This window comes from Arthrobacter gallicola (assembly GCF_014836775.1).
GTDB classification, from domain to species: domain Bacteria; phylum Actinomycetota; class Actinomycetes; order Actinomycetales; family Micrococcaceae; genus Arthrobacter_B; species Arthrobacter_B gallicola.
This window is the reverse complement of the sequence record NZ_JACSQD010000001.1, coordinates 359160-416173: the sequence shown is the minus strand read 5'-3', so window position 1 is coordinate 416173 and position 57014 is coordinate 359160. Positions and strand designations below refer to the sequence as shown.

The 57014-nt window shown below is 65.9% G+C and carries 50 protein-coding genes and 1 riboswitch (1 of these 51 only partly in view); of the genes, 16 read left to right on the top strand and 34 right to left on the bottom strand.

Translation table 11 applies throughout. The features are described 5' to 3' along the window. On the bottom strand, positions 1-613 hold the beginning of the coding sequence (locus tag H9639_RS01875) for a GNAT family N-acetyltransferase (protein WP_191806438.1). 698 nt of this gene lie to the left of the window's left edge; the window shows 613 of its 1311 coding nt (coding positions 1-613); its start codon is at positions 611-613; its stop codon lies off the left edge, out of view. A 95-nt stretch (positions 614-708) separates the two neighbouring features. Continuing rightward, complete coding sequence (gene polA / locus H9639_RS01870; protein ID WP_404799717.1) at positions 709-3342, bottom strand: DNA polymerase I; 2634 nt, start codon at positions 3340-3342, stop codon at positions 709-711. Between the two features lie 274 nt (positions 3343-3616). On the opposite strand from polA, the gene H9639_RS01865 reads away from it, so the two are divergent. Then, positions 3617-4105 carry a PaaI family thioesterase gene (locus H9639_RS01865; RefSeq protein ID WP_191806436.1) on the top strand — a complete coding sequence of 163 codons (489 nt, stop codon included), beginning with the start codon at positions 3617-3619 and terminating at the stop codon, positions 4103-4105. 26 nt (positions 4106-4131) lie between these two features. Here H9639_RS01865 and H9639_RS01860 read toward each other — a convergent pair whose 3' ends face one another. Further along, positions 4132-6156 carry an MFS transporter gene (locus H9639_RS01860; RefSeq protein WP_318241946.1) on the bottom strand — a complete coding sequence of 675 codons (2025 nt, stop codon included), beginning with the start codon at positions 6154-6156 and terminating at the stop codon, positions 4132-4134. A gap of 73 nt (positions 6157-6229) precedes the next feature. Further along, positions 6230-6640, bottom strand: coding sequence for an Hsp20/alpha crystallin family protein (locus H9639_RS01855; RefSeq protein WP_191806435.1), 411 nt, complete (start codon positions 6638-6640; stop codon positions 6230-6232). A 330-nt stretch (positions 6641-6970) separates the two neighbouring features. Here H9639_RS01855 and H9639_RS01850 point away from each other — a divergent pair, with 330 nt between their 5' ends. From H9639_RS01850 to glsA, 3 genes are read left to right on the top strand one after another with little or no spacing between them, the layout of a single operon-like run. Next, the gene (locus H9639_RS01850; RefSeq protein ID WP_191806434.1) at positions 6971-8353 is read left to right on the top strand and encodes a glutamate decarboxylase; all 1383 of its coding nucleotides are present in this window, start codon (positions 6971-6973) and stop codon (positions 8351-8353) included. Positions 8354-8371: 18 nt separating this feature from the next. Then, positions 8372-10003: a putative glutamine/gamma-aminobutyrate antiporter GadC gene (gadC, locus tag H9639_RS01845; protein WP_191806433.1), complete on the top strand. Its 1632-nt coding sequence runs from the start codon at positions 8372-8374 to the stop codon at positions 10001-10003. Further along, positions 10000-10953, top strand: coding sequence for a glutaminase A (gene glsA / locus H9639_RS01840; RefSeq protein ID WP_191806432.1), 954 nt, complete (start codon positions 10000-10002; stop codon positions 10951-10953). Before gadC ends, glsA begins: the two co-directional genes overlap by 4 nt. Positions 10954-11094: 141 nt before the next feature. Here glsA and H9639_RS01835 read toward each other — a convergent pair whose 3' ends face one another. The 3 genes from H9639_RS01835 to H9639_RS01825 form a co-directional block, all read right to left on the bottom strand. Further along, positions 11095-11871, bottom strand: coding sequence for an IclR family transcriptional regulator domain-containing protein (locus H9639_RS01835; RefSeq protein ID WP_191806431.1), 777 nt, complete (start codon positions 11869-11871; stop codon positions 11095-11097). Between the two features lie 124 nt (positions 11872-11995). After that, a complete protein-coding gene (locus tag H9639_RS01830) occupies positions 11996-13840 on the bottom strand; it encodes a bifunctional sugar phosphate isomerase/epimerase/4-hydroxyphenylpyruvate dioxygenase family protein (RefSeq protein ID WP_191806430.1) in 1845 nt (614 codons plus the stop codon). 23 nt (positions 13841-13863) lie between these two features. Then, positions 13864-14736 (bottom strand): shikimate dehydrogenase, encoded by an 873-nt coding sequence (locus H9639_RS01825; RefSeq protein ID WP_191806429.1) that lies wholly within the window; start codon positions 14734-14736, stop codon positions 13864-13866. 184 nt (positions 14737-14920) lie between these two features. Here H9639_RS01825 and H9639_RS01820 point away from each other — a divergent pair, with 184 nt between their 5' ends. Further along, entirely contained in the window at positions 14921-16231 is a 1311-nt protein-coding gene (locus H9639_RS01820; protein WP_191806428.1) for an MFS transporter, read from the top strand. Between the two features lie 84 nt (positions 16232-16315). On the opposite strand, the gene H9639_RS01815 is transcribed toward H9639_RS01820, so the two are convergent. The 4 genes from H9639_RS01815 to H9639_RS01800 form a co-directional block, all read right to left on the bottom strand. Next, a complete protein-coding gene (locus H9639_RS01815) occupies positions 16316-17977 on the bottom strand; it encodes an ABC1 kinase family protein (RefSeq protein ID WP_191806427.1) in 1662 nt (553 codons plus the stop codon). A 106-nt stretch (positions 17978-18083) separates the two neighbouring features. Then, positions 18084-19394 carry an MFS transporter gene (locus H9639_RS01810; protein ID WP_191806426.1) on the bottom strand — a complete coding sequence of 437 codons (1311 nt, stop codon included), beginning with the start codon at positions 19392-19394 and terminating at the stop codon, positions 18084-18086. Between the two features lie 89 nt (positions 19395-19483). Then, entirely contained in the window at positions 19484-19942 is a 459-nt protein-coding gene (locus tag H9639_RS01805) for an acyl-CoA thioesterase (RefSeq protein ID WP_191806425.1), read from the bottom strand. Positions 19943-20030: 88 nt separating this feature from the next. Then, entirely contained in the window at positions 20031-21116 is a 1086-nt protein-coding gene (locus H9639_RS01800) for an ATP-dependent DNA ligase (protein WP_191806424.1), read from the bottom strand. Between the two features lie 60 nt (positions 21117-21176). Here H9639_RS01800 and folP point away from each other — a divergent pair, with 60 nt between their 5' ends. Both folP and H9639_RS01790 read left to right on the top strand, forming a co-directional pair. Beyond that, positions 21177-22172 carry a dihydropteroate synthase gene (gene folP / locus H9639_RS01795; RefSeq protein WP_191806423.1) on the top strand — a complete coding sequence of 332 codons (996 nt, stop codon included), beginning with the start codon at positions 21177-21179 and terminating at the stop codon, positions 22170-22172. After that, positions 22169-22939: a pyrimidine reductase family protein gene (locus H9639_RS01790; RefSeq protein WP_318241945.1), complete on the top strand. Its 771-nt coding sequence runs from the start codon at positions 22169-22171 to the stop codon at positions 22937-22939. The genes folP and H9639_RS01790 overlap by 4 nt, the downstream gene beginning before the upstream one ends. On the opposite strand, the gene lpdA is transcribed toward H9639_RS01790, so the two are convergent. From lpdA to H9639_RS01765, 5 genes are all read right to left on the bottom strand, one after another. Beyond that, positions 22936-24336: a dihydrolipoyl dehydrogenase gene (lpdA, locus tag H9639_RS01785; protein ID WP_191806422.1), complete on the bottom strand. Its 1401-nt coding sequence runs from the start codon at positions 24334-24336 to the stop codon at positions 22936-22938. The two genes, H9639_RS01790 and lpdA, sit on opposite strands and share 4 nt — an antisense overlap. Before the next feature lie 78 nt (positions 24337-24414). Next, positions 24415-25932, bottom strand: a complete 1518-nt coding sequence (locus H9639_RS01780; protein ID WP_191806421.1) for a carboxylesterase/lipase family protein — start codon at positions 25930-25932, stop codon at positions 24415-24417. A gap of 241 nt (positions 25933-26173) precedes the next feature. Continuing rightward, a complete protein-coding gene (locus H9639_RS01775) occupies positions 26174-26470 on the bottom strand; it encodes a hypothetical protein (RefSeq protein WP_191806420.1) in 297 nt (98 codons plus the stop codon). Positions 26471-26597: 127 nt separating this feature from the next. After that, complete coding sequence (gene abc-f / locus H9639_RS01770) at positions 26598-28235, bottom strand: ribosomal protection-like ABC-F family protein (RefSeq protein ID WP_191806419.1); 1638 nt, start codon at positions 28233-28235, stop codon at positions 26598-26600. A gap of 100 nt (positions 28236-28335) precedes the next feature. Beyond that, positions 28336-29859 carry a carboxylesterase/lipase family protein gene (locus tag H9639_RS01765; RefSeq protein WP_191806418.1) on the bottom strand — a complete coding sequence of 508 codons (1524 nt, stop codon included), beginning with the start codon at positions 29857-29859 and terminating at the stop codon, positions 28336-28338. 290 nt (positions 29860-30149) lie between these two features. Between H9639_RS01765 and H9639_RS01760 the strand changes: the two genes are divergently transcribed. After that, positions 30150-30812: an SDR family oxidoreductase gene (locus H9639_RS01760; RefSeq protein ID WP_191806417.1), complete on the top strand. Its 663-nt coding sequence runs from the start codon at positions 30150-30152 to the stop codon at positions 30810-30812. 138 nt (positions 30813-30950) lie between these two features. Here the strand turns inward: H9639_RS01760 and galK are convergent, their stop codons facing one another. Continuing rightward, complete coding sequence (gene galK / locus H9639_RS01755) at positions 30951-32150, bottom strand: galactokinase (RefSeq protein WP_191806416.1); 1200 nt, start codon at positions 32148-32150, stop codon at positions 30951-30953. Continuing rightward, a complete protein-coding gene (gene galT / locus H9639_RS01750) occupies positions 32147-33337 on the bottom strand; it encodes a galactose-1-phosphate uridylyltransferase (protein WP_191806415.1) in 1191 nt (396 codons plus the stop codon). The genes galK and galT overlap by 4 nt, the downstream gene beginning before the upstream one ends. Before the next feature lie 175 nt (positions 33338-33512). On the opposite strand from galT, the gene H9639_RS01745 reads away from it, so the two are divergent. Continuing rightward, positions 33513-34298, top strand: coding sequence for a DeoR/GlpR family DNA-binding transcription regulator (locus H9639_RS01745; protein WP_191806414.1), 786 nt, complete (start codon positions 33513-33515; stop codon positions 34296-34298). A 44-nt stretch (positions 34299-34342) separates the two neighbouring features. Here the strand turns inward: H9639_RS01745 and H9639_RS01740 are convergent, their stop codons facing one another. The 3 genes from H9639_RS01740 to ligD form a co-directional block, all read right to left on the bottom strand. Next, positions 34343-35155: a lysophospholipid acyltransferase family protein gene (locus H9639_RS01740; RefSeq protein ID WP_191806413.1), complete on the bottom strand. Its 813-nt coding sequence runs from the start codon at positions 35153-35155 to the stop codon at positions 34343-34345. Between the two features lie 190 nt (positions 35156-35345). After that, entirely contained in the window at positions 35346-35966 is a 621-nt protein-coding gene (locus H9639_RS01735; RefSeq protein ID WP_191806412.1) for a malonic semialdehyde reductase, read from the bottom strand. A gap of 120 nt (positions 35967-36086) precedes the next feature. Then, positions 36087-37106, bottom strand: a complete 1020-nt coding sequence (ligD, locus tag H9639_RS01730) for a non-homologous end-joining DNA ligase (RefSeq protein ID WP_191806411.1) — start codon at positions 37104-37106, stop codon at positions 36087-36089. Positions 37107-37234: 128 nt separating this feature from the next. Here ligD and H9639_RS01725 point away from each other — a divergent pair, with 128 nt between their 5' ends. Continuing rightward, positions 37235-37657, top strand: a complete 423-nt coding sequence (locus H9639_RS01725) for a VOC family protein (RefSeq protein ID WP_191806410.1) — start codon at positions 37235-37237, stop codon at positions 37655-37657. 90 nt (positions 37658-37747) lie between these two features. Here H9639_RS01725 and H9639_RS01720 read toward each other — a convergent pair whose 3' ends face one another. The 5 genes from H9639_RS01720 to H9639_RS01700 are packed head-to-tail and all read right to left on the bottom strand — an operon-like array spanning position 37748 to position 40935. Beyond that, positions 37748-38521: an ABC transporter permease gene (locus H9639_RS01720; protein ID WP_191806409.1), complete on the bottom strand. Its 774-nt coding sequence runs from the start codon at positions 38519-38521 to the stop codon at positions 37748-37750. Beyond that, positions 38518-39264 carry an ABC transporter ATP-binding protein gene (locus tag H9639_RS01715; protein WP_191806408.1) on the bottom strand — a complete coding sequence of 249 codons (747 nt, stop codon included), beginning with the start codon at positions 39262-39264 and terminating at the stop codon, positions 38518-38520. Before H9639_RS01715 ends, H9639_RS01720 begins: the two co-directional genes overlap by 4 nt. After that, on the bottom strand, positions 39261-39980 hold the full coding sequence (locus H9639_RS01710) for a hypothetical protein (protein ID WP_191806407.1): 720 nt from the start codon (positions 39978-39980) through the stop codon (positions 39261-39263). Before H9639_RS01710 ends, H9639_RS01715 begins: the two co-directional genes overlap by 4 nt. Then, positions 39977-40435 carry a hypothetical protein gene (locus H9639_RS01705; RefSeq protein WP_191806406.1) on the bottom strand — a complete coding sequence of 153 codons (459 nt, stop codon included), beginning with the start codon at positions 40433-40435 and terminating at the stop codon, positions 39977-39979. The genes H9639_RS01710 and H9639_RS01705 overlap by 4 nt, the downstream gene beginning before the upstream one ends. A gap of 32 nt (positions 40436-40467) precedes the next feature. Next, positions 40468-40935, bottom strand: coding sequence for a hypothetical protein (locus H9639_RS01700; protein WP_191806405.1), 468 nt, complete (start codon positions 40933-40935; stop codon positions 40468-40470). 100 nt (positions 40936-41035) lie between these two features. Here H9639_RS01700 and H9639_RS01695 point away from each other — a divergent pair, with 100 nt between their 5' ends. From H9639_RS01695 to H9639_RS01685, 3 genes are all read left to right on the top strand, one after another. Next, positions 41036-41656: an L-threonylcarbamoyladenylate synthase gene (locus H9639_RS01695; RefSeq protein ID WP_191806404.1), complete on the top strand. Its 621-nt coding sequence runs from the start codon at positions 41036-41038 to the stop codon at positions 41654-41656. A 155-nt stretch (positions 41657-41811) separates the two neighbouring features. Next, positions 41812-44124: an alkaline phosphatase gene (locus H9639_RS16755; protein ID WP_225219055.1), complete on the top strand. Its 2313-nt coding sequence runs from the start codon at positions 41812-41814 to the stop codon at positions 44122-44124. Positions 44125-44193: 69 nt separating this feature from the next. After that, a complete protein-coding gene (locus H9639_RS01685; RefSeq protein WP_191806403.1) occupies positions 44194-44847 on the top strand; it encodes a hypothetical protein in 654 nt (217 codons plus the stop codon). A gap of 31 nt (positions 44848-44878) precedes the next feature. On the opposite strand, the gene H9639_RS01680 is transcribed toward H9639_RS01685, so the two are convergent. The 3 genes from H9639_RS01680 to H9639_RS01670 form a co-directional block, all read right to left on the bottom strand. Then, on the bottom strand, positions 44879-46786 hold the full coding sequence (locus tag H9639_RS01680; protein ID WP_191806402.1) for a glycerophosphoryl diester phosphodiesterase membrane domain-containing protein: 1908 nt from the start codon (positions 46784-46786) through the stop codon (positions 44879-44881). Between the two features lie 299 nt (positions 46787-47085). Next, the gene (locus H9639_RS01675) at positions 47086-48180 is read right to left on the bottom strand and encodes a DNA alkylation repair protein (RefSeq protein WP_191806401.1); all 1095 of its coding nucleotides are present in this window, start codon (positions 48178-48180) and stop codon (positions 47086-47088) included. 128 nt (positions 48181-48308) lie between these two features. After that, positions 48309-48626, bottom strand: a complete 318-nt coding sequence (locus H9639_RS01670) for a hypothetical protein (RefSeq protein WP_191806400.1) — start codon at positions 48624-48626, stop codon at positions 48309-48311. A gap of 294 nt (positions 48627-48920) precedes the next feature. Here H9639_RS01670 and H9639_RS01665 point away from each other — a divergent pair, with 294 nt between their 5' ends. Beyond that, positions 48921-49352 carry a hypothetical protein gene (locus H9639_RS01665; RefSeq protein WP_191806399.1) on the top strand — a complete coding sequence of 144 codons (432 nt, stop codon included), beginning with the start codon at positions 48921-48923 and terminating at the stop codon, positions 49350-49352. Here the strand turns inward: H9639_RS01665 and H9639_RS01660 are convergent. Together H9639_RS01660 and H9639_RS01655 are read right to left on the bottom strand one after the other, a co-directional pair. Next, a complete protein-coding gene (locus H9639_RS01660) occupies positions 49345-49524 on the bottom strand; it encodes a YegP family protein (protein ID WP_191806398.1) in 180 nt (59 codons plus the stop codon). The two genes, H9639_RS01665 and H9639_RS01660, sit on opposite strands and share 8 nt — an antisense overlap. Before the next feature lie 62 nt (positions 49525-49586). Beyond that, entirely contained in the window at positions 49587-50249 is a 663-nt protein-coding gene (locus H9639_RS01655) for an MBL fold metallo-hydrolase (RefSeq protein WP_191806397.1), read from the bottom strand. Positions 50250-50551: 302 nt separating this feature from the next. Then, positions 50552-50718: riboswitch (cyclic di-AMP (ydaO/yuaA leader) on the top strand. Positions 50719-50722: 4 nt separating this feature from the next. On the opposite strand from H9639_RS01655, the gene H9639_RS01650 reads away from it, so the two are divergent. Beyond that, a complete protein-coding gene (locus tag H9639_RS01650; protein ID WP_191806396.1) occupies positions 50723-51616 on the top strand; it encodes a C40 family peptidase in 894 nt (297 codons plus the stop codon). Positions 51617-51964: 348 nt separating this feature from the next. Beyond that, the gene (locus H9639_RS01645; protein WP_191806395.1) at positions 51965-52477 is read left to right on the top strand and encodes a CarD family transcriptional regulator; all 513 of its coding nucleotides are present in this window, start codon (positions 51965-51967) and stop codon (positions 52475-52477) included. Between the two features lie 137 nt (positions 52478-52614). On the opposite strand, the gene hrpB is transcribed toward H9639_RS01645, so the two are convergent. The 3 genes from hrpB to H9639_RS01630 are packed head-to-tail and all read right to left on the bottom strand — an operon-like array spanning position 52615 to position 56980. After that, positions 52615-55239 (bottom strand): ATP-dependent helicase HrpB, encoded by a 2625-nt coding sequence (hrpB, locus tag H9639_RS01640; protein ID WP_191806394.1) that lies wholly within the window; start codon positions 55237-55239, stop codon positions 52615-52617. A gap of 52 nt (positions 55240-55291) precedes the next feature. Beyond that, positions 55292-55951, bottom strand: a complete 660-nt coding sequence (locus tag H9639_RS01635; RefSeq protein WP_191746728.1) for a methionine ABC transporter permease — start codon at positions 55949-55951, stop codon at positions 55292-55294. Further along, positions 55952-56980 carry a methionine ABC transporter ATP-binding protein gene (locus tag H9639_RS01630; RefSeq protein ID WP_191806393.1) on the bottom strand — a complete coding sequence of 343 codons (1029 nt, stop codon included), beginning with the start codon at positions 56978-56980 and terminating at the stop codon, positions 55952-55954. Positions 56981-57014 lie beyond the last annotated feature (34 nt).

Below are 57014 nucleotides of genomic sequence, written 5' to 3'. Positions count from 1 at the left end.
CCCGGGTACGCTCCAGGTGCGCCCGGAAGATCGTCGGTGCCAGGCTCTCCAGCTTTGCCAGGTCGGCAACGGCGGTGGTGCCCGACGGCGGCACGGTGAGTTCCAGCCGGCCGCGGGCATCGACTTCCACTGTCCGTTCGGAGGTCGCCACGCCGAAGCCGAAACGTCCGTAGATCACCGCTTCCGAGGCGGTGAGCGCCGCGGCCGCGAAGCCTTCGTCCTTGGCCCGGCTCAGGTCGGACGTGATCATCTGCCGCAGGATTCCCCGCCGGCGGTGGGTCGGGCGCACTGTCACAGACGTGATCTGGTGGACCGGAAGCAGCGCGCCGCCCGTATTGAGCTCATGGGTCATAGTGGCGTAGGTAGCCACGGGCGCTGCGGGATTCCAGGCGTACTCAGGCGCCTCGTCGTCGTACACGCCCGTCAGCCAGCGCCCGTCCTGCCCGTAGGCCTCGACCACCGCACTGATGTGTTTGGGGTCGTACCGGGCTTCGTGGAACCCCAGGGCTACGGCCTGGAACCAATCGGCGGTCCGCTCGTCAGCGGCGCCCGGCTCCACGGTGGAGAGCGCAGCCTGGAACCTCTCCGTGCGAAGACCTGTTCCTGGTTCCATGACTGCTCCCCCGTTGTGCTGTAGCGGCCATGCTGCAGTGGCCGCGCTGTGTTTGGCAGTGCGCTGTTTGCGCACTGCTTGGTTTGTGTGCCGGGCTAGTGCCCGGCCTCGTGCCAGCTCGCGCCCCAGCCGACCGAGACGTCCAGCGGGACGGACAGGTCAGCGGCACCGGCCATCTGCTCCCGCACCAGTTTCTCCGCCGCGTCGCGCTCACCGGGTGCCACTTCCAGGACCAGTTCGTCATGGACCTGCAGCAGCATACGGGACTTCAGGCCCTGCTTCTTCAGTTCGGCGTCAACGCCCAGCATGGCCTTCTTGATGATGTCCGCTGCCGAACCCTGGATCGGCGCATTCAGTGCCGCCCGCTCCGACATTTCCCGCAGCTGGCGGTTGGTGCTGGCAAGGTCGGGCAGGTAGCGCCGCCGGCCCTCAATCGTGGAGGTGTAGCCATCCTTGCGGGCCTGCTCGACGACGCCGCGCAGGTAGTCGCGCACCGCGCCGAACCGGGTGAAGTAATCGCGCATGAGGGTCCGTGCTTCATCCACGGGAATCGACAGCTGCTTGGACAGGCCGAACGAACTCAGGCCGTACACCAGGCCGTAGGACATGGCCTTGACCTTGGAACGCATGGCACTGGTGACTTCTTCCGGCGGCACACCGAAAATGTGGGAGCCGACGAACCGGTGCAGGTCCTCACCGTCGCGGAAGGCCTGAATCAGGCTTTCGTCGCCGGAAAGGTGCGCCATGATGCGCATTTCGACCTGTGAGTAGTCGGCGGTCAGCAGCGTTTCATAGCCTTCGCCGACTACGAACACCTCGCGGATCCGCCGGCCCTCCTCCGAACGGATCGGAATGTTCTGCAGGTTGGGGTTGATCGAGGACAAACGTCCGGTCGCGGCAACTGTCTGCGCATAGGTGGTGTGGATCCGGCCGTCGTCGGCCACCGCCTTCCGCAGGCCTTCCACCGTCTGGCGCAGCTTGGCGGCATCCCGGTAGGCCAGCAGGTGGGCCAGGAACGGATGGCCGCCCGTCTTGACGATCAGGTCCGCCAGCGCATCGGCGTCGGTGGAGTATCCGGTCTTGATTTTCTTGGTCTTGGGCAGACCGAGTTCCTCGAAGAGCACCACCTGGAGCTGCTTCGGCGAACCGAGGTTGATCTCCTTGCCAATGACCGAAAAGGCCTCTTCCTTGGCCTGGTTAATGGTGAAGCTGAACTGGTCCAGCAGTGCATCCAGCTTCTCGGTGGAGACGGCAATGCCGGCAAGCTCCATTTCGGCCAGCACCTCGGAGAGCGGAAGCTCCAGGCCGCCGAGAAGCTGGTTGGCGCCCCGCTCCACCAGCTGGCCGGCGAAGTGCTCACTGAGCCGCAGGGCGGCAAAAGCCTTGCGGACCGCCGGAGTTGCAGAATCCTCGCCCTCCAGGGACAGCTCCAGCTGGTTCCCGGTATCCGGAGCCGCGTCCAGGGAGAGTTTGAGGTGGGTCAGGCTGAGGTCCGCGAGGTCGTAGCTGCGCCGGTCCGGCTGGATCAGGTAACCCGAAATAGCGGGGTCATCCACCTCGCCCGCCAGGTGCAGTCCACGGCCGGCCAGCAGTTTGTAGGCCGATTTGAAGTCGTGCACCACCTTCGGCGCGTCCTTATCCGCCAGCCAGTCCGCAAGCACCTTCTCCGCGTCGGAGTCGATTTCGGTCAGCGGAACATAAACTGCGGCGTCATCGGTCACGAGCGCAAGGCCCACAGCGTCCCGGGACTCCCCCGCCCCTTCGGTAACCAGTTGAACGGCAGCGGGCGCCTGGTTGGTGGCGTCGAACCAGCCACGAAGCTCCTCGGCGCCGGTAAGGACCACGTGCGCCGGGGGCTCCAGCTCCGGATGACCGGCGGCAGGTTCCTCTTCACCGTAGACGTCGAAAAGCCGCTTGCGGAGCGCATTGAACTGCAGGGCGTCAAAGAGCTCTTCAATCGCGTCGCGGTCCGGACGGCGGGCAGCCATGGCCTCGAGATCCACGGGAAGCTCAAGGTCCCGCAGCAGCCGGTTCAGGCGGCGGTTGCGCTTGACGTCTTCAATGTTGGCGCGGAGGGAATCGCCCACCTTGCCCTTGATCTCATCCAGGTGCTCCAGGATGCCTTCGAGCCCCCCGTACTGCTTGATCCATTTGGCGGCGGTCTTCGGTCCCACTCCGGGAACGCCGGGCAGGTTGTCCGCGGACTCCCCCACCAGCGCGGCCAGGTCGGAGTACTTGTCCGGCGGAACCAGGTACTTCTCTTCGACGGCCGCGGCATCCATGCGGGGCAGATCGGAGACGCCCTTTTTGGGGTAAAAGACGGTGACGTTGTCGTTAACCAGCTGGAAAGCGTCCCGGTCACCGGAGACCACCATGACGTCCCAGTTCCTGGCGGCTGCCTGTTCGGAGAGGGTGGCCAGGATGTCGTCCGCTTCATACCCGTCCAGGGAGATGGTGGGAATCCGCATGGCTTCCATGACCTTGATGATCAGGTCCACCTGGCCATGGAACTCTTCGGGGGTCTTGTTGCGCCCGCCCTTGTATTCGGAGTATTCCTCGGTGCGGAACGTGGGGGTGTCCAGGTCGAACGCCACGGCGATGTGGGTCGGTTCCTCGTTCTTGATCAGGTTGATCAGCATGGAGGTGAACCCGTACACGGCGTTGGTGTGCTGTCCGGTATCCGTGGAAAAGTTCTCCGCCGGCAGGGCGTAGAAGGCGCGGAAGGCCATGGAATGCCCGTCGATCACGAGAAGGCGGTTGTGGCCGGCTGCGTTTACGGTGCCCAGGGGTGCGGCGGTTGCGTCCGGACCGGATTCCATGCCGCCGGAGGGAGCAGAGACCGCGTGGCTTCCCACGGGGGCATCTGCCGCGGTGTCCGGCTGTACGGCATCTTCCTCAGTTTCCAGGAGGCCGGTAAGGGACTCTTCGGGGTTGGGAACGGAATCAGAGACGGGGGCAGCGGCCAGTTTGGCAGTTTCACTCACAGATGCAAGCCTAGTGGGCATGAGCGACATTTTCACGCCGGGCCAGGCTGGTCCCGCCGAGGGTGAGTACCCCCGCCTGCAGGAATTGATTGATGCCGGCGTTCCTGCCGAGCTCCACCCGTGGCTGGGGGAATCCGGTGTGGGTGCCCTGGTTGTGCGGATGGGAATCCGCTTCCTGGAAATGTCCCCCGCCCGTATGGTGGCAACGATGCCGGTGGAGGGCAACGAGCAGGTCGCCGGGATTCTCCACGGCGGCGCCCATGCGGTACTGGCGGAAACCCTGGGTTCCTTCGCCGCATCCATCCATGCCGGACCCGGGAAGTACGCCGTCGGCATTGAAATCAGTGCAACCCATCACCGGTCGGTGTCCTCCGGCCTGGTGACCGGCACCGCAACCGCTCTCCATCTGGGCGGCACCCTCACCACCCACGAAGTCGTGATGACGGACAGCGAAGGCCGCAGGCTTTCCACCGCCCGCATCACCAACCTGATCCGTGAGGTCAGGTAGCGGCAGCTTCGGGAACTGGCAGTGCTTCAGACCTGCAGTCCCGTGCGCCCCGGCGGGCTGCCCAGTTCGACGTCGATCACCCGGTCTGCGCAGGGCAGTTCAACGCGCCGGGTATGGGTCTGCCCGCTGGGTTCCACGACTGTGAGCACATACCTGCCGGGTCCCGGCAGTGGCAGCTCGAAGGTGCCGTCCCGGCCGGACCGGGCAGCTGCCGGAGGGTCCCCGGCTCCCTTGACCAGCAGGACCAGGGCATTGCGAACCGGCCGGCTGCCGTGCCGGATCCGGCCCTCCAGCAGCAGCCGCTGGTGAAACTGGATGTCATGCGGAGCCGCTGTCCCGGGGAACTCCAGAACCTCGGCAACGGGACGCCAGCGCGCGTGCGCTGCGATGAAGATGTACCGTCCCGGCCCCGGCAGGACGACCACATAGGTTCCGTGCTCATCACTGCGGTCCCAGTCCACCGGTGAGCCCCCGCTGTCCGTCACCGTGACGGTTCCCTGGTCCAGCGGCGCCCGGCCGCCGGCGGGCCGGAGCACACCGCTGAGCAGGATTTCGTGCTTCCCGGCCGGAGCAGGACCCGTGCCCGGGGCTGCGGAGTAAAGGTCGGGGTGGGTGGCTTCGCGGTGCCGTGATTTGGGAATCAGCACGGACACGGCGGCGCCCGCAGCAGCGGTGAGGCCGGCAAGGATGAAGATCAGCCGAAAAGCTTCCAGATCGGGAAAGACCCGTCCGCCGATCTCCACGGTGACGGACGCCAGAATCACGGCCACGGCCGCACTGCAGGTGGAGGTTCCCACGGAACGGAGCAGGGTGTTGAGCCCGTTGGCGGCAGCGGTGTCCGTCCTGGGAGAGTTGCTCATCACGATGGTTGGCATCGCGGCCATCGCCATCGCAGTGCCGATAGAAATGATGACGGCTCCAACGATGATGCCCAGGATGGTTTCCACCAGTACAACCCGCAGCAGGTAACCCGCCGCCATCACCGTGCACCCCGCCACCATGGTCACCTTGGCACCAAAGCTGTTGGTTAGCCGCGCGGACACCGGTGAAATGGCCACCATTGCCAGGCCGGCCGGAATCATGGCCAGCCCGGCCACCAGGACGCTCAGCCCAAATCCGAATCCCGTGACCCGGGAGAGCTGCAGCTGCTGGGTGGTGACGAGCATGTTCGCGTACATGGAAAATCCGACCAGCACGGACGCTATGTTGACCAGGAGAACCGGCCGCCGTGCCGAGGTCCGCAAATCGATCAGCGGCTGCCCGCTGCGCAGCTCATGGGGGAACCAAGCGGCCAGCAGCACCGCACATGCTGCGAACAGTCCCAGCACGATGTCACTGGTCCAGCCCCAAACCCCGCCCTTGGAGATCGCCAGCAGCAGTGCCGTCATGGCCCCGGACAGCAGGACCGCTCCAAAATAGTCGAACCTGCCATGAGTCCGGACTGTGGATTCAGGCACGTAAAAGTAGACGGCGGCGGTGAGGATCAGTGCGATCAGCGCCACCACCCAGAACGTTGCCTGCCAACCCAGATTCTCATAGGTAAAACCGGCCATCGGCAGTCCCAGGGCGCTGCCGATTCCGAAACTCGCGCTCATCAGCGAGACGGCGCCGGCAACCCGGCGCTGTGGAAGGGTGTCCCGCAGGATACTGATGCCAATCGGAATGACTGCACCGGCAAAACCCTGCAGGGTCCGGCCCACCAGGGCAGCGGTGAAGGTGCCTCCAACCGCGGCAGTGAATCCGCCCGCCACCATCATGATCAGGGCCACCAGAAGCATTCGTTTCTTGCCGAACATGTCCGCGAGCCGGGACACCACCGGAGTGGCCACTGCAGCGCTGAGCAGGGTAACGGTGACCAGCCAGGACACATCGTCGCTGCTGACGCCAAAGATGCGGGGATATTCGGGGAGGAGGGGCACCACGGCGGTTTTTTCCAGGGAAACCACGATCCCGCCGCAGCCCAGGATCGCGGTGATCAGCCAATACGGCGCACCCGGCTGCCTGGGCCCCTGCCCGGAGACCGGTTCGTCCTGCATGGTTTGTTGTGGCACAGGACCTCCACACGGCGCGGGGTTCACGGCGGACAGCGCCGCCTCCAGAAGCGGGCCCTCGGCCCGCTGGGTTCTATGCCCGGTTAACCGTGATCTTGCGTCCTGATCCGCCGTCTTCGGCTACCGGGACCCTGACTTCCAGGACGCCGTCGTGGTAGGACGCCGATACACCGTCCGGGTTGGCTCCGGGCGGCAGCTGGATGTCCCGGGTAAAGGAGCCGTACTTGAATTCGGACCGGTAACCGTTCCGGGACTTCTGTTCCTCGCTTTCCCGGCGTTCACCCCGGATCCGGAGTGTTCCCTCGGTAACGCTCACATCGAGATCCTTTTCCGGATCAATGCTGGGCAGCTCCGCGCGGACCACCATGGTTGGACCGTCCCGGTACTCCTCCACCCGGAAGGCAGGAACGTCCCAGTCCCCCTCGAAGAGCCGGCGCATGGGCTCAGGCAGTTCAAAACGGTCGCGTCGGGTCAGTCCAGCCATGGGGTCTCCTCCGGTGGCCCGCGTTTTGCAGTGGAACCGGGTCATGGACGAACCGGATAACCTGGCTGCCGCGGGGTGGATAGTGCGGTCAGCCTACCGGGAGCCGGCGGCTCGCTCAACGGTCCCGGCACCTAACCGGCGGCCCGCCGTCGAACCCGTCAGCATGGACGCACAGCCGCCGGATTTACGGGCGGGTTACCGCGCAGATACCTAGTAATGGCTGATGGGCTGCGCGTATAGTCAGGAAGCGCGCGCACCCTGTGGGGACTCGAAACAGCCGCTCACCACGGCCCATGCAGTCGGGACACTCCCATTCGAGAGGTCGATGTCATGCCGCAGAATGATCCGCAGGACTTCCTTAGCGTCAATCCGGTTTTCTCCCGTGCCGGGGAGGCTACCCAGGTCTCCAAGACCCGGATTCCCCAAGGGGAAATGGCACCCGAAACCGCTTACCAGATTGTCCACGACGAGACGATGCTCGACGGCAATGCGCGGCTGAACCTGGCCACCTTCGTCAGCACCTGGATGGACAGCCAGGCGGACCGGCTGTACGCCGAAACCTATGACAAAAACATGATCGATAAGGACGAGTATCCGCAGACGGCTGCGATCGAGCAGTACTGCTGGAAGATGCTCGCCGGCCTGTGGAACTCCCCCGATCCCACCGGAACGATCGGTACCTCCACCATCGGGTCTTCCGAGGCCTGCATGCTCGGCGGGCTGGCGTTCAAACGGCTCTGGCAGCACAAGCGGCGCAGTGAAGGAAAATCCACGGAGAAGCCAAACCTTGTTATGAGTTCCGCCGTCCAGGTCTGCTGGGAGAAGTTCTGCAACTATTTCGACATCGAACCCCGCCTTGTGCCCATCAGTGAGGAGCATAAGTGCCTGGACGGTTTCGAACTCGAAAAGTACATCGATGAAAACACCATCGGTGTTGTTGCGATTATGGGTGTGACCTATACCGGCATGTATGAACCCGTGAAGGCGATTGCGGCGAAGCTCGACGAAATCCAGGCGTCCACCGGACTGGATATCCCGATCCATGTGGATGCTGCCTCCGGCGGAATGATCGCACCATTTATCCAGCCGGAGCTGGAATGGGATTTCCAGCTCGAACGGGTCCACTCAATCTCGACGTCCGGCCACAAATACGGCCTCGTTTATCCAGGCCTGGGCTGGGTTGTCTGGCGCGAACGGCAGTGGCTGCCGGAAGACCTCATCTTCTACGTGAGCTACCTCGGCGGCGACATGCCAACCTTCGCACTGAACTTCTCGCGGCCCGGTGCCCAGGTGGTTTTGCAGTTCTACCTGTTCCTGCGGCTTGGCTTCGAGGGCTACAAGAAGGTGCAGCAGGCCAGCCAGGACGTTGCACTGTTCCTCTCCCGCGGGATCAGCGAAATCGGCCCATTTGAACTCTGGAATGACGGCTCGGACATCCCCGTGTTCGCCTGGCGGCTCAAGGAGGGCCACACGGACCGCTGGACGCTGTATAACCTGGCGGACCGGCTGCGGACCAAGGGCTGGCTGGTCCCGGCCTATCCCCTGCCGGCCAATCTTCAGAACCTGACCGTGGAGCGGATCGTCGTGCGCAACGGGCTCAGCATGGATTTGGCAGGCAGGCTGCTGGACGACATCCGGGAGGAGACCTCCTACCTGAACAACCTGAGCGCCCCGATGCCCTCGGAGCGGAAGCATCCGGGATTCCACCACTAACCCGAGGAGGTGGGTGGGATGAGCGATTCCACAACATCCACGCCGAACAAGAAGGGCCGGGCAGCGCAGACAGCCACCATCACCGTCGGAGCGCTCGCGGTCATGAACATCGTTGCAGTGGTCAGTCTCCGCGGGCTGCCGGCTGAAGCTGAGTATGGCCTGAGTTCGATTTTCTACTATGTCTTCGCGGCCATTGTTTTCCTGATTCCGGTTTCCATTGTCGCGGCAGAGCTGGCCACCGGGTGGCCTGAAACCGGAGGCGTTTTCCGCTGGGTAGGTGAGGCCTTCGGGCCGCGGTGGGCGTTCCTGGCCATGTTTATGCTCTTTATCGAGGTGACTTTCTGGTTCCCCACCGTCCTCACCTTCGGGGCCGTTTCCCTGGCCTATACCGGCACAGACCAAAGTCTTGACGCACAGCTGTCCGGAAACAAAGCATTTGTTCTGGCAGTGGTGCTGATTGTTTACTGGCTGGCTACGTTCATCGCCTTCCGCGGAGCGGCGGCTTTCTCCAAGGTGGCCCAGTGGGGCGGGATCATCGGCACCCTGATTCCGGCCGCCATCCTCATCGTGCTGGGCTTCGCCTACTTCTTCGCCGGAAACACTCCCCAGATCGAACTTGGCTGGGGCGAGCTCATTCCGGACTTCTCCAACTTCGCCAACGTGGTGCTGGCCGCCAGCATTTTTCTCTTTTACGCCGGCATGGAAATGAACGCCATCCATGTCAAGGACGTCAAGAACTCAAACCGCAACTACCCGCTGGCCGTCCTGATCGCCGCTGCGGGAACGGTGGTGATATTCGTGCTGGGCACGCTGGCGATCGCGTTCGTCGTTCCCCAGGCGGACATCAACCTCACCCAGAGCCTGCTGACCTCCTACAACGACATGTTCGAATGGGCCGGGCTGGGCTGGGCCGGTCCGATCGTCGCCGGCATGCTCCTCATCGGGGTGCTGGCCGGCGTGGTGACCTGGGTTGCCGGACCCTCCAGCGGCCTGCTGGCGGTCGCCAAGGCCGGATACCTGCCAAGATTCTGGCAGTACACGAACAAGCATGGGATGGGCACCCACATTCTGCTGTTCCAGGCAATGCTGGTCACGGCCCTGGGCATCGTCTACGTGGTGCTGCCCTCGGTGCAGGCGGCCTACCAGATCCTCAGCCAGCTCACGGTGATCCTCTACCTGATCATGTACCTGCTGATGTTCGCTGCAGCGATGTACCTCCGCTACAGCCAGCCCCACCGGCCGCGGCCCTACCGTGTGCCCGGAGGCGCTGCCGGGATGTGGATTTTCGGTGGCGTCGGTTTCCTGGGTTCGCTGATGGCCTTTGCCTTCAGCTTTATCCCGCCGGACCAGATTGCGGTGGGTTCGCCGCTGACCTATGTCGGCATCCTGGTGGGAGGGGCAGCGGTGCTGGTGACCGTTCCCTTCGTCATCTACGCGCTGCGCAAACCGCACTGGCGGGATCCTGACACCGTGTTCGTGCCGTTCACCTGGCAGCTGGAGAACAAGCATCCGGGAATTGTTAACGAGTCTTCGGTCGCCACGCCGGACCTGACCCGGCAGTGGGAAGAGCAGACGCCCGGGACTCCCGGCGGAGATTCCGCCGGACCTCAACCTGATGCCGGTCCGGCAGGCGGGAGCACAAAGGCATGAACATTGATGATGCAGCCATCCAGGCAGCGGTGAGCACCGCGCACCGGGACCAAGCCGGTGAGCACGGCGGAAAAAATGCCAGCTACATCCCGTATCTGGCATCGGTCGATCCGGCTTTGTTCGGGGTCAGTGTGGTGACCGCTGACGGCCGGGTTTTCGAAGCAGGTGACGCCCGTTTTGAATTCGCGCTGGAGTCAATTTCCAAGGTCTTTTCCATGGCCGTGGCGATGGGCGACGTCGGCCTGCAGGAATTCCACGACAAGGTGGGAGCGGACCCCACCGGAGAGCCCTTCAACTCGGTAATCAGTGTTGTCCTGCACGGTGACACGCCCGTCTCTCCCCTGGTTAATGCTGGTGCCATGTCGACGGTTTCCCTGATCACGGCGGACGGCCCGGAACAACGCTGGGAGCGGATCCTCGCGGCTCAGGGTGCCTTCGCGGGGCGGAGGATCACCCTCAGCGATGCCGTTAATGATTCAGAGCAGTCCACGAACTTCCACAACCGTGCCATCGCGTGGCTGCTGTATTCGGGCGGCACCATGTATTCGGATCCGATGGAAGCCTGCGATGTCTACACCCGCCAGTGCTCAACACTGGTCACCACGGTTGACCTGGCCACCATGGGTGCCACCATCGCGGCCCGGGGCACCAACCCGGTCACCAGGGAACAGGTCATCTCCAACCCGGCTTTGGTTCCCCCCATGCTTGCCGAAATGACCATGGAAGGTCTCTACACTGCGTCCGGAGACTGGGCCTACCGCGTTGGGCTGCCGGGCAAATCGGGAGTCGGTGGCGGTGTGCTCGCCATCATGCCCGGGGTTCTGGCCATCGCGGCGTTCTCGCCGCCCCTGGACCCCGCGGGCAACAGTGTGCGTGGGCTCAAGGCTGTCGCGCAGATCGCTGACGCCCTGAACCTGAATCTCTACAACGCTCAGGACTACGCCACCTAGCTGTGACCGGCACGGCCGGGCGGGCGGAACAGACCGGACTGCGGCGGGGAGGAGCGAACGGCCCCCGTCGCAGTTCGCTGCCGGGGTGCGGCGAACCAGGGGCCGCAGCCTGGGGCCGCGGTCATGAACGTATCCGGAGCCTCAGCTGAGCGGACGGATACCGTAATCTGCAGAAATTGCTTCTGCCGCCTGCACCAGGCGGGGAAGGATCAGATCACCCAGGCAGGACTCTGCGCGGTGATGCGGGTGCAGTGAAACGTTGGCCGCTGCCACCACCTGGTTTCCGCGGCGAATCGGCACGGCCACACCGCTGAGCCCTTCCTCGAATTCTTCGCGCACCACGGCCCAGCCCCGGGCACGCACGCTGGCGAGTTCCTCATCGAGCCGGCGGCGGTCCGCAACCGTGTTTACTGTGTACCGCCGGATCTCAGAGCGGTCCAACCGGGACTGGCGGTCTTCAGGGTCGAGGTGGGACAGCAGCACCCGGCCCATGGACGTGGCCCACGCCGGGAAACGGGTGCCAACGTGCACTGCGACGCTGAGCAGACGGGGAGCGGTGACCCGCGCGACGTACACCACGTGCTCGCCGTCGAGAATACAGACGGACGCGGTCTCCTGCAGATCGGCCGATAGCGACTTCAGGTGCGGTTCCGCGATGGCCGGGAGTGTGAGGTTGGCGAGGAACGCCGATCCGATGTTCAGGGAGCGGGGTGCCAGCTGGAAGCGGACTCCGTCCGAGGACAGGTAGCCAAGCTCGGTAAGGGTCAGCAGGAACCGGCGGGCTGCTGCACGGCTCAGGTCCGCCGCAGCGGCCACCTCGCTCACGCTTTGGGCCGGAGCCTCCTCCGTGAAGGCATCCAGGACGGCGAAGGTCTTTTCAACCGATTTGACGTACCAGCTGCTGCTGTCCCCGGCCATGTGCCCGTCCCTGCCCATCCGCCCGCCCCTGCCTCGTTGCCCCGCCGGGCCAGCCTGCGGGCCCGAAGCCGATCCTAGCCGACCAGGGCAGGCAGCGGCGCCCGCGAAACGATATCTGCGCTGGTCAGGAGCGTGCGGTGCCGCTCGTCAGAAACTGTGAGGCGAGCCGGACCGGAGCGTTGGGTGCCCCGTATCCCTCGTAGAACGGACGCCGTTCCAGCACTTCAAAAAAGACGTTGCCCACGGTGGAGGTATAGAAGTGCAGGAATTCGCCGTCGCCGTCCCGGTCATAGAGCAGGTTCAGCTCCCGCAGTGTGGAGAGGAATTCCGGATCGAGGCCAAAGCGGGCGTCGAGGTCCTCATAGTAGTTGCCCGGAACCGGGAGGAACTCCAGGCCGCGCGCGGCGGCGGTGCGGGCCACGCTGATCAGGTCGGTGCAGGCGAACGCGACGTGCTGAGGGTAGCCGGACCCATCGCCCGCGTCATCGAAAACGGGCGGCGCGATGTTCAGGGCGATCCGCACCGCTCCGTCGCTGCTGCGCATCACCTGGCTGCGGACCAGGCCCATGGGGCTGGGCACTTCCACGCTGGGGCGGGTAGACAGGCCCAGGGTGGAATCGTAGAAAAGGACGGCCTCATCGAAGTGCTGCCACGGCTGGGACAGGTTCACGTGGTCGATTGCCGTCACTGGTCCCGGTGCCGGCAGCGGGCTGCCGGTGCCGAACTCGGCGCTCCAGGCCGGTTCACCCTCGGTGGCCTGGCAGAGAATGATCTCGGTCCCGTCGGGAGCGGCAACCACCTGCAGAACTTCCTCGTTGGCCTGGCTGCGCCGCGAGACGGGCGTTGCTTTCAGCTGCAGGGCCCGTGAGGCGGCGGCGGCAGCGTCCGGTACATCAAGGCCAATCGCCGATATTCCCGGTTCCAGTCCCGTTGCCTGCTGACCGTTGATGATCATGCGGACCCCGTTCTGCGTCCACAGTTCCACGGCCTTGGTGCGGTGGCTGCCCTGGCAGGTGAAACCCAGCTGATGAAGCAGGTTGCGGACCTGGACCGGGTCGCCGGCCTTGACCTCGGCGAAGCTGAAGCCCAGGGGTTCTCCAACGCCCGGAAGCGTGGCCAGTTCCATCCGACCCTTGCCGTTTCCCTCCTCGGCGAGATGCAGGGAGGTGCGTTCCGCCAGCCGGATGAGGGAACGCATGGCGTCCACTGCGGTGCGTTCCTCGGCTGCCTGCCGGAACACGTCGTTAAAGATCTCCAGCGAGACCGGGCCGTTGTAGCCGCTGCGGACCAGGTGACCCATGAAGGTCACCAAATCAAAGGCGCCTTCGCCGGGGAAGACCCGGTAGTGGCGGCTCCAGGACAACACATCCATGGACAGTTCGGGCGCGTCGGCAAGCTGGACGAAGAAGATTTTCTCCGCAGGCATCTTCTCTATCGCTGCCGGATCCCAGCGCCGGGACAGGATGTGGAAGCTGTCCAGGCAGGTCCCCACGTTGGGGTGATCTGCCAGTTCCACGATCCGCCAGGCATGCTCGAAGTCACTGACGTACCGGCCCCAGGCCAGCGCTTCATAGGCCAGCCGGATTCCGTACCGGGCGGCCAGGGTGCCCATGCTCCGCAGCTGGGACGCCGCAACGGCGTCGTCATCGATGGTCGCCGTGGCCACGTTGCTGCAGACCAGCATGGTGTCGATCCCCAGCCGCTGCATCAGGCGGAACTTGGCTTCCGCGCGCCGCAGGTTCTGCTCCAGGAGATCTTCGGAGACTCCTTCAAAGTCCCGGAAGGGCTGGTAGAGGTCCAGGGTCAGGCCGAGGCTGGACGCCAGGGCGCGGATTTCCTCGGGACTGGACGGGCTGACGACCAGATCCTGTTCGAAGATCTCCACACCGTCGAATCCGGCGGCCGCGCAGGCACGCAGTTTGTCCTCAAGCGTGCCGCTGAGGCAGACCGTGGCGATGGAGGTGCGCATTAGCGTTCCCTTCGGAGGCAGACTCAGAGTCCGCTGTTGATCATGTCGAGGAAGTGGGCCCGCATGCGGGCGGCATCCGGGCGGACCCCCGTGATGAGCTCGAAGGCATCGACGGCCTGCCCAACGGCCATGTGGCCGCCGTCAAGAACCCGGCAGCCCCTGGCCTCCGCGGCGGCAACCAGTTCGGTGCGGACCGGGCGGTAGATAACATCGGCCACCCACGTCCGCGGAGCGATCAGGGCCGGATCCAGGGGAAGTCCGGGATGGGAGTGCATGCCTATGGGGGTCGCCTGAACGAATCCGTCCGCCTCGGCCAGGACCTTTGGCAGGTCCCCCGGCTCTCCGGCCGTGACCCGGCTTGCCGGGAACAGGGCTGCCAGGGAAGCAGCGCGCTCAGCGGCCCGTGCCGAGTCCAGGTCCACCAGGGTCAGGCGGGCGGCTCCGGCTTTCAGCAGCGCGTAGGCAACGGCGGCGCCCGCTCCGCCTGCACCGAGCTGAACCACCTGGTCCAACTCGGCTCCGGGGAGTCCCTCGGCGAGGGCGCTGCCGAATCCGGAGTAGTCAGTGTTGTGTCCGATAAAGCGGCCGTCCCGGATCAGGACGGTGTTTACGGCGCCCAGCCGGGCGGCGTCGTCGGAGACCTCATCCAGGTGCTCCAGGACCAGCTGCTTACAGGGGTGGGTGATGTTAAAGGCATTAAAGCCCAGGTCCCGCCCGTAGCGGAGCAGGTCCCCGACGGCGGCGGGAGCGTGGCCGTTCAGTGACAGGTCCACGGGCCGGTAGAGATAGAGCATCCCCCGTGCCTGCGCCTCGCGTTCATGCATCGGCGGTGTCAGCGACGCGGTAATGCCGTCCCCGATCAGTCCGACCAGCCAGGACTCGGTGGTGGTGCTCAAGTGATTCTCCCTTCCAGGCCCGGAACCGGGCTAGGCCCACGGTACCGGCCTGTTCATAAAATGCACAACTGTGCGTACAGCGCACACACGATGATTGCATCTGGGTATGGCGTGGGTTACATTATGGTGTTCTGTTCGCATGAAGTACCACTGTGCGATAACCGCACATATCACTGGAGGCCCCATGAGCACTGCGCCCCCCAACGCCGCTGCAGTCACCGCCAAAACCCCGAAGAAGGCTGCTGCGGCAAGCTTCATGGGCAGCGCGGTTGAGTACTACGACTTCTTCATCTTCGGCACGGCCGCGTCACTGATCTTTCCGCACGTTTTCTTCCCCGACGCAGATGCTCAGGCCAGCATCATGTCGCTGGCAACCTTTGGCTTCGCCTACATTGCCCGGCCGGTCGGCGCCGTCGTCCTGGGCCACTTCGGGGACCGCGTGGGCAGGCAGAAGATCCTGATGTTCACGCTGGTGCTGATGGGCGGTTCCACCTTCCTCATTGGCTGCCTCCCAACGTTCAGCACCATCGGCTGGTGGGCTCCCACCCTCCTCGTTCTCTGCCGCCTCGCACAGGGCCTTTCCGCCGCCGGGGAGCAGGCCGGCGCCAGTTCCATGACCCTGGAACACGCCCCGGACGGGCGCCGCGCGTTCTTTACCTCCTGGACCCTGACCGGAACCCAGGGCGGCCAGATCCTCGCCGCCATGGTGTTTATCCCCGTTGTCGCACTGCCCGATGAGATTAAGTACGGCATCGGCTGGCGCATCCCGTTCTGGCTGTCCGCCGTTGTGGTCCTGGTGACCTTCTTTATCCGCCGTTCACTGCATGAGACGCCGACGTTCCAGGAAGCCAAGGCGAACAACCAGATCGCCAAGCTGCCGGTGAGTGACCTGATGAAGCACCATTGGCGGGACGTGCTGCGGGTTATCTGCTGCGCCTTCATTGCCGCCGTTTCCACGGTATACGGCACGCTTGCGATCAAGTACGGCACAGAGGTGGGCAACGTTGATGCCACCATCACGCTCTGGCTGGTGGTCGCCGGCAACATCGCCGCACTGTTCACCCAGCCGTTCTTCGGCATGGCGGCGGACCGGTTCGGCCGCAAGCCGGTCTTCATCTATGGCGCAGTAGCCAGTGCAGTGGTGATGCCGTTCTACCTGCTGTCGATGGAATCCGGGAACGCGCTGCTGCAGTTCACCCTGTCCGTGGTGGTCTTCGGCTGCGGCTACGCGGCGGCGAACGCCGTCTGGCCGTCCTTCTATGCCGAAATGTTCAGCGCGCGCGTCCGCTTCTCCGGGCTGGCCATCGGCACGCAGCTCGGCTTCCTCATGGCCGGATTCGCCCCGTCGATCGTCGCGGCACTCGGGGGCCTGGAGCCCGGTGGCTGGAAAGTCATCAGCTGGTTCACCGCGGCCATCTGCCTGACCGCAGTTATCTCCGCGCTCACCGCCAAAGAGACGTCCAAAATTCCGACGGCGGAGCTCGGTCTGCGCTGAGCACCGTCCGTCAGGCGAGCCAGCCGGCAGTTCCATTTGTGGCTGCCGGCTGGCTCGTTTAAAGAACCTTTCGGGGCGGTGCGCCTACAAGGCGTCCCGCCGCCGCTGCCTGCGGGCAGACCACGCGAGGTAACCGCCCAGGACGCCCGTTGAGGCCAGGCCGGCGCCCATCAGCGGCGCCTGCCAGCTGCGCCACCGGTCGGCGTCACCGAGCGTCAGTTCACCAACTCCCCGGATAAAGGCCGCGGCGAAGATCGCTGCCACCATCCGGTTTCCCACCCGCTCCAGCCGCTCCACCACCGGAACCAGGTCACCGGCGCGCAGGTGGACCTCCATCCCTTCGAAGTCCAGGGTATTGATCAGCCGCTGCACCTGACCGGGCAGCTCCGTGCCCAGTTCCAGCAGCTCTCCCCCGGCTTTGCCCAGCCGCTTCGCGTAGTTGACCGGATTCAGCTGTTCCATGGTCATCCGCTTGGCGTACGGGGCCAGGGTTTGGCCCATGCTGAAGTCCGGGTCCAGCACTTCGCCCATGCCCTCGGTCATGATCAGCATCCGCAGCAGCAGGGCCACCTCGCGGGGCAGCTGGAGGTGGTGGTTGCGGATGATCCCAAGCCCCTCGCTGATAATCCTGCCGACCGGGGCGTCCCGCAGCGTGCGTCCCGAATAAAGCCGGATGAGTCCGGCAAGGTCCATCCGCAGCTTCACCCTGTCCGGACGGGTCTGGGCAACCGTCATGCGGACCAGTGCCGATGCCATCCGTTCCGGGTCCTTGCGGATGACGGCGATGAACAGGGCGGCCAGCTGTCCGCGCAGTTTGTCGTCCAGCTCCCCCACCATGCCAAAGTCGATGAGACCGATCTGGGAATTGGGCTGAACGAAGATGTTCCCGGGGTGAGGATCAGCGTGGAAAAGCCCAAACTCGAACACCATTTTCATTTCCGCGTCGGCAGCCGTGGCTGCCAGTGCCCTGCGGTCCACTCCCGCGGCGTCCAGCGCCGCCGTGTCGGTGACTTTCATGCCGCGCAGGCGCTGCATGGTCAGGACCTTGTGGGTGCTGTGCTGCCAGTAAATCCGCGGAATAATGACCGCGGCGTCCTCAGCGAAGTTCACCGCGAAGCGGTCGGCGTTACGGCCTTCCTGGACGTAGTCCAGTTCCTGCCGCAGCGTGAGGGCAAACTCATCCATAAAACCCTTGACGTCATAGTCACGCGCCGCTTCCCACCGCCTGCTGGCGTGGGCGGCCAGGGACTGCAGGATGGACAGATCGGCTTCCACCTCGGGCACGATCCCGGGGCGCCGCACCTTCACCACTACGTCCGTGCCGTCCTTGAGCCGGGCACCGTACGCCTGGCCAATCGAGGCGCTCGCGATGGGAGTGGTGTCAAAGGAAGCGAAGACGTTGAGGGGATCGTCACCGATTTCCTGCCTGAGTTCCTCGCGCACGGCCTCCCAGGGCGCGGGTGCAGCCCGGTCCTGAAGTTTGGCCAGCTCATCCATGTAAGCGGGGGGAAGCAGGTCTGAACGCGTGGAGAGCAGCTGTCCCAGCTTCACATACGTTGGGCCCAGCTCTTCCAGGGCCTGGCGCAGGTATTCCGGGCTGGTTGTCCTGGGGGTCCCGGCGTCTTCAGCGGGCCGCTTCCGGAACGGCAGGCGGGCTTCCAAGCCGGAAACGGAGACCAAGTAACCCAGCCCGTTCCGGTAGAGAATCTCGGCCATCTGGCGGTAGCGGTCAAAGTTGTTCTTCATTTCCTTCTTCCCCCTCGGGCGGACGCGCCTGGCTGCACGGCCCTACAGGGAACGATAGCCGTGCCCGCCGGCCGGGCAAACAGGGACCTCACTCCCCCACCCGCCGTTAGGCCTTACCCGCGGCCTCAGAGGCCACCGCCGCAAAGGTACCAGCCACCAGCAGAGCCGAGATGCTGACGCCCACCACAACCAGCGGCAGGACCCAGCTTCCCGTCATGGTGTGCAGACTGCCCAGAATCACGGGACCGGCCGCGGCCACCAGATAACCGCCGCCCTGCACCAGCGCCGAAACCTGGCCGGCCTGGCGTGCTCCGCCGCCCAGCCGGACCAGGATCAGGAAGATGACGGTGATTCCTGCGCCCTGTGCCACCCCTCCGAGGGTCACCCAGACCGCCCAGCCGCCCGGTGCCAGCAGCAGGCCCAGCGGCAGAACGGCCCATGCAGCGCAGGTCAGCCACAGCAGTGTCCGGCTTCGCAGGCGGCGGGACAACAGCGGTACGCCCAGTGCTCCGGCTATTGCCGGGCCCTGGAACAGAGAGGCACCTGCCCCGGCCGCAGCGGTATCCAGGCCGACGACGTCGGAGAGCAGGGTGGGCAGCCAGGTCGAGACCGCATAGAAAGCGAACGCCTGGCCGCTGAACGCGACCGTGAGTATCCAGGCCGCCGGGAGCCGCCAGCCGGCCCGGTCCGCGGTGGGGGCCGGGAGATGTGCCGGAACGACGTCCGTCCGGCCGGCACCGGGTGAATCCTGCACTGGTCCTGCGGCCTGCGCCGTTCCGCCCGATCCGAGCAGGAAGGGCCGCCATCCCACCAGGGCCAGCCAGGCCAGGGCCGCCACGAAGGCCAGGGCGCCCCACAGCACCAGCCCCGTGCGCCAGCCGAAGGCCTCGGTGAGGGGCGCAGTGATGAACAGTGTCGTCATCGAGCCGATGTTCATCGCCGCAGTGTAGACACCGGTAACCAGGGGCACGCGCGCCGGCGGGAAGTCGCGGCGGATCACCACTGGGACCAGGACGTTGCCGACGGCGATCGAAGCGCCGATGACGATAGTCCCGGCGAGCGCTTGTTCCGCGCCGCCGGATGACCGCAGAAGGGTTCCCGCGGCGACTCCCGCCAGGCAGAAGGCGATGGCCTGGTCCGGTCCGCTCCGCCGGAGCAGGGGAAGGGCCAGGAATGACACCACGCCGAAGCAGGCGATCGGCAGCGCCGTCAGCAGACCCGCGGTCGCCACAGACATCCCCAGCTGTTCCTGCAGCAGGCCCAGGATCGGCGACGGCGCCACGATGGGGCCGCGCAGATTGAGTGCGATCAGGATGATGCCGGTCAGCGCCCCCCAGAAGGCCCAGCGCGCAGTCCGCTGCTTTCCGCTGCGTCCGGTGGCAGCTGGACTGTCGATGTGCATTGGTACCCGTTTCACTGAAGGCTCGTTCGTTCCGCTCCCGCGGCCTTCCGTGATTCTGTCAGGTGCCGGACCCGGATCGTGCCCGGGACGCCGAATGTGACTTTCTAGGCGGCAGGCGCCGCGGCAGGCCAGGGCTGGGGCGGCCCGGCCGGAAGATGATGCTTGGGGAGGCGGTCGCGGTCGTAGGTCACTTCGGTGTAGCCGTGCGGTGCGGGCCGGCCGTGCTCGTCAAGGTTCACAAAGACGATCCGCTCGATGGTCAGGATGCTGGAGCGGGTGATCATGTTCCGTACTTCGGCCTGCATGGTCAGCGAGGTGGTGCCGAATTTCGTGGCCCGCAGCCCCATTTCGATCAGGTCACCCTGCTGGGCCGAACTCACAAAGTTGATTTCGGACATCAGCTTTGTCACCACTCTGCCGTTTCCCATCTGAAGGATGGCGTAGATGGTGGCTTCCTCGTCGATCCAGCGCAGGAGCGATCCGCCGAAGAGGGTGCCGTTGGCATTCAGGTCCTCAGGGCGAACCCATTTGCGGGTGTGAAAATTTATGTTGCCGGGTTCCATATTTATAAACATAACGCTGCCCCCTGCCGTGCCGGGGTACTCCGAGAGGACTCTCACAGCGCCTTGTTGCGGGCGTCGCAGACGTAGATCACCGGATCCGGCGGGCTGGTTCCTGGAGGACGTCGGCCAGGTCAAACCTGACAGGTTCCTCAAGCTGGGCGTAACCGCAGGATTCGGGGTCACGGTCCGGACGCCAGCGGACGAAACTTGGTGGATGCCGGAAGCGCAGCCCCTCCATGTGGTCATAGGCCACTTCCACAACCCGCTCAGGCCGCAGCGGCGTGAAGGACAGGTCCTTCGACCCGGTCCAGCGGCTGCCTTCGGCGTTCCGCGGGGTCCGCGTTCCCGTCTGCTGTTCCGCTACCGCCCACGGATGTCCGTCATCCCATGTCACAAGCGGCTGCAGCTCTGCGAAGAGCTCCTTTCTCCGCTCCATCGGAAAGGCACCGATGACACCCACACTGGTGAGGACGCCGTCGTCGTTGTAGAGCCCCAGCAGCAGCGAGCCGATTCTGTCTTCCCCGCTCTTGTGTACGCGGTACCCGGCGAGGACGCAATCGGCGGTGCGCCGGTGCTTGACCTTGAACATGGCCCGTTTTCCCGGTTCATAAGCCGCCTCAAGCGGCTTGGCGAGCACCCCGTCCAGCCCCGCCCCTTCAAACCGGCTAAACCAGTCCCTGGCGGTGCCCGGGTCCAGGGTCTGCCTGGTCAGGTGCAGACGGCCGCCCGCGGCCGCAAGAACGGATTCCAGCGCAGCCCGCCGTTCGTGAAACGGCTCGCCGGTGAGGTCCCGGGCGCCCTGAGCCAGCAGGTCGAAAGCAACAAAGGATGCCGGCGTCTGCGCTGCCAGCAGCTTGACCCTGCTGGCAGCGGGGTGGATGCGCTGCTGCAGCTGCTCGAAATCCAGCCGGGTACCTTCGGCATTAACCAGGATGATTTCCCCGTCCACCACGCATTTTTCCGGCAGACCGTCCCGGAACGCGGTTATGAGTTCGGGGAAATAGCGGTTCATGGCCCGCCCGTTCCGGCTGGTGATCTCCACCTCGTCCCCGTCACGGAACACTACGGCGCGGAATCCGTCCCATTTCGGTTCATAGGCATATCCGCCCTCCGGCACGCCGTCCACCGCCTTCGCCAGCATCGGTTCAACGGGCGGGATCAGCGGCAGTTCCATGGCGTACCTTTCTCAGCAGCGGTCATCTCCTTTGGCTGTGCTCCACCGTAGGATGCAAAGATGAGCCTGAACAGCACCGCCTCCCGCCCAGAGCGCTCCGGAACCGGAACAGACGCGGCGCCGGGCGGCCCGCACACGGCCGGTGCCTACTCTCCTCCCCTGCTGCACCCGGTCCACCACATCGGTGCCCGCACCATCGATTTCCGCCAGCGGGTGGCGCTGATGGCAATCATCAACCGGACACCGGATTCGTTCTACGACGGCGGCGCCACCTACGCGCTGGAGGCGGCTGTGGAGGCGGCACTGCGGGCGGTGCACGACGGCGCTGACTGGGTTGACATTGGCGGGGTGCCCTTCGCACCCGGACCGGCGCTGGAGGCGGAGCAGGAGGCTGCACGGGTGGTTCCGGTCATTAAGGCTGTCCGCGCCTCCTCGGACGTGATCATTTCCGCAGACACCTTCCTGCCTGCCGTGGCGGAGGCTGCGGTCGAGGCGGGCGCAACCGTCATTAATGACACCTCGGGGCTGCACAATCCGGATGTGGCGAGAGTGGCCGCCCGGGCCGGTGTCCATCTGGTCATCACCCACAGCCTGGCTGCTCCCCGCACTGTCTATCCGCGGCCGCAGTACGGGGACGTGGTTACCGAGGTTGCGGAGTTCCTGCGCCGGCGCAGCGGCTACGCCCAGGAGCTCGGAGTCCCGCCGGAGAAACTCATCATCGACCCCGGACATGACCTCAATAAGAACACCCTCCATTCCCTAACCCTCACCCGCCGGTTGTCCGAAGTGGCAGCCGTTGGCTTTCCGGTGCTTGCCGCCGTCTCCAATAAGGACTTCATCGGCGAGACGCTGGACGCACCGAAGGCCGCCAGGGTGGAGGGCTCACTTGCGGCGGGCGTGGTCAGCATCATGAATGGTGCCCGGATCCTGCGGATGCACAACGTGGATGCTGCCCGCAGCGCCATCCGGATGACCGAAGCCATCCTCGGCTGGCGGGACCCGGCGTACCTCCGGCACAACATCGGCGAGGTCAACGAACCGGTTTCCCGGCCGTGAACGCGGAGATTTCACTCGCCGGCGCGGCCAGTCCCCTCAGCGATGATCAGCTGCTGGCCGCCTACACCTGGGACGAAAATGGCGGTGAAACGCAGCGCCCGGTCTTCCGGTTCAACTTTGTGGTCTCAGCCGATGGTGCTGCGGCGGTGGACGGGCGGTCCGGCGGGCTGGGCGACGACGCCGACCGCCGGGTTTTCGGCCTGCTCCGCCGCACGTGTGATGCCGTGCTTGTGGGTGCCGGCACTGTGCGCGCGGAAGGCTACGCCGGAGATCTGGTGGACGCACCGTCCCGGTCCTGGCGCATGGCCCGGGACCTGCCGTCCCATCCGGGACTCGCCGTTGTCTCCGGCACGCTGGACCTGGACCCGGGCAGCCCCCTGTTTGCCGAAGCGCCGGTCCGGCCCTTGATCCTGACCACGGCAATTGCACCCCCGGAGCGCCGGAGGGAGCTGGAGCAGGTCGCGGACGTAGCCGTGGCCGGTGCCCGCACCGTGGAACCGGAACAGGCCGCGCAGATACTCATGGAGCACGGATTCGGCCGGGTCCTGTGCGAGGGCGGCCCCCGCCTGTTCGGCACCTTCCAGGCCGCCGGGCTGGTTGACGGTCTCTGCCTGACGCTCGCCGCCGTGACGACGGCCGGAAACGCACCGCGCATCACGGCCGGGACTCCGGAACTGCCGCCCCGCCCGTTGGAACTGGCGCATGTCCTGCGCAGCGGAGATACCCTGCTGCTGCGCTACCGGTCCCCTGGGCCAGCCAGCGTCTAGAGGTTGATCATGTGCCCGGTCAGCCCGTGGAAGGCTTCCTGGAGCGCTTCACTCAGGGTTGGATGGGTGTGGACATTCCTGGCGAGTTCAGCCGCAGTCAGATCCCACTTCTGAGCCAGGGTCAGTTCCGGCAGCAGCTCGGAGACGTCGGGGCCGATCAGGTGCCCTCCGAGCAATTCGCCGTAGGCCGGGTCCGCGATCAGCTTGACGAAGCCCACGGGTTCGCCGAGTCCGTGGGCCTTGCCGTTTGCAGTAAACGGGAACGTGCTGACCAGGACGTCGTGCCCCTCGTCCCGGGCCTGCTGCTCGGTGAGTCCGAAGCTGGCCACCTGCGGCTGGCAGAAGGTGGCCCGCGGCATCATCCGGTAGTCCCCCAGCGGCATGGTCTCCGCGTCCCCAATGGTCTCTGCGGCAACCACACCCTGGGCCTCGGCGACGTGCGCAAGCTGCAGTTTCCCGGTCACGTCGCCGATCGCGAACAGGTTCGGCACGCTGGTCCGCATGTAGTCGTCAATCGCGATGGCTCCCCGGTCGGTGATCTCCACTCCGGTGCGCTCCAGGCCAAAACCTTCCAGACGGGGAGCGAACCCAACTGACATCATCACCCGGTCGGCGTCGATGCTCTGCTTCGCGCCTGCCTTGTCCGTGTAACTGACCGTGACCGAGGATCCGTTGTCCGTCACGGTTTCCACCTTGGCTGAGGTATGGATGGGGATGCCGAGCTTCTTGTACTGCTTGGTGATCTCTTTGGAAACGTCGGCGTCCTCGTTCGGCAGGGCACGGTCCAGGAACTCGATGATGGTCACATCCACGCCGTAGCTGCGCAGGACGTACCCGAACTCCATGCCGATCGCACCCGCTCCCACAATCACCATCGTCGCGGGCAGGTCCCGGCTGAGGATCTGGGTTTCGTAGGTGACCACGTTGCTGCTCAGCTCCACGCCGGGAAGCAGCTTGACGGTGGCACCGGTGGCGATGATGGCGTTCTCAAAGGTCACTTCCTCGGTGCCGCCCTTAGTGAGCGCAACCTCCAGCGTGTGGGCATCCTTGAAACTGCCCCTGCCGTCGTACTCAGTGATTTTGTTCTTCTTCATCAGGTAGTGGACCCCCTTGACCCGGCCGTCGGCTACCTGCCGGCTGCGGTCAAAGGCGGCCCCGTAGTCAAAGCTCACCTCGCCGCGGATGCCGAAGGTGTCTGCCTGCCGGGTGAAAAGCTGCGCCAGCTCCGCGTTCCGCAGGAGGGCCTTGGAGGGGATGCAGCCTACGTTCAGGCAGACCCCGCCCCAGTATTTCTCCTCCACCACGGCGACGGTGAGTCCAAGCTGTGCGGCCCGGATGGCCGCCACGTACCCGCCCGGTCCGGCACCGAGGACTACGACGTCGTAATGTGCACTCATGCTGGCTCCTCGTCAGATGTGTTCAGGCAGGATCATCTAAGACTCTCACGGGCCGCCGCCGACTGAAACGGATCTGCCTCAGACATAGCCCCGGTAGCCCTTCCAGGCCAGGCGGCGCTCGGCAAACGGGTCGGATTCGATCCGGTCCTGGACGTCGAAAATCCGGGTGTGCCGGTTCTTTTCCTCGTACCGCGGCCAGTCCGGTCCCGGCAGGTGGCTCCGCGCCAGGCTCAGCAGCGATCCCTGGAACCGGACGGAAAGCTCCTTCAGTTCCTCCATTCCGCCCAGCAGCGACAGTGCCCGCATTAACCGCTCGTTCGTCTCCCCGAACATCACGGGCACGTCAAAGGCGTGGGTTGCTCCCAGGCCCAGAAGATTCATCAGGCGGGTGGCGTAGTCGTACCGGTAGGTCCAGGTGGGCGCGACCCGCGAATGGCCTTCCGCGACCATCTGGCTCGGGTACCAGAAAACGAGGTCACCGCTCATTTCGACGGACCGTTCCCGGGACGGATAGCCCGGATACGCCGCCACCACCCTGTCCCGGGCGGCGGGGTCCGTCCCGGCAAACATCCGCTCAATCCGTTGCGGGGTGGAAGGCAGGATGTTGTCGAGCTTCGCAAAGAGTGCCCCTTCCTGCGCCATGGTGCCCAGCACCATGGGTTTGGGCGCGGACCGTCCCTCCAGGAAGGTGTCAATCGGATGCCGCGGCAGGAACTCGCCGTCGATCACCGGAGAGACGCTCAGGGTGCCAGGCTGGACCACGGGTCCGATCTTGCTGGTCATCTCCCTGGTTGCACTCACCAGTTTGGCCGCCGGAATACTGCTCAGGGCTTCCGCCGCGTGGGCCTCGTCCACGCGCAGAATTTCGAGCAGATCCAGCGCCCAGCGTTCATGCATGTCCGGAAAGTAAGCGCCCGACGGTGCCGGGCTTTGGGCGAAGGCTTTGTGGAAATAGGGGGCCGCAGAGGGAATGCACATCAAGGCCGTGACGGAGATTCCGCCGGCGGACTCGCCGAAGATCGTGACATTCTCAGGGTCACCGCCGAACGCGGCGATGTTCCGGTTAACCCACTCCAGCGCCGCTACCTGGTCCCGGAGCCCGACGTTGGAATCGAAGGGACGTTCCGGTGTTGAAAAGGAGGTGAAGTCCATAAACCCCAGCGCACCTATCCGGTAGTTGAGGCAGACGTACACCACACCGCCGCTGCGTACCAGGTTGGCGCCCCGGTACGTGCGCACGGCGGAGGAGCCGGAGCTGAACGCCCCGCCGTAGAAGTACACCAGGACGGGCAGCCGCTCAGCCGGGGGATCCAGGGGGGCGCTGACATTGACGGTCAGGCAGTCCTCGCCCATCAACGGGCGGCGGCGTGAACGTTTCAGCGACATGCCGCGGTTCTGCGGCGGTATAGGGCCGAATTCCGCGGCGTCCCTCACCCCGGTCCAGCTGGCGGGAGGCTGCGGTGCGCGCAGCCTCAGCTCCCCCAGCGGAGGTGCAGCGTAGGGAATCCCGCGCCAGGTCCGTACTCCGTCGTCGACAGTTCCGCGGACCCAGCCATTGGCTGTTTCCACCTCCAGTGCTGATATGTCCAGGGACATGGCTCACCTTCCACCGGGGCGGCGCGTCTGGGCGCCTGGTATGACTAAGGTCCCGGTTTCAGCTGTTGCGCCGCGCGAAGGCGCAGTCCCTTTCCTGATGCACTTTGCACCACCGGAGGTGTTCGTCCAGGACCAGTGCCGCGCATATCAACGATAGGCCCGGCAACAGGGCCCGGACCAGAGTCCAGCGAAACGAACGGACGGGCGCACCGGATGCCGGTGCGGAACCGAACGGGCTGGATTAGTCCAGGAAGGCAGGTTCCGGTACCCGCTGCAGGGTGACCCGCGGCCGGACCGGCTGGTGCGGCCGGGAATTCAGGAGGTACCGGTGGACGGCCAGTTCCTTAAGGCACAGCAGCCCCACGGCCACTACGTTGAGAAGGACCTTGGCTGGTGTGGACCAGTCCGTCAGGACGCAGAGCATCCAAACCGTCAAAAGGACCGGAAGGTCCATCAATCGCAGTGCGGCCGGCGGCCTTTCGGCACGCCTGGCTGCGGCTGCTGGCTGAGCTGACATCCATGTGCTCGTCGAAGCCATGACAACTTCTTTCCCCCGCGAGACGGTGGCGCAGTTATCATCCATGACACAGCTGCCACCCTTGAGCAACTATTATCACACGTATAACAACAGTCACAGCTATCGGGGGTAAGACTCCTTCAGCAGCTTAACCTTCTGCAACAGATCCGTCCTGCACGCGCCACAGCCGGTCAAGGTGCACGTTCTGCAGCATCCGGCGGTCGTGGGTCACCAAAAGCAGTGTTCCGGCATAGCTTTCCAGGGCTTCCTCAAGCTGTTCAATGGCCGGCAGATCCAGATGGTTGGTGGGCTCATCCAGGACCAGCAGGTTTACCCCCCGGGCCTGCAGCAGGGCCAGGGCGGCCCGGGTCCGTTCGCCCGGCGACAGAGCACCCACCAGGCTCGCCGACTGGTCCGCCTTCAGCCCGAACTTCGCCAGCAGGGTACGCACCTCTGCCGGATTCATGTCCGGTACGCAGGATTCAAACGCGTCAGCGAGCTTTTCGTCCGCCCGGAGCTGGCCGCGCAGCTGGTCAATTTCACCTACCGCGACGGAGGCACCCAGCGTCGCCGTGCCGGCGTCGGGCGCCAGCCTCCCCAGCAGCATCTGCAGCAGCGTCGATTTGCCGGCCCCGTTGGGACCGGTGATGGCGATCCGTTCCCCAGCGTTGACCTGGAGCGAGACCGGACCCAGGCTGAACCCGCCGCGCCGGACCACGGCTTCATTAAGCACTGCGGTGACCGTGCTGGAGCGCGGCGCCGGGGCGATGCTGAACTGAAGCTGCCATTCCTTGCGCGGCTCTTCAACCTCCTCGAGGCGCGCAATCCGGGACTCCATCTGCCGGACCTTCTGCGCCTGCTTTTCGGAGGACTCCGTGCTGGCTTTCCGCCGGATCTTGTCATTGTCCGGTGACTTTTTCATGGCGTTGCGCACGCCTTGGGAACTCCATTCCCGGGTGGTCCTGGCACGGGACACCAGATCGGCCTTCCGCCCGGCAAATTCCTCATAGGCTTCCCGCGCGTGCCGCTTCGCCACGGCCCGCTCCTCCAGGAAGGCGTCGTAGCCGCCGTCGTAAACCGCTACCTTGTTCTGCGCGAGGTCCAGCTCCACCACCCGCGTGACGCAGCGGGCGAGGAACTCGCGGTCGTGGGATACCAGCACGACGCCGCCGCGCAGTCCGCGGACAAACTCCTCCAGCTTTGCCAGGCCCTCCAGGTCCAGATCGTTGGTGGGCTCGTCCAGGAGCACGATGTCAAAGCGGCTGAGCAGCAGCGCGGCCAGAGCCACCCGGGCCGCCTGGCCGCCGGAAAGCCCGGTCATCAGTGCATCCGGTCCGGTTTCCAAACCGAGTTCGGCCAGAACCGCCGGCATCCGCTCCTCGAGGTCCGCGGCGCCCGAGGCGAGCCAGGTGTCCAGCGCAGCCGCATACCGGTCATCTGCCCCCTTGGTTTCGGCACCCAGTTCCTCCGCGGCTGCCTCCATGGCCTCGGTGGCTGCGGCTGTCCCCGTCCGCCTGGCGATATAGGCGGCTACGGTCTCGCCGGGAACCCGCTCATGTTCCTGCGGCAGCCAGCCCACAAAAGCATCGGTGGGGTGCCGCTGCACCTCACCGCCCATGGGCTCCGAGGCGCCGGCCAGGAGCTTCAGGAGCGTGGACTTACCGGCGCCGTTGGCACCCACCACGCCCACGACGTCGCCGGGGGCAACCGTGAGGGAAAGATTCGAAAAGAGGACGCGGTGGGCGTGGCCGCCGGAAAGATCCCGGGCAAGCAGTGTTGCGGTCATCCAACAATCCTATGCGGCCCCCTGCAGCGCCTTTCCCACCCCGGCGGCGCTGAGGAGACCGGCGTCGCTGACCGTGCGGGTTTCACCGGCGGCACCTGCGCTACCGGTAACCGCGGTATCCGTTCCAGGCCTTCCGCCGCGCGCTGCGGGGATCGAGTTCAATGCGGTCGTACCGGTCGAAGATTTTGGTTCGGCGGGACACGGTGTCGTACTTGGGCCACATGGGTCCCGGCGCACCGCTTTTCGCGAAGCGCAGCAGCGCGGACTGGAACCGGTGCCCCACGTTCGCGGTGGTCCGCCGGTTCCCCAGCCCGAGCAGCGCCCGGCCGGCGCCGGACCCGTAGGTTCCAAAGACCGCCGGCAGATCAAAGCCGTGCGTTGCCCCCAGGCCGGCCAGCCGGGCGGCGCGCGGCGCGTAGTCGAAGCGGTAACACCATGCCGGCGCATATTCCGAATGGGCCTGGAGCACCTGCAGGCCCGGGTGCCAGAAGACGGCATCCCCGCCGAGTTCCACCGCCTGCTTCTTGTGCGGGTACCCCTTGTACGCCGCGACAACGCCGTCCCGCAGGCCCGGTTCCGTCAGGGCGAACATCTTCTCGATGCGCGCCTCGGAGGTGGGCAGGACGTCGTGGAACCTGTCGAACAGCGTTCCCTCGCTTTCCATGGTGCCCAGGACAAGCGGAATCCTCTGCGCCGAGCCGTCCGCGAAGGCGTCCAGGGGGTGTACCGGCAGGAAGGTGCCGTCCACCACGGGCGCCAGGCTCCGTGCCCCGGGCTGCGCCTCGGGCACGATCTTCCCGGACAACTGTCCGGCCGCCTCCACCAGCGCCGCAGCAGGAAGTTCACTCAGCGCCTCCGCGGCACCGCCTGCCCCGACGCCGAGGATCCCGAGGAACTCGGCCGCCCACTGCTCCGTACGCTCCGGACTGTAGGCCACGCCCGCCGCCGGGCTCTGGAGGAAGGCGCGGTGGAACAAGCCGGCGGCTGCCGGCACACACATCAGAGTCAGTGCGGAAGTGGCTCCGGCCGACTGGCCGAAGAGCGTGACGTTGCCGGGGTCTCCCCCGAAGGCGGCAATATTCCGCTGAACCCATTCCAGGGCGGCCACCTGGTCCGCGAGGCCCAGATTGGCTTCGAACGGCCGGTCCGGCGTGGAGTACGCGCGGAAGTCCATAAATCCCAGCGCCCCCAGGCGGTAGTTCATCGAGACAAAGAGGACGTTTCCCATGGCCGTGATGCCGGATCCATCAACCAGGTCCATGGCGGCCGAGCCCGCTTCGAAGGCTCCGCCGTGCAGGAAGACGAGCACAGGCAGCGGGTCAGCCGACGGTGTTTTTGGCGCCGTCACGTTGATTGTGAGGCAGTCTTCGCTCATGGGCGTTCGGGGACCCGCGCCAGGCAGCAGCCGGTGGATGCGCTGCGGAGCCCACGGGCCGAACCCGGACGCGTCCAGGACATCACTCCAGGGCCGGGCCCGGCGCGGCAGGCGCAGCCTCAGCTCCGCCACCGGCGGCTCTGCGTAGGGTATTCCGCGCCAGGAACGCGTATCTCCCAAAACCCGTCCCCGGACCGGGCCCTCGCTGGTCTGGACGGTGAGGCCTGCTTCTGCGGTGGCAGTGGACATAGTCAACCTTTCGGCCGGTGGAGCCGGAGAACTGGCCCGGACTCGCCAGGCACCGTTTTTTGGATACTAACCAGCGCGGACGGCGGGCACCATCCTCTCCGGTCACCTGGCTGCCCGCAGTGCCAACATGGGCAGCAGCCCGCGCGCCCTGCCCGCCGCAGAGGAGACGAGGCCGCAGCCGCCCAGCCCCCGGGGACTCCGGACGGGTTCAGCCAGCGGCGGAAGAACCCGGCACGGCGACCATCAGTATGCTTATGCTTTTTGTGGACATTCCGATGAGAGGAGCAAACATGGCACGAGTGGCAATCATTGGCGGGCATGGAAAAGTGGCGCTGCAGCTGGCGAAGGATCTGGCGGCCGGGGGCCACGAAGTGACCTCACTGTTCAGGAATCCGGACCACGTCACGGAAGTCGCTGCCACCGGTGCAACCCCTGTGGTGGCCGATGTGGAGGCACTGGACACCGCAGGCATCGCCGAGCGGCTCAAGGGCCAGGACGCCGTCATCTGGTCCGCAGGCGCGGGAGGCGGCTCAGCGGAGCGTACTTACGCCGTCGACCGTGATGCCGCCATCCGTTCCATCGACGCAGCCGCCCAGGCCGGGGTGCGCCGGTACGTCATGGTCTCCTACATGGGTGCCGGCAAGGACCACGGGGTGCCCGAAGACAACAGCTTCTTCCCCTATGCCGAGGCCAAGGCCGCGGCCGACAGCCACCTGCGCGGCAGCAGCCTCGAATGGACCATCCTCGGCCCGAGTGCGCTCACGGATGATCCCGGCACCGGACGCATCAGCATCGGCCCCGGCCAGGACGGAAGCGTTTCCAGGGCAGACGTTGCGGCGGTCGCCGCAGCAGTGGTGGACCGGCCTGCCACGGCCGGACAGTTCATCGAGTTCATCAACGGTGACACACCGATCGCTGAGGCTCTCGACTCCGTGAGCAGCTCCCAGCAGTAAGATCCGCCGCCGGTCCGGCCTCCTTTTCGGGGGCCGGACCGGCTTTGTTTTGGGTGACCAGCTTTGTCTGGGTTACCGGCTTTGGATTGGGTGACCGGGTGAGAGACCCCGGCGGGGGCTGTGCCCGCCTAGCAGAACTCAGCTGCGTCCGGGCTGCAGCGGGTCCGGGTTTCCGGAATCCCGGTGGGCTCCCGCGCCCGGAGCAACGGCGAACACCTCGGGCGGTGCAAAACCTGCATTGGCAAAGGCCCTGATGACGGCGCGCTCCACCCGCTCGGCGTGGGCCGCGCGCACCAGGGCAAGGGCCGATCCGCCGAAGCCGCCGCCTGTCATCCGCGCCCCGGCAGCTCCGGCCGCCATTGCCGCTTCCACGGCAAGATCCAGTTCCGGGCAGGAAACCTCGAAGTCATCCCGCAGGGATTCGTGGCTGGAGGCCAGCACCGGGCCGAGTTTGGCAATCGGCTTGCCGGTTTCGAGATGCCCGACGACACTTTCCACCCGGGCGTTCTCGCTCACGACGTGCCGGGCTCTCCGGTAGGCCTGATGGTCCAGCTGCCCGGCCGCGAGCACAAGTTCAGGTAGTCCTATTTCACGGAGGGAACCCACTCCCAGTGCTTCGGCCGCCCGCTCGCAGTCCCGCCGCCGGTCAGCATAGCCCCCGGAATCATGGGCGTGGCTGACCTTTGTGTCGATCACCAGCGCCACCATGTCCTCCGCGGCAAAATCCAGCGGAACCAGGCGGCTTTCGCGGGACCGGCAATCCAGGAACAAACCGTGCCCGGCAGCGCAGAGCAGCGAAGCCGACTGGTCGAGGATGCCGGTTGGCGCGCCGGCAAAGTCATTCTCGGCCTGCTGGCACAGCAGCACCAGCTCCTCCGGAGGCAGCTGCGCCCCGGAGAGTTCATTGACCGCCAGGGCCACCGCGCATTCGATGGCCGCGGACGAGGACAGACCAGCTCCCACCGGGACATCTGAATCCAGCAGGACATCCATTCCCGGAACCTCGATTCCGCGCAGGCCAAAAGCCCAGTGAACCCCGGCAACGTAACGGCTCCAGCCCTCCAGCCGGCCGGGAGCGAGATCCACGGTCCGGATCTCAGCCGGCTCTCCGGTTCCGCTGGTGGCCATCCGCAGCAGTCCGTCACCGCGCGGTGACACGGCGACCCGGGCCCGCCGGTTGATCGCCAGCGGGAAGACGAACCCCAGGTTGTAGTCGGTGTGTTCGCCGATCAGATTGACCCGCCCCGGCGCTGACCAGATACCCGACGGAGGCCGGCCGTAGGCAGCCGTAAAGAGTTCCGTCACGGCGGCTGCGGCTTCCACGCCTGATGCGCTCATGCCGGCCGCCCCGGGCTGGCCGCTGCGGTGAGGGAGGGACCTCCGGCGGTCGTTCCATCACCCGGGGGCGCATTGAAGGGCGGCAGGGCATCGCGCAGGCGCCGGGCCGCCTCCTCGGGAATCACGTCTCCGACAAAAGCACCCATAGCTGCCTCCGATCCGGCGAGGTATTTCAGTTTGTTCTCCGCCCGCCGCGGAGACGTGACCTGCAGATGGAGCCGGTAGAGTTCCCGGTCCGGATGGTCTACCGGTGCCTGGTACCACGCGGCAATGTAGGGCGTGGGCGTTGCATAGAGGGCTTCCACCCGCTGGAGGACATTAAGATACACCCCTGAGAGTTCTTCACGTTCTGAGTCGGTGAGCGCAGGCAGATCCGCCACGTGGCGGTGCGGTACAAGGTGGACCTCCACGGGCATCCTGGCGGCGTAGGGCACATAAGCGGTCCAGTACCGGCCCCGTGCGACGATTCGTCTTCCGTCGGCCAGCTCGCCGGCGAGCAGGTCGGAAAAGAGGGCCCTGCCGGTCCTCGCCTGGTGCCGCACGGCCGAGGCCAGCTGGGTGAGCGTCCGTGGCGTGGTAAACGGATAGGCATAGATCTGGCCGTGCGGATGGTGCAGTGTCACGCCGATTTCCGGGCCGCGGTTCTCAAAGATGAAGACCTGGCTGACGCCCGGAAGCCTGGACAGCTCGGCAGTGCGGTGCGTCCAGGCATCAATCACAGTACGGACCCGTTCCCGGTTCAGCCCGGGAAAGGAAGCACCATGGTCAGCCGAGAAAGCAACCACTTCACAGCGCCCGGCGGCGGGTGCGCTCCCGTCCGAAGCCGCAGGAATTTCTTCCCCGGTGCCCGGCCCAAAGGCTGGAAAACGGTTCTCGAAGACCGCGACGTCGTAGCCGGAGGCCGGTATTTCAGTGGCACGCTCCGGCGCCGAGGGGCACAGCGGGCATTCGGCTGCCGGCGGCAAGTGTGTGCGTGACTGCCGGTGCTTGGCATAGGAAACCCATTCTCCGAGCAGCGGATCGTAGCGCAGCTCCGGTGTCGCTGGACGCGGCGGCAGGTCCCGGCCGTCCGGCGCAAGCGGACCGTGGTCCGGATCCTGGCCCCGGTCGAAGAAGTAGAGCAGCTCGCGGCCATCTGCCAAAAGGCTGCGCACGGGAGCGGGGCGGTTGGTGACGCGGTTTGCCATGTGCGTTTCCTTTAAATCGACGGCAGTGCCCAGTGGAAGGTCAGCACTGGGCGGCAGAACGAACAAGAACTCACAAACTACACCACAAATCACCGTGACAATAGCTGTGAATGTTCGATTGTGTTGATTTGGACCCCTTGGACTGGCATTGTGTATTTCCTACCCAAGGAGAGACATGGCGGAAATGCTCCCGGCCCAGCGCCAGCAGCAGATCGTTGACCGGCTGAACGCCAACGGACAGGTGCGTGTGAACGAGCTCGCCGCTGCTCTGGGCGTCTCAGACATGACCATCCGCAGGGACCTCACCGAGTTGGAGGCACGGGGCACGCTGGTCAAGGTGCATGGCGGGGCGACCCGTGAGGCTGCGGCGACCAGCCTGGAGCCGGGCTTCGCTGCGAAGCTCCAGCGCGAGGCAGTGGAGAAGTTTTCAATCGCCGGCCTGGCTCTGTCCATGATTCGCCCGGGCATGGCCATAGCGCTGAACTCCGGGACCACGACTTTCGCGCTGGCAGAACGCCTCTCCGGGATCCAGGACCTGACAGTGGTGACGAACTCCCCCCGGATTGCGGATGTCCTTTGGCAGGCTGATAACTCCAGTCAGAGCGTGATACTCACCGGTGGAGTCCGCACCCCCTCAGATGCGCTCGTGGGGCCGCTTGCGCTGGCTGGCCTCAGTCAGCTTCACGTGGATCTGTGTTTTATGGGGGTTCACGGGTTCACCCTTGAGGACGGATTCACCACTCCGAACATGCTCGAGGCACAGACAAACCAAGCCTTCATGGCCTGTGCAGCCCAGGTGGCGGTCCTCGCAGATCACACCAAGTGGGGAATTACCGGACTGTCCCAGATCGCACCGGTCTCTGCCGTGGATTACCTGCTCAGCGACGCCGGACTGCCGGCAAAGGCACTGGCCGGACTCCGCAGGGTCATCGACGTCGTCCAGACAGCTCCGGCAGCCTAGCTCCTGACCCTGCAGTGGCGACGGCCTGGAGCAGCCGGTGCCGGTCAGCCGGTGATCTTGTACTTGGCGCGGTCCGCCTCGTCCAAGGCCACCTGCTCCTCGGGCGTCATGGCGGAACCGCCGCGGCTCACGGGCATCCACCAGGCGCCAGCCGGCGGCTGTTCCGGGTAGGTGTCGATGCATTCGTCAATGCCGGCCTGCAGAATCTCCTGCAGGCGCGCCGTCTCCTCCAGCACCGAAGCTGAAGGGTCAACGGTCACCGGTGCACCAACATGAATCCGCACCGGGGTCTTCCAGACTGCCTTGAAGCCAAGGCCGTGTCCGCGGGTCAGCATTCGATGCCCGCCCCAGACCGACACGGGGATGATCGGCACGTCTGCCTCCGCGGCCATGCGGACGGCACCTGTCTTGAGCTGCCGGACCGTGAAGCTGCGGCTCACGCCGGCCTCGGGGAGCACAGCCAGATAGTCGCCCCGGTGCAGTTTCTCCACCGATTCTGCGTAGGCCGCAGCTCCGTCGGACCGGTCCACCACCACGTGCTCGCACCAGTCACAGACGGCGGCCACGAACTTCTTCCGGGCGGCTTTTTTCGTGACGAGGAAACGCATGTGGACTTTCAGCTGCTTCCACAGCAGATACTCCGCGAAGACAAAGTCCAGGTACCCGAAGTGGGTAATAGCCACCACCGCGCCTCTGCCCGGTGCAACCTCGCGGTTCAGGCCACGGATTACTTCATCCGCCGGCAGATTCTCCAGCCCGGAGGGAATCACCTTGACGCGGAAGGCCTTGACCGCGGCGACTCCCGCTAAAACGATCGTGCGGTAAACGTACTTGTTCGGCCGGCGTTTCCGGGGCAAGGTCGCCTCCTGGTGTGGGGTAGCGGAGTTTCGCGCCAATTCTATCCCGTGCCGGGGTGCTGCCTTCTCCTGCTGCGCAGGTTCCTGGTCCTGTGCCGCCCCGGCCGCCACACAGCAGAAGGGCCGGGACCGCTGCCTGAATGGCGGCGGTTCCGGCCCTTCCCCAATTCCTGCGGAAGATCGTGAAGCGTTAGACCGTCACGGTGACGGCGTCGTAGTCGTAACGCGGCAGGCGGTCGAACCAGGGGTTCTCGCCCGGCTTGCCGATGTTGACGACCTGGAAGGTGCGCTGGGTGGTGCCGGCGTGGAACTCGGCATCGATGCCTGCGGCGTCAAAGGCACCCATGGGACCGGCGGCCAGCCCGACGGAGCGTACGGCCATGATGAAGTAGGCGGCCTGCATGTGGGCGTTGTTGTTGCCCATCACGGTGCGCAGCTCTTCGTTGCCGTCAAACATTGCCTTGCGCTCAGCGGCGTGCGGGAAGAAGGTGGGGAAGCCCTCGTGCCACTCGGTGTCGAAGCTCAGGACGGCTACCAGCGGTGCGCTGGCAGTCTTGTCCTTGTTGCCTTCTGCCATGTGCTTGACGAGGCGCTCGCGTGCCTCGCCGGAACGGACCCAGGTGATCCGCATCGGCTGGATGTTCATGGAGGTGGGCCCCATCTTGGTGAGGTCATAGATGGCGCGCATCTGCTCTTCGGTGACCGGCTCGTCACTGAAGGTATTTGCCGTGCGGGCTTCCAGGAAAAGCGTGTCGAGGGCAGCGCTGTCGACGACGTACTCGTCCTGGGTCTGGGTGGTGCCACTGGTCATGGGGAAACAACTTTCTTTCGGTTGAAGATTCCACCATTACCAACACAGCTGATCCCCGTCAGCTTCCCGGAAGCCAATGTGATCCTGCACACATACTTGCCGGTTCGTGTGGAACTGCGGTCATTCCATCTTCCGCCGGCTGGGCTGCACCCGCGGCGGCTCTCCGGGCATTTTGGGATAGTCCGGAGGGAAAGGCAGCTCCCCCAGCCCGGAGTCCAGATCCCGCTGCCACCACGCCAGAAGGGTGTCAATGGTTCCCGGATTCTCACCGAACCCGGCCCACGGGTCCCCGGTGGCGGCCAAACGCGCCGGGACAATCTGGACGGTAAAGGCCCTGGGGTCCACGGTTTCGAGTTCATCCCAGGTGATGGGCGTGGAGACCGGGGCATGCGGCAGGGCGCGCGGACTGTAGGCACCCGCCATGGTGCGGTCGCGGTTCGCCTGGTTGAAGTCCACGAAGACCTTCTCTCCGCGTTCCTCCTTCCACCACGACGTCGTCACTTCCTGGGGCATCCGCCGCTCCAGTTCCCGGGCTGCGGCGATCACGGCGTGCCGCACATCCTGGAACTCGTGCACCGGCTCGATCGGCGCGAACACGTGCAGCCCGCGGTTCCCGGAGGTCTTGATGTAAGCGGTGAGCCCGGCCTCCGCCAGGACGTCCCGCAGCGCCAGCGCCGCCGGGACGGCGTCGTCGAAATCGGTTCCTGGCTGCGGATCCAGGTCGATGCGCAGCTGGTCGGGGTTGTCTGAATTTTCGGCCCGGGAGGGCCAGGGGTGGAACACCACGGTATTCATCTGCACTGCCCAGACGGCGGCAGCCGGCTCATCGATGACCAGCTGCGGATGCGAGCGCGCGCTGGGATAAACCACCATCACGTCCCGCACATAGTCCGGAGCACCCTTGGGCGGGTTCTTCGAGAAGAACTGCTCGCCGTCGATTCCCCCTGGAAACCGCTGCAGGGAAAGGGGCCGGTCCCCGTTCGCTGCGACGAAGGCCTGCCCCACGGCGCAGATGTACTGGGCCAGGTCCAGCTTCGTGAATCCGGATTCCGGCCACAGCACGCGGTCGGGACTGGAAATCCGGACCTCGCGGCTGCCGCCGGGTCCGGGGACAGAAATGGTTGTTGCTTTGGCTGCCATGCAGGCAGGCTACCCCGGGCAGCGGTTTAGGGGATCCCCTTCCGCTGGACCCGGCTTAGCCGCCATACTTTTTTCCAACCGGCTGCAACCGCGCATCCGTCCTGATCCGTGATCGAAGGGACTTCGCCATGACCAGCACCATGAACCCCTATCTGAGCTTCCGGGACAATGCCGCTGAAGCCATGGCCTTCTATCAGAGCGTCTTCGGCGGCACGCTGGAGAGCACATCCTTCGCGGAAATGAATGCCAGTGAGGACCCGGCGGAAGGCGACAAGATCATGCATTCGCAGTTGACCACGGACAGCGGATTCATCCTTATGGCCTCCGATACACCGAACAGCATGAACCTGGATGAGGGCAGCAGCTACTCGATCTCCCTGAGCGGCGACGACGGTGAGGAGCTGCGCGGCTACTGGGACCGGCTCCTGGACGGCGGGACGATGGTCCTGCCGCTGGAGCAGGCACCGTGGGGCGATACCTTCGGAATGCTCGATGACCGTTTCGGCACGAGCTGGATGGTAAGCATCAGCGCCCCCGGTTCGGACGGCTGACACCAGCACGGAGCCCCGCAGCCCCGCCCTGCGCCTGCGGAAGAGACCCCGGCACCTGTGAAAGGAACCCGGGCACCCGCGGAAGAGGCCCTAGCGCCAGCGGAAGAGCCGGACAGCCAGCAGCGCACAGCCGCCGGTCCAGACCGCCATCACCGCCAGCGGCAGCGGATCCACCGGGTCGCCGTACCACGCGGCCGTCAGGCTTTCGGTTGCCGCACCGAGCGGGGTGAAGGCCGCCATGGAGGCGAAAGGCTCAGGCATCAGCGGCCCCGGGGTCCAGACCCCGGCGAAGAACAGTGAAGCAAACAGCGCCAGCGTGCCTAAACCGTTGGCGGCCTGGGCGCTTTTGGTCCGGGCTCCGATGACGGCGCCCAGCGCGAGCATGGAAAGCGCGGCCAGCAGGAAGATCCCTACAGCGGCGAAGGGCAGCCGCGGGGCCTGGGCTCCGAGCGCGAGCACTGCGATTCCGGCGGCCACAGCGGCCCCCAACAGCAGCGAGGCGGCACTGACCACCAGCTGAGCCGTGAGGACCCGGTGCGCACCGGCCGGCGTGGCACCGAGCCGGCGGAACAGCCCCAGTTGCCGGTACCCCCCGAGCGTTGACGGCAGGTTGGTCAGGCCTACGCTCGCGGCAACCACACATAGTGCCATGGGCACGAAGAGGTCCAGGGCGGTGGGAGATCCCGGGCCGTTCAGCGGAGTGCGGGTCCCGGGAATCAGCAGCCCCTGCAGGAGCAGCAGGGCCGCAGGGAAGCCGAGGGCCATAAACAGGGCTACGGGATTCCGGAGGAAGAGCCTGGTTTCGGTCTTCAGCAGGGCTGTTGAGGCGGAGGGGCTCCGGCGGGTCATTGCGGGGTCTGTCATGACGGGTTCCTCCGTTGCGTTTCCAGCAGCCCGAGGTAGGCGTCGGCAAGGTCCTGGACAGCCGGGTCCTGCCGCCGCGCGGCAGCCACGAGTTCCTGCGGCGTGCCGGCGGCAAAGGTTCTGCCGTTGTATATCACGGCCACCCGGTCACACAGCCGCTGTGCTTCGTCCATAAAATGCGTGATCAGCACGACGCTGAGGCCTTCCTCCCGCATCCGGCGAATGAGGTGCAGGATGTCCCGCCGGCCTTCCGGATCCAGTCCGGTGGTCAGTTCGTCCAGCACCACAATGCGCGGATTGCCGACCAGTGCCAGCGCGATGGAGAGCCGCTGCTGCTGGCCTCCGGACAGGCGCCCATACGGTGTTGCCCAGGCACTGCCCAGGCCGACGGCGTCCAGCAGCACCGGCACGTCCTGCGGTGCCGGATAGAAGGATGCGAAAAGCTCAATGGCTTCGCGGACCCGCAGGGCGGGCGGGAGCTGCGCTGACTGCAGCTGGTAGCCAACCGTCTTCCGGGTCTCGGCCGGGTGCCGGTGCGGATCGAGGCCCGAAACCCGGACCCTGCCGGACTCGGGCCGCAGCGCACCGGTGAGGCATTCCGCCGTCGTACTCTTCCCTGCGCCGTTGGGGCCAAGAAGACCAAGGATCTCGCCCTTCCCGACCGTGAAACTGACGTCCCGCAGCACGGGCTTTCCGGCGAGCCGGACCGCCAGGTTCTGAACGTCGATGACCGCAGTGCTCATGGTTTTCCCTCCTCCTGTGTTGGAGTTGCCTCCGTCCGCCGCGGGGCCTGCAGGAGCCACCAGCCCAGCTGCACGCCCACCATGACAGCCGCGCCGGCCAGCAGGTCCGCGGGCCGCCAGACGGCCCCGGCTCCCCGGAGGGCCGCTGCAGCGAACAGCAGCGCACCCGCCACGGCGGCGAGACTGAAGATCTGGGGCCAGGGCATGGGGGCAGATTCCCCGCTCTGCTGTGCTGATCTGCGGCGCCAGATGAGTTCCGCCGTCATCAGCAGCACAATCCCCGCACCTGCTCCGACGCTCCAGGCCGCGACGCCGTCCGGCAGCCCGCCGCCGCTGAAACGGATGCAGACAATAAGCAGCCCCAGGAACAGTTCAGCGGCCCGAAAGGCGGCAGATGCAACGGTCCAGGCCGCCGGAAGCGGGCGTGCCAGGTCCTGGCGCCGCCGGGGAATATAGGACCAGGCATCCGTCTGTTGCTTCCGGGCCGTGAGTCCTGCCAGCACGGTGGCCGGCAGGACGGCGACGGCGGGTATCACGACGTTGTTGCTCACCGACCACAGGATGGCCACAGCCAGAAAAAAGAACTGGGGGGTGGCGGCCTCCCCCAGCCACAGAGAACGCAGGAACGGGCGCCGGGCATCGGCCTGGTCCAGTGGATGGACCAGGCGCTGGCTGCCTTCTTCCGGCAGCTCTACGTGTTCACGCATGCTGCTCATGATCGCTTCCAGGGCACGGTTTCAACATACGGCGGCTTGAATCCCGCACGGCCAACCTCATAGACCTTCTGCCGGGAGATGCCCAGTTCACGGGCTACGGAAACGGCGCTGTAATCCTCCAGCAGCAGCGCCACCGCCGCGGACCGGATTCCGGACGCGCGGGAATTGAGTGCTGCGGCCAGCGAGCTGAGCTCCGCGGCCAGCAGCGCAGCGGCCTTCAACCCGCCAAAGGGTTCGGCCCAGTCCGGGTCGGGCCCGGCCGCCGCTGCGAAGAGGGCGTCTCCCCCGTCCCGCAGAACGGCGTCGACTTCCGATGGGTCCAGCCCCGCGTCCCGGAACCGTGCCGCGGCGTCGGAACGGTCGGCTGCGGCTGTGCGGTGCGCCAAAACCTGCTGCCAGTCCCCGGTGTCCGGAGGATCGGCAGATCCTGTGTCATCCCTGGGTTTACGTTTCATGGCCACCACCGTAGAACCGGCCCCATCGGCCGTCAACCCCGGGGCGACAACTTTTTTTGGTCCGGCGGCACCCGCCAGGCCAGCACCACGACGGCGCCGCCTACCCCGGCGAACAGCGCCTCCAGCGGCTGAAACTCAATCACTGCTGTTTCCCAGGCTTCCAACCCAACCAGCGCCACCCCGGCTGCCATGGAAAGCGCCCGCGCCGCCCGGTGCCGCCGCAGCTGCAGGACTGCGGCCAGCAGGTAGCCACCGCCGCAGCCAGCAGCCAGCAGCAGCCCCGGCAGCCGCCAGTCCGGGAAGGGTGTGCGCCGCAGCACCGTGCGGTCTGCGTGCAGGAAGGCTCCGTCCGGGCGCAGCGCCAGGAGCGTCCCCGCTCCCAGGGCAGCGGCCCCGGTCCCCAGCTCGAGGCCGATCAGCGCCTTTTCGGTCCGTGAATCGGGTCTGTGCAGCCGCGGCAGGCTCCCGGACGCGGTGATATCCAGCTTGCCTGTGCCCATAGACGGAAGTATCCGGTCCCGGCACCAGGCACGTCCACCTTCACCCGGCATGCGGCCACAAATCGACTGGTGAACGGTCCGGTCCGCGTATGCTCGGGGCATGGCACGCTATTTCGACATACATCCTGAAAATCCCCAGCCCCGCACGGTCGCCCAGATCACCGCCCTCCTCCGGGGCGGCGGCCTGATCGCCTACCCCACGGACTCCTGCTATGCCCTCGGCGCACAGATCGGCAACCGGGACGCCCTGGACCGTATCCGCACCATCCGCCACCTCAGCGACAAGCATCATTTCACCCTGGTCTGCAGCGATTTCGCGCAGCTGGGCCAGTTTGTGCAGCTGGACAATGACGTCTTCCGTGCCATCAAGGCCGTTACCCCGGGCAGTTACACCTTTATTCTGCCGGCGACCAAGGAGGTGCCGCGCCGGCTGCTGCATCCCAAGAAAAAGACCGTTGGTGTGCGCATCCCGGACAACAAGGTGGTGCAGGCGCTGCTGGCCGATCTCGGGGAGCCGCTGCTCTCCAGCACCCTGCTTCTGCCGGACCAGGAAGAGCCCATGACCGAGGGCTGGGAGATCCAGGAACGGCTGCAGCACGAGGTTGACGCCGTGCTGGACGCCGGTCACTGCGGTCCGGACCTGACCACCGTGGTGGATTTCTCCTCCGGGCAGGCCGAGGTGACCCGCTACGGTGCCGGGGATCCGTCCCGGTTCGAGTAAGCCCACATCCCGCTGATTGGCCCGTCCGCCCGCCGCCATGCTGCCGGAGTGTTGACACTGCCTGCCCCGGTGCCGAGGGTTGACCCACTTGAGTTGACCCACTTGAGCAGGGGGAATGCGTCATCACTCGCGCACTCTGAGACGGGAACGGACAAATGAACAAGGGAAAACTGACAGTAACGACGGCGATACTGGGCGGATTGATTCTTTCCGGCTGCGGCGGCGGGGCGCCGCTGGCGCAAACACCGACCGGGGCGGGGCCCGGCGGTGACGCGCAGCTGGAGGCCGCAGGGCACCGGGAGGAGAAGAACAAACCGGAGCCGGCGCAGGCCAGGAACATCATCCTGATGGTGGGCGACGGCATGGGAACCGCGCAGCGCAACGCCATCCGGCTCTCCCACGTTGGGCTGACGGGCGAACTGGTAATGGATTCCCTGCCGGAGCTGGGACTGGTCCACACCAATTCGGCGGATCCGGGCACGTTTGTCACCGACTCGGCAGCGGCAGCCACCACCATGTCCACGGGCGTGAAGACCTACAACGGAGCCATCGGCGTCGACCTGGATGGCCAGCCCGTACCCACCGCACTGGAGATCGCCGCCGCGCTGGGCAAGTCCACCGGCCTGGTGACGACGGCGCAGGTAACGGATGCGACCCCCGCGGCTTTCGGGGCGCACGTGGCCGACCGCGGGGAGCAGAGCGAGATTGCCCGCCAGTTCCTGGAATCCAGCCGCCCGGACGTGATCCTGGGCGGCGGTGAGGACCACTGGTACCCGGCAGGGAATCCGGGCCGGCATCCGGATAACCCGCCCGAGGACCCCTCGGAGGAAAGTTCCGGAACCGTCAACCTGGTGGAACAGGCCCAGGCGGACGGTTATGAGTACGTCTGGGACGAGGCAGGGCTGCTGCAGGCCCAGGGCCCGAAGGTGCTGGGCCTGTTCGCCAATGAAGAGATGTTCCAGTACGGCGACGACGTGGAGGAGATTTACGAACCGAGCGTTCCCCTGCCGGTCATGACCGGCAAGGCATTGGAACTGCTCACGGCCCCCGCTGCGGCCGAAGCCGGGGCCAGACACGGAGGCGGCCATGGTGGTGGCGGGGGCGCTCCCAATGGCGGCGGGCAGGATCCAGGATTCTTCCTGATGGTCGAAGACGAGGGCATCGATTCCATGTCCCACGTCAACGACGCCGAGCTGACCATCAAGTCCGGAATCGCCTTTGAACAGTCAGTGGCCGTTGCGCGGGACTTCGCCGAAGCGGACGGTAACACCCTGCTAATCGTCGTCGGGGACCACCAGACGGGCGGCATGACGATCGAGTCCTTCGACGATGATGCAGATGAGTCCGGTGACGGCATCTCCGCCGAGGACGGACCTCTGCCGGTAGCCAACTCGGACCAGGTTTTTGCCGTGGACTGGACCACCGATGGGCATACCGCCCTCGACGTGCCGCTCACGGCCATGGGCCCGGGATCGGAACAGCTGGGCGGGTTCTACGAAGATACCCACATCTTTGACGTGATGACCGCGCAGATGCGTGCCGGGACCGAACGGCCCTCGATTGACCTGCAGTCCCACCGCGGCGGCCGCGGCGAATATACGGAGGAATCACTCACCGCCTTCCGGCACTCGCTGGAACTCGGCGTCAGCACGCTGGAACTGGACACGCATTTGAGCCGCGACGGCGCCGTCGTCGTCTGGCATGACGACACCATCCAGGCTGAAAAGTGCCGCGATACCGCTCCGGCAGCCGCCGGGGATCCGGGCTTCCCCTACGTTGGAGACCGGGTGGCTGACCTGACCCTGGCCCAGCTGAAAACGCTCGACTGCGGCTACCAGCAGCTGCCGGGTTATCCGGAGCAGCAGGTGGTTGAGGGCAATCGGATAGCTGAGCTGAAGGATGTGTTCGCCCTGGTCCGCGAAGTACGTGCCCGCGGCGTGTGGCTCAATATCGAGACGAAAGTCGAGGACGGGCAGGCCGGCGGTCCCGGCATGGAAGCCCTGACCCGGTCCGTCATCCGGGAGATCCGGAATTCTGGAATGGCAGACAGAGTGACCCTGCAGTCCTTCGACTGGGGTTCGCTGAACCTGGCGGGACGGATCGCGCCGAGACTGACCAGGGTGGCGCTCGCTGCCGGTCCGGAGACGCTGGAAATCGGGCAGCCCGGTGCCGCCGCCATTCTGGGCGGAATCGATATAGATGACTATGAGGGGTCGGTGGTGTTGGCGGCAGCCGCTCAGGGATACGACGTGATCTCTCCGGTCTACGCCAGCGTGACGCGTCAGATGGTGGCTGAAGCGCAGGAACTCGATATGAAGATTGTGCCGTGGACGGTGAATCAGCCCGCTGTGATGAACTACCTGATCGACCTGGGGGTGGATGGGATTATCACTGACTATCCCACCCGGCTGCGGTTGGTGATGGAGGAACGCGGGTTGAAGCTGCCCCGGGCCTACGCCGGTTCCTGACCTGCGGGCAGGGCGCACCGCCGGTTCACTAGACTGGTGGACGCCCTGCCCGCACCACCGGAAGTACCAATGTCCAGAGGAAAGCACCACCCTCCCCATCCCAAGCCCGCCAACAGCGAGGATTTTCTGATCGCAGCGGACCTGAAGAAGGAACGCGGCTGGACCGAAACCCAGATCAAGGCCTTTCTGCCGGAGCCGGACAAAACTGCCAGGAATCCGTTCTCCCGCAAAGCTGCACCCATGAAGCTGTACGCGCTGGAACGGGTGGAAACAGTCGAGGCTACGGAAGAGTTCCGCCGGGCCCGTGAGGCTTCGCGGAAGCGCCAGCTCGCAGCACGCGGCCGGGCCTTGGAGAAAAAGAAACAAGCGGTCGCCGTCGCCGAGGCACTGGAGCTGCGCCTGGTGCCGGAGTCCTGGGAGGACGTTCAGCGAAAGGCTGTCGAGCACTACAACTCACGGCTGCGCCAGAACCAGTCCCCCGCCGGCCCGCGGACCACCCGCAGCCGCCTGGACCGCCTGACCGTCAACTACCTGCGGCACATGCAGACCTCGTATGAGGAGGAGCTGAAGGAGTTCAAGGGAGTTGTCGGCGTCGGCGAGGCCTATCTGGTGGTCCGGAACCGGATCCTGGACCTGATCGCGCAGGCCTATCCTGCCCTGCAGGCCGAGTGCGAACGCCAGAAGTTCCAGGCACCGGACCTTCCGGCCGGGGTCGTGTTGTAGCTCTGCCCCCGCTGAAAGACGCTGGAAGACGCTAGAAGATCAGCACAAACCGCATGACGGCGTCGTAGAGCTTGCTGCCCATCGGCTCTTCCGGTCCCATGCCGGCGCGGTCACGGACTGCCGTGTCCGGGTGGTCCGTGATGATGCCGTCAACATTGTCGCGGAGCATGTTTCGGATTCCGTCTGCGCCGTTGACGGTCCAGACGTAGATTTCCATACCGTTCGCCCAGGCTGAGTCGCGGACCGCGTCCGTATAGGACGCTTCCTCCACCACAATGAAGTCCGCTGTTGTGTCCGGAGCGGCGAGTCCGGCCACCCCCATGGTCAGGCCGACGTACAGTTCCGGGCGCAGCCGCTTGAGCTCCTCAGCTTTGTCCTTATCCAGTGAGTGGTAAATATTCTCCTGCAGGGCATCAAGGGATTCGAGTTCCGACACAAGCCGCGGGACGTAGTCCGCTGTCTCGTCTCCGTGCATTTTGAGTTCGATCAGTAACGGCTCGCCCAGCTCCTGTGCGGCGCGGATGTATTCCTCCAGGGACGGGATGGTGTCCCGGTGCCCGCGCTGGTCAGACACGGTGACGGCTCTCAGTTCGGCCAGGGTGAGGTCCTTGACGGATTCCTCCCGGCCGGCCAGCCGGCTCAGGGAAGCGTCATGCATCACCACGAACCCGCCGTCGGCGGTTTGCATCACATCCATTTCGACCAGGTCGGCGTTGGCTTCGGCAGCTGCCGCCAGCCCGGACACTGTGTTTTCAACCCCTCCGTCGCTGAAACCCCGGTGCGCCAGCACCAGGGTCTGCGGCACCTGCTGCAGGCCCTCCATGACAGGGATGTTCAGCCCGCCCAGGGCCAGTGCCGGTACGACGACGACGACCGTCAGCAGTGCGCGGCCGCGGCGGGACCGTTCGGGGAGGGTAGCTGTCGTCTCAGACGAGCGTCCGGCCCGCTCCGGGCTGTAGGACAGTGTGAGGTCCTGCGGCAGCAGCGGGAGGCTGCGGACGGTCAGCTCAATAAGCATGGCGGCCAGGAACATCACGAAGCTGCCGGCAATGATGACGCCGCCCACCTGCGCCGCCCCCAGGGTGAAGGCCGCCGTTACCGAGGCGAGGCCGGGGGCTGCCAGGTCCACCGCCAGGACCGGAAGCAGCGCGCCGGCCACCAGCACCCCGCCGCCAACGAAGGCGGCTGCTGCCGCCGCGGCCCCGGCTGCCAGGAGAGCCGGGTCGGTCCTGCGGGTAACCAGCCAGCTGAGCCGCATCGCCCGGCTGCCGGAGACCCGGCCCAGAGCAAAGATCGGCAGCGCCAGGGAGAAACGGGTGCCGAGTGTTCCGATGACCAGCAGGAACAAGACATAGGCGACAAGTCCCGGCGTGGACTTCAGCAATTCACCGGTGACGAAGTTCGGCACCGCAATGGAGTGCGTCAGCACCGAAAAGAAACCGGCCTGCGCCAGTGGCAGGACAAGGAACAGGTACCAGACCAGCGGAAGCGAACTCAGCCTGGGCGCCCGGCGCAGGACGGAACCGAGATCCCGCACCAGAGCCGCCGGCTGCAGGCTGAGTCCCGCCCGGACCCGGGCCGCAGCCAGGACCAGCAGGGTCAGTTGACCACCCACACCCACGATGGCAAGGAGGCAGAGCCCGGCAATCCACGCTGCTGAACCGCCGTTCCCCATGATGGACGTCAGGGCAGCCGAATCCACTGCGTGTAGCCCGGCCGCAGCCAGCGCCTCCGTGAACATCCAGCGGATCAGGGGTGAAAACAACACCAGCAGAAGGGCCTGGGTTGCAGCGTAGAGGGCCAGCAGACGCCAGCCGCCGGTGCGGAGCGTCCGCCACCCGGCACCAAGCAACCCCGGAATGAGGGTACGGACGCGGAGCTCTCCGGGCAGTGCCTGAGGCGTCCTGACGGTCCGGTCGAGGAGCGGAAACCGCACCATGCTCAGGCCGCGGCCCGGTGGCGGCAGCCTGAGCAGGCGCCGGCTGTCCTGGCGTGTCCCGCACCCTGCCGGTTCCGGCCGGTCGTAGGCTCGGTCGTCGTCATGCCCTTGCTCCTCTGCATTCAGGAGCGAAGGCAGGCTCCGTACACGCCGCTGCTCCGAGGGGTGGTTAGCCCGGGGTAGCTGGGCGTCCAAGTTTCGTCAGAGTATATAAGCCGCATCACAGCCGCATCGTCATGGTTCCGACATATTCCCGGGCGGGTGATGCAGGCGGCGTGCCGTGGGAATCCCGGAGGGCGCTAGATGGTCAGATGAAACTCCAGCCGCCCATGACGGACACCGTTGATCTGCAGTTCCAGCTGGTGCCTTCCGGCGTAGTGCCGCCGCGTGGTCATTTGGCGGAAGGCGTGCCGGCCGGACAGCTTCCGCGACTCTCCGGGTTCCAGGTCCAGGACGGCCAGTTTGAAGACCTTTGGCGCAGTCAAACCGTTCGCCTTGACGTAGTGCACCACATAGTCGACAGCGAGGCGGGCGGGCGTTGGGGACGTGTTCGTCAGAACACACTCAAAGCTCAGGACCGCGGGCAGAGTGAGCTGCTCCGTTTCCGCGCGCGGTCCGTCCACCGCGACTTCGGCAGGCTTAAAACCCATCAGCGACAGCGCTCCAGGGTGCGCCTTTTTCACCAGCGTCCGCAATCCGCGCCGGATGATCCAGGCACTTTCCGGCGTACCCGATTCATGCCAGCGTGCAGCGAGTTCAAGAACAGTCTCCGGTGCATGCCGTGCAAGGTCATTGAGGTGGTTGGCCACCGAGCGGCGCACGTACTCGCTGGAGTCATTGCGCAAGGCATCGAGGACCGGCACGGTGGCGTCAGGGCGCAGTGTCAGCCCGGCAACCCGCACCGCCCACGGAAGGTATGGTCTGGTGCCCTCGCTGGCCAGCCTGCGCACGTGCTCATTGGGGTCCGTGGTCCAGGGCTGGATATATTTCAGGGCGCGGTCCAAATCCGCGCTGAGCAGTCTGCGGATGGCAAACTCACTGGTCAGCCGAGGCGTCAGCTCAGCAAGCAGGTCAAGGCAATCGTCGAAGGCCTGATTGCTGCCCTGGGCAAGGGAGAGGGTGACTGCAGCTTCGGTAACCGGCCACAGTGCCCAGCCAGTGAAGTCCGGATCGGCCAGGGCAGTCCGGAATGCGGCTGTGGCCACTGCATACTCCCGGAAGCTCACCACCAAGGCGTCCGCGACGACGTCGGTCCTCGCGCGCAGGGACAACGGGCCGAGCCGGCCGCTCGTTTCCTGCAGGGCCTCGAACCGGACCCCCGGGGCCGCTGTTTCCAGCGACCCGCACAGCTGCGCTATCTGCGCAGGGCCCAGCAGGTCATCCATTGCACCCATACTGCTTCCTGACTGCTCTTGCCGCTGGCGCTGCTGACTCCGTTTACCGGAATCATCCTAGCTGGGCCGCAACAGGGCAGCGGCGGCCGGACAGTGCGGGGCCAGTGGCTCCTGCCCGGGCAGGCGGCCTAGCGTTCGGCGTCTACGTAGCTGCCGCGGCGGTTTCCGGCCGGATGTCCGGCGGCTCCGAAGGCAGCCACATAGCTGTCAACGCACCGGCCCGGGCGGCTGCTGACCCGGCCGTCAAAAGAGGCGGTGTAGCGGCCGCCGCTGGCGGGGACAGGCGCCTGGGGGCGGTCAAACACTGCCACATAGTTTCCACCGAGGGCGCTTCCGGCGCGGCGCGGATCAGCGCCGCCGGCAGAGTGGGTGGAGGTGCGGGTCTGGGCGGTGGTGCGGGTCTGGGCGGCAGCGCGGGCGGTTTCGGCAAACATGGTCTTAAACAAGGGGTGGTACTCCTGGGGGTAATGCGGCAGCACCGGCGAGCCGGTACAGGCTGCGGTGTCTGTCAATGGGGAGGGCGGCACGCTTCCGAAGTGGTGCGGTGCACAGTGCCCGGGGCCGCGTTCAGGCCTCCGGAGAGGAGGCCCGCCGTACTGAACTCCGGCAAGGAGCAGATCCGGCAGGCCGCGGCGTCTTCCACGACTCTACCAGTTATTCTGAGTCATTCATAAAAAGGAGCATCACCCCTGCCGTGACCTGGTGCCGGGCGCGGCGGGTCCCAGGGATAGAGTTGGGATATGAGCAACACCCCCGCACGGCCGCGCAGGTCTGTCTTCTTCCTCATTCCGGCCGGCGCTGTGGCGGGCATGATCCTGGGCATCCTAAACTTCCAGATCAACTACGCCGCTTCGGTCGAGTCGCAGGACCTTTCGAGCTACATCCTTTGGACCCTCATCGGCGGAGCTGTGCTCGGCGCATCCTTCGCCTGCCCCGCGAGTGTGCTGGCATTCCTGAGCGCAGACGCAGGAAAGTCACGGCGCTTTTGTGCCGGTGCAGCGGGTGTGGTGCTGGCGTTGTGCTGGCTGGTCTATACGGCCGTCTCAGCATCCGGAGGCACCCCGGTGACCGCCCTGCTCCCGGTGGCGGCGGCCCTGACCATTGCGGCCGGGACATGGTTCGTCTGGCTGACAACGCAGGCCAGGGCAGTGAAGGGCACGGAGTCTAGGTAAGGTCTGTGATGGCGGCGCCGGCGTTGGAGCGGACAGATTCCACGCCCTTCAACGCTGATGCCTTGGACTTGTAGCTCTCCGACGAGGAAGCGATGACTTCCCCATTACCCGCCTTCAGCCGGAACCTGAAGCCGCCTGCCTTGTCCTGATAAATCTCGAATTTGCCTGCCATGACTGCCTCGCTGTACTCGGTTACCCCTGTTACTGCCAGCCCGGTGGCTGTCGGCCACCACGTCAGTGCGGTCCCCCAATCATGGTCGAGAGCGCGTCCGCCGGTGACTCCACCTCGGCGCCGTGCGCAAAGAGAATCCGTTCCGGCCCCAGGCCCGCGATCCGCTCCAGCGATTGCTCCGCCTGACCCGCGTCGGACATGAAAGCACCGGGCCCCCGGATGACGTGACCATGCGATGACGCCGCCGCATCTCCAACAAAAAGTGTCCCTGTTCCCTCATGGAACAGGGAGATGTGCCCCGGAGTATGGCCGGGAGTGGCGAGGATCTCCAGGTCCTGAACCATGGCCCCTTCACCAATGGGGCTTACGTGGCGCGGAGCCCGGATGTCCGGCGAATCGGGCCCCCCGGCGTAGATCGCAGCATGGGGAGCGCGTTCGGCAACGGCAAACAGGGAGCCCACGTGGTCCATATGCAGGTGAGTCAGCACAATGTCGCGGACATCGGACCACCCGCCACCCAAAGCCTCGATCGCGGCAGCGATCCCCGCATCGGCATCGGGCATTCCTGTGTCAATCACCACGATGCCCTCCGGTTGAGCTACGGCATAACACCGCACATCCATGATCAGCTGATCCGGCCCGGCGACGCCGGCTGGAATCACCACCTCGCGCACCACGTCCTGAACGGGAAGCTGCGCTCCGCGGCCACCGATTTGCTCACTCATGGCCCCTCCTTCGCTGGGTACTTCCAGCGTATTCCCGCACCCCCGTATACGTCGCGGCAGTACGCAAAAATCCAGGACTGCTGCCTGCGATGAAGCGCCTTTGGCGGCTGAACGGTACCCCTGAAGAGCGCCAGGGTGTGAAGGATGGGACAGAACAGGAAAGCAATCTGTCGTTTAGCACGGTGTGGCGTCCCGCACAATGGCAACACGGTGTCGTTACCGAATTGCAATGCAATTGGAATTCCATGTAGTGTCCTTGGCATGCCGCGATCCTGATGCGGCGTCCTTGGCCTGTTACCTAACTCTGCCGCTGGCCAAGGCCCCCTTTGCAATACGACGGCAGGGGCGGGGGACCCAATTTTTTGGATCCTTTGAATCCTAGGGGTTAAGCCGACCGGTTTACTCCGGGCGGCCGGGTGACTCCCATCCGAATCCGACAGCTCACCTCGCAGGTATTGGGAGAGGTAATTCCTTTGTCTATCAACAAGAACCGCGGACGCCACCGCGCACATTCCAACATCTGGACGACTATCGCCCAGGTCTCACCGGTCAAGGCACGCACCCTCGGCGGAACCGCCGCAGCCGTGGTTGCCGGATCCGGACTCATGTTCGGCATGGCTGCCCCGGCACAGGCCGGCGTCATCGCCAACGATCCTGCCCCGGCGCCTGCCGCCGCTGCCGCAGCCCCGGCTGCAGCTCCCGCCGCAGCCACCGTGGCCGAGACGGTCACTCAGACCGTGACGGAAGCCGCAGCCACCCACACCGTTGTTCCGGGTGACACCCTGGGCCAGATTGCCGCTACCTACGGCGTCTCCCTGGACAGCATTCTGGCCCTCAACGGCCTGTCGATGACCTCGATCATCTACCCGGGTGACGTCATCACCTACGCCGGCACGGCTGCGGTTCAGCCCGCAGCTTCCTACGCTCCGGTGGAAACCGCAGCAGCGATCGAAGCTGCTCCCGCCGCGGCTTCCTTCACTGATCCGGGCACGTACACCACGCTGAGCACCCAGGTCACCCCGGCTGCTCCGAGCGCCGGTACCTCCGCAATCGGCCAGATCATGGTGAACGCGGCCTACTCACAGCTCGGCGCCACCCAGGACTGCACCGTACTGGTCGAGGTAGCCCTCCGCGCTGCCGGCCACTCGGTTGGCGACCTGGCCCCGGCTCAGCTGGCTGCCTACGGCACCCCCGTCTCCGATCCCCAGCCGGGTGACATGGTGTACTACGCCGACGGCGGCATGGGCTTTGCCCACATCGCCATCTACATCGGCGACGGCCAGGCCATCCACAGTGGCTGGAACGGTAACCAGACCGTTGTTCAGTCCGTCAACGTCGGCTCCGGCCCGGTCTACTACCGCGCCTAGCCGAAACCTTTGGCGGATTGTCCGGTCCGCCGATATTCGGAAAGCACCCCGCCTGGAACCAGGCGGGGTGCTTTTCACTTCCGGCACAGCAATACCCTCCTGCCCCGCCGCCGCAACTACCCTGCAGCTTCGGGGGAACATGCCCACCCAGACGTGAAATAATAGTCAGGTCAGACCCGCGGCTTCCCGGCGTTTCACCCCCATGTGCGGCGCTCCCGGCCGCGCTTCCGTCACGACTGTCACCGGAATCCGGGCAAGCGCGGGACACCCGTCCCAACAACAGACCCTGTCCAGTGCAGCGGTCCGCGGCTGCCGGGCCCGGCTTCGATCCAGCCAGAGGTAATCACATTGACGTTTAACGTAGGTCAAACCGTAGTCCACCCCCACCACGGCCCGGCCACCATCCGCCGCCTGGCGACCCGCCAGATCCGCAGCGTGGATCACGAGTACCTGGTACTGGAAGTACATGCCAACAAGCTTGAGGTATGGGTGCCCACCGCCAAGGCACAGGATGTGGGGCTGCGCCAGGTCCTGAATTCACCGCAGCTGGAAGAACTCATGGAGATCCTCAAGGCTGCTGCGGATGCCGAGGAATCCCAGTGGTCACGACGGTTCAAGGAAAACACGGAACTGCTGGCCAGCGGCCGGATCACAGATGTGGCGCGGGTGGTCCGCAACCTCACGCTGCGCTCCCTGGACAAGGGACTCTCCCACGCGGAGCGGGACATGCTCCGGCATGCACGCCGGCCGCTGCTCACGGAAATTTCACTCTCGCTCGGGGTCAGCGAGGAGGAAGCCGCCGCTGTGCTCGACGGCGTCTGGGACGGCGCGGGCACCTCACTGGCCGAGCCGGTCACCTAAAACCCTGCCGGGCCGGTCAGCTGAATCCTGGTCTCCCGCAAGGCGCCGCTCTCCGCGAGGAAGCGGCGCCTTTGTCCTCTTCGCACCGTTTCCTTCCCGGCCACTGTTCCGCTGCCGAGCCGGTCAGCCCAATCACTTCATGATCTGGCCTTAGTGCGGGCCGTCGCGGTGGCGGCCCAGGGGTCCTCCGGCCAGGGATGCTTCGGATACCGGCCCCGCATTTCTGCCCGGACCTGGTGATACGGACCAGCCCAGAAGGAGGCAAGATCATCTGTGACCGCCAGCGGCCGGCCCGCCGGAGACAACAGATGGAACAGCACCCTGACCCGTCCTCCGGCAAGCGTGGGTGAGCCCGCCCAGCCAAAGCATTCCTGAAGCTTGACGGCGACCACCGGCCGCGCGCCGTCGTCGCCTGGTTCCGGGTAGGTAATGTGCACCCGGGAACCGCTGGGCACCTGCAGCCGCTCGGGGGCCAGTTCCTCCAAATGCGCTGCCTCCGGCCAGGGCAGGAGCCGCCGCAGCGGATCAGCCAGATTGATCCCGGCAGCCCGCGCGCCGCCGGCCAGCTCATCCAGTTCCGGAGCGAGCCACTCGTCCAGGCGTTCCAGGAGCGCCGGCTCGGAGACATCGGGCCAGGGTGCGCCAAGCTCGCGGTGCAGGAGTGCCAACCGACGCCGCAGGGCGTCTGCCGCCGGCGACCATCCAATCAGTGACAGTCCCTGGACGGCCAGGGCCGCTGCGACGGCCGCCCGCCCCTGGGCCGGCGTCGCCCGGACGGATGTGGAGACCAGTTCAATCGCGCCGAGCCTGCGCTCACGCCGTGCATTCACCCGCCCGCCGGAGAATTCCGCCGAAACGGATTCCGTGAGCAGATGAGCGGCCGCAGCCTCCGCCGTCCCGGCCTCCAGCGGAGCCGCGGCGCGGATGACCGCACCGGTGCCCGCGGCCGCGCGGCCCTGGGCCCGCGTCACATCGGCAACAGCAAGCCATTCGGACCCCCGCAGCGGGCTGTCCGCGGGCAGTCCCGCCCGGGTCCCGGAAGCAAGAAGGTACTGCTCCCCCGCGCTTCCTGCCACCCGGCGCGCTACGCGGGCGGGAAACGCCAACGCGATGATGAATCCGGCCGCTTCGCCCGGTTCCAGGCTGTGATCCATGAGGGCGTTGCCCGGCGCGGCCTGCTGCGCCGCCAACCGCTCGAGCCGGTGGACTTCCTGCGACCAGGCACGCGCACCGGGGTCCCCGCCGGAGCGGAGCCGGGCCAGCAGCCGGACAAGGTCCGCCCCCGGCGCGCGGACATCTCCGGCCACCATGGCGGCTACCTCCGCCGCAGTGCGTGCCCCGGTAACGGGAGCCCCATCGACCAGGGCACGCGCGAGCGGCGGATCGACGGGAACACGGACCAGCGCCCGGCCGGACTCCGTGGCCCGCCCCTCGCCGTCAACGGCGCCGATGGCCCGGAGTTCGGCTTCCGCGTCGGCCAGAGCGGCTGCAGGCGGCGGGTCAGGAAGGCTTAATCCGCGTCCGCCGGGAGTCCCCCAGCACGCCAGCACCAGGGCTGCCGAGGTGAGGTCGGCAGTGGCAATTTCCGGAGTCTGCTGCGCAGGCGCCGCGGCGTAGGCTGCCTCCGGATAAGCCCGGATCACGGTTCCCGGGCCCTGCCGGGCGGCGCGTCCGGCACGCTGCTGGGCCGAGGCCCGCGAACAGCTCACTGTCACCAGTCCGGACATGCCACGGGCCGCATCCCGCCGCGGTTCACGGGAGAGCCCGGAGTCCACCACCAGGCGCACCCCCGGCACGGTGAGCGAGGACTCGGCCAGCGACGTCGTCACGATGATGCGCGGCCTGCCTCCGGCGGGCCGGCCGGAAACCGCCCGGTCCTGTTCGGCTGCCGGCACCTGGCCGTGGAGTTCCAGGACCTCGGTGCCCGGCTCCGCCGCCTGCCGCAGGTGGCCCGCGACGGCGGAGACTTCTCGGGCTCCCGGGACGAAGACCAGGGCATCCGTCTGTGGATCGGCTGCCAGTGCCTTGGCGTGTCCTGCCGCAGCGGTCAGTGCCAGCTCAGTGAGGAAAGCGCGGGTCACGCCACGTTCGTCCAGGCGCCGGGAAGCGGTCGGTTCCCAGCGGACCTCCAGCGGATACAGTGCAGAGGGGCAGTCGACCAGGGGCGCCGGCCCGTTCGGCCCGCCGACCAGTGCAGCAAAGCGGGCCGCGTCCAGGGTGGCGGACATCGCGATGAGCACCAGATCCTCCCGCAGCTGCCGGACCTCCGAAAGCAGGCCCAGCAGCAGATCGGTTTCCAGCCCCCGCTCATGGACTTCGTCGAGGATGACGCCGGCGGTGCCTTCCAGGGCGGGATCATCCATCAGCCGGCGCAGCAGGATGCCGGGGGTCACGAATTCCACGATGGTGCGGCTGCCCGTATGCCGCTCGCCGCGCACGGTGTATCCGACTGCCTCCCCTACGCTGGAACCAGCGAGGGAGGCCAGACGGCGGGCGGCAGCGCGGGCCGCCACCCGGCGGGGCTGGGTGACAATAATCCGCCCCTGCCCGGAACCGGTGAGGTTGGCCACCAGCGGCGGAACCAGAGTGGTTTTACCGGTCCCCGGTGGTGCCTGCACGACGGCGGTGCGTCCCCCGGCCGCCGGATCCAGGGCTGCCGCGAGGTCCGGGAGGGAACGGGCAAAGGTCAGCCTGCGGCCGAGGGCGGAGAGGTTGAAGGGTCCGTCCGGAAGTGGACCGGCCGCCGGCAGTGGTGTGCTCACCCACCTATTCTCTCCCGTGGCCGACTTTGACCGTGACGCACCGGCCGCGGGGCTACCGGCGCAGCGCCTTCCGCGCCGCCTGGTTGCCCAGGAGCTGCACCAGCTGGACCAGCACGATAATCACGGCCACTGCGGCCCAGGTCACCACCGGATTGAACTGCCGGTAGCCGTACTGGATGGCGAAGGTTCCCAGGCCTCCGCCGCCCACATAGCCGGCCACCGCGGACATATCCACCAGGGCGACGAAGACGAAGGTATAGCCCAGGATGAGCGGGCCCAGCGCTTCGGGAATCAGGATAGTCAGGATGATCCGGCGCCGGCCTGCACCCATTGAACGGGCTGCTTCGATGACACCGGGCTGCACGGTCAGCAGGTTCTGCTCCACGATCCGGCTGATGCCAAACGCGGCAGCCAGCGAGAGCGTGAAGATAATGGCGTTGTTACCGATGCCGCTGCCGGTCACTGACCGTGCCAGCGGCTGGACCGCGGGCAGGAAAATGATGAACGGAATGGGGCGGAAGATATTTACCAGCACGTTGAGGGTGCCGAAGACCGGACGGTTGGCCAGCAGCGCTCCGCTGCGGGTGGTGTAGAGGCCCAGACCGATCAGCATGCCGCCCAATCCGCCGAACAGCAGGCTCAGTCCCACAATGTAGAGGGTCTCTCCGACGGCCGTCCACAGCTGGGGCGTCAGGGGAATCAGTTCTTCCATTCAGCTCAGCTCCGTTACTTTGATGCCTGTGCCCACCGAGGCCAGTGCGTCGTCGATCGCCTGGTCGGCTCCTTTGAGTGCCAGGGTGAGATGCCCGAAGGCCCGCCCCGAGATGTCATTGATGCCGCCGTAAATCAGTTCGAACCCCACACCCGCCGCGGCGAGTTCCAGGAAGACACCTGCCTGGGCTTCATCGCCGTCGCGGAAGGACAGCGTGACGATCCGCCCCTCATGGCGGGCCTTCAGCGACGCAAGCTCATCCGGAGACGGAATGCCCCGCACCACGGTCGAGACAAATTTCTGCGACGAGTCGCGGCGGGGATTCGAGAAAACTTCAAAAACGTCACCCTGTTCCACGATCCGCCCGCCATCCATCACGGCTACCCGGGTGGCCAGGTTTTTGATCACATCCATCTCATGGGTGATCACCACGATGGTGATGCCCAGCTCCCGGTTAGCCCGGCGCAGCAGGGCCAGCACCTCGTGGGTGGTCTCCGGGTCCAGCGCCGAGGTTGCCTCGTCTGCGAGCAGGATTTTGGGTGCTGCGGCCAGTGCGCGGGCGATTCCCACCCGCTGCTTCTGCCCGCCGGAGAGCTGCTCGGGGTAGCTGTCAGCCTTGTCGGTGAGGCCGACGAAAGCGAGCAGCTCATCCACCCGCGCCGCAATCTCCGCTTTGCTCTGTCCGGCCACGCGCAGCGGATAGGCGATGTTGTTCCGCACGGTTTTCGAATTGAACAGGTTGAACTGCTGGAAGATCATGCCAATGCCCAGACGGATGGATTTCAGCTTCCGTTCGGGGACCCCGGAGACCTGCCGGCCATCCACGGTGATGGTTCCCGAGGTGCTGGATTCCAGCGCATTGATCAGGCGGACCAGGGTGCTTTTTCCGGCCCCGGAGTAACCGATAATCCCGAAGATCTCTCCGACTTCAATCTCGAGGTTGATCTCCTGCAGCGCGGCAACAGGGGGTTCGCCTTTCCGCGCCGGTGGATAGGTCTTGCTGACGTTATGCAGCGATATAAGGGCCATGACGGTTCCTTGGGTAGAGACGGGCGTCCCCGCC

Excerpts from the sequence above, each read along its gene's own strand:
- polA (WP_404799717.1), bottom strand. The coding sequence starts at position 3,342 with ATGGCCTTCCGCGCCTTCTACGCCCTGCCGGCGGAGAACTTTTCCACG.
- H9639_RS01720 (WP_191806409.1), bottom strand. The coding sequence starts at position 38,521 with ATGACAGACCCCGCAATGACCCGCCGGAGCCCCTCCGCCTCAACAGCC.
- H9639_RS01685 (WP_191806403.1), top strand. The coding sequence starts at position 44,194 with ATGTCCAGAGGAAAGCACCACCCTCCCCATCCCAAGCCCGCCAACAGC.
- H9639_RS01705 (WP_191806406.1), bottom strand. The coding sequence starts at position 40,435 with ATGAAACGTAAACCCAGGGATGACACAGGATCTGCCGATCCTCCGGAC.
- galK (WP_191806416.1), bottom strand. The coding sequence starts at position 32,150 with ATGAGCGCATCAGGCGTGGAAGCCGCAGCCGCCGTGACGGAACTCTTT.
- ligD (WP_191806411.1), bottom strand. The coding sequence starts at position 37,106 with ATGGCAGCCAAAGCAACAACCATTTCTGTCCCCGGACCCGGCGGCAGC.
- H9639_RS01780 (WP_191806421.1), bottom strand. The coding sequence starts at position 25,932 with ATGTCCCTGGACATATCAGCACTGGAGGTGGAAACAGCCAATGGCTGG.
- H9639_RS01835 (WP_191806431.1), bottom strand. The coding sequence starts at position 11,871 with ATGGCCGGGGACAGCAGCAGCTGGTACGTCAAATCGGTTGAAAAGACC.
- abc-f (WP_191806419.1), bottom strand. The coding sequence starts at position 28,235 with ATGACCGCAACACTGCTTGCCCGGGATCTTTCCGGCGGCCACGCCCAC.
- H9639_RS01725 (WP_191806410.1), top strand. The coding sequence starts at position 37,235 with ATGACCAGCACCATGAACCCCTATCTGAGCTTCCGGGACAATGCCGCT.
- H9639_RS01855 (WP_191806435.1), bottom strand. The coding sequence starts at position 6,640 with ATGGCTGGACTGACCCGACGCGACCGTTTTGAACTGCCTGAGCCCATG.
- H9639_RS01865 (WP_191806436.1), top strand. The coding sequence starts at position 3,617 with ATGAGCGACATTTTCACGCCGGGCCAGGCTGGTCCCGCCGAGGGTGAG.
- folP (WP_191806423.1), top strand. The coding sequence starts at position 21,177 with ATGAGCCTGAACAGCACCGCCTCCCGCCCAGAGCGCTCCGGAACCGGA.
- H9639_RS01700 (WP_191806405.1), bottom strand. The coding sequence starts at position 40,935 with ATGGGCACAGGCAAGCTGGATATCACCGCGTCCGGGAGCCTGCCGCGG.
- H9639_RS01675 (WP_191806401.1), bottom strand. The coding sequence starts at position 48,180 with ATGGGTGCAATGGATGACCTGCTGGGCCCTGCGCAGATAGCGCAGCTG.
- H9639_RS01715 (WP_191806408.1), bottom strand. The coding sequence starts at position 39,264 with ATGAGCACTGCGGTCATCGACGTTCAGAACCTGGCGGTCCGGCTCGCC.
- H9639_RS01820 (WP_191806428.1), top strand. The coding sequence starts at position 14,921 with ATGAGCACTGCGCCCCCCAACGCCGCTGCAGTCACCGCCAAAACCCCG.
- H9639_RS01745 (WP_191806414.1), top strand. The coding sequence starts at position 33,513 with ATGGCGGAAATGCTCCCGGCCCAGCGCCAGCAGCAGATCGTTGACCGG.
- H9639_RS01655 (WP_191806397.1), bottom strand. The coding sequence starts at position 50,249 with ATGAGTGAGCAAATCGGTGGCCGCGGAGCGCAGCTTCCCGTTCAGGAC.
- H9639_RS01660 (WP_191806398.1), bottom strand. The coding sequence starts at position 49,524 with ATGGCAGGCAAATTCGAGATTTATCAGGACAAGGCAGGCGGCTTCAGG.
- H9639_RS01665 (WP_191806399.1), top strand. The coding sequence starts at position 48,921 with ATGAGCAACACCCCCGCACGGCCGCGCAGGTCTGTCTTCTTCCTCATT.
- H9639_RS01680 (WP_191806402.1), bottom strand. The coding sequence starts at position 46,786 with ATGGTGCGGTTTCCGCTCCTCGACCGGACCGTCAGGACGCCTCAGGCA.
- glsA (WP_191806432.1), top strand. The coding sequence starts at position 10,000 with ATGAACATTGATGATGCAGCCATCCAGGCAGCGGTGAGCACCGCGCAC.
- lpdA (WP_191806422.1), bottom strand. The coding sequence starts at position 24,336 with ATGAGTGCACATTACGACGTCGTAGTCCTCGGTGCCGGACCGGGCGGG.
- H9639_RS01765 (WP_191806418.1), bottom strand. The coding sequence starts at position 29,859 with ATGTCCACTGCCACCGCAGAAGCAGGCCTCACCGTCCAGACCAGCGAG.
- H9639_RS01800 (WP_191806424.1), bottom strand. The coding sequence starts at position 21,116 with ATGGAACTGCCGCTGATCCCGCCCGTTGAACCGATGCTGGCGAAGGCG.
- galT (WP_191806415.1), bottom strand. The coding sequence starts at position 33,337 with ATGGCAAACCGCGTCACCAACCGCCCCGCTCCCGTGCGCAGCCTTTTG.
- H9639_RS01735 (WP_191806412.1), bottom strand. The coding sequence starts at position 35,966 with ATGACCAGTGGCACCACCCAGACCCAGGACGAGTACGTCGTCGACAGC.
- H9639_RS01630 (WP_191806393.1), bottom strand. The coding sequence starts at position 56,980 with ATGGCCCTTATATCGCTGCATAACGTCAGCAAGACCTATCCACCGGCG.
- H9639_RS16755 (WP_225219055.1), top strand. The coding sequence starts at position 41,812 with ATGAACAAGGGAAAACTGACAGTAACGACGGCGATACTGGGCGGATTG.
- H9639_RS01815 (WP_191806427.1), bottom strand. The coding sequence starts at position 17,977 with ATGAAGAACAACTTTGACCGCTACCGCCAGATGGCCGAGATTCTCTAC.
- H9639_RS01775 (WP_191806420.1), bottom strand. The coding sequence starts at position 26,470 with ATGGCTTCGACGAGCACATGGATGTCAGCTCAGCCAGCAGCCGCAGCC.
- H9639_RS01805 (WP_191806425.1), bottom strand. The coding sequence starts at position 19,942 with ATGGAACCCGGCAACATAAATTTTCACACCCGCAAATGGGTTCGCCCT.
- H9639_RS01760 (WP_191806417.1), top strand. The coding sequence starts at position 30,150 with ATGGCACGAGTGGCAATCATTGGCGGGCATGGAAAAGTGGCGCTGCAG.
- H9639_RS01830 (WP_191806430.1), bottom strand. The coding sequence starts at position 13,840 with ATGCGCACCTCCATCGCCACGGTCTGCCTCAGCGGCACGCTTGAGGAC.
- gadC (WP_191806433.1), top strand. The coding sequence starts at position 8,372 with ATGAGCGATTCCACAACATCCACGCCGAACAAGAAGGGCCGGGCAGCG.
- H9639_RS01695 (WP_191806404.1), top strand. The coding sequence starts at position 41,036 with ATGGCACGCTATTTCGACATACATCCTGAAAATCCCCAGCCCCGCACG.
- H9639_RS01710 (WP_191806407.1), bottom strand. The coding sequence starts at position 39,980 with ATGAGCAGCATGCGTGAACACGTAGAGCTGCCGGAAGAAGGCAGCCAG.
- H9639_RS01850 (WP_191806434.1), top strand. The coding sequence starts at position 6,971 with ATGCCGCAGAATGATCCGCAGGACTTCCTTAGCGTCAATCCGGTTTTC.
- H9639_RS01635 (WP_191746728.1), bottom strand. The coding sequence starts at position 55,951 with ATGGAAGAACTGATTCCCCTGACGCCCCAGCTGTGGACGGCCGTCGGA.